The following is a 55927-nucleotide window of genomic DNA, read 5'->3' as shown; positions in this document are numbered from 1 at the left end:
TCTACTCGGCGATGCTGAAACCGCCGTCAGCGCTACTTCTGTGCGGCGAGCAGGGCCGCCCGTGCTTCGCGGCGCACGCGCTGCTCGGCGGGGTCGGGCACCGGCACGGCGGCGATGAGACGCTGCGTGTACGGGTCCTTCGGGTTGCGGAGGATCTGCTCCTTCGTGCCCTGCTCGACGATCTTGCCGTGCTGCATGACGGCGATCCGGTCGGCCAGCAGATCGACGACCGCGAGGTCGTGGGTCACGAACAGCGTCGCGAACTGCTTCTCCTTCTGGATGTTCTGCAGCAGCTCGAGCACGCGCGCCTGCACCGACACGTCCAGGGCGCTCGTCGGCTCGTCGGCCACGAGCACCGTCGGGTCCAGGGCCAGCGCGCGGGCGATGCCGATGCGCTGACGCTGACCGCCGGACAGCTCGTGCGGGTAGCGGTTGCGGAAGTCGCGCGGAAGCTCGACGAGGTCGAGGAGCTCCTCGACGCGGCGGCTGATCTCCTTGTGGTCGTGACCGGCGAGCTCGAGCGGCTCCCCGATCGAGATGCCGACGGGCCAGCGGGGGTTCAGCGACGAGCCCGGGTCCTGGAAGACGATGCCGAGCTTGCGCCGCACGGCGCGCAGCTGCTTGGCATCCACCCCCACCATCTCCTGGCCGGCGACGCGGAGCGTGCCCTCCGCGATCGGGACGAGACCCACGATCGCGCGGGCGATCGTGGTCTTGCCCGAGCCGGATTCGCCGACGAGGCCGAGCACCTCGCCGGGCTGGATCTTCAGCGACGCGCCCTCGACGGCGCGGAAGGCGGCGACGCGGCCGCGCTTGGGGTACTCGATCGAGACGTTGTCCAAGAACAGCGCCGCCGTCGCGTCGTCGCTGATGCGGTCTTCGCCGGGGGTCGCCTCGCCGAGGCCGAGGTGCGGCACCGAGGCCATGAGCGCACGGGTGTACGGGTGCTCGGCGGATCCGAAGATGCGCTCCACGGGGCCGTGCTCGACGACGTCGCCGTCCTTCATGACCATGACGTCGTCGGCCATGTCGGCGACGACGCCCATGTCGTGCGTGATGAGGATGATGGCGGAGTCGAGCTTCTGGTGGAGGTTGCGCAGCAGGTCGAGGATCTCCGCCTGGACCGTGACGTCGAGCGCCGTCGTCGGCTCGTCGGCGATGAGGACGCGCGGGTCGAGCGCGATCGACTGGGCGATCATGGCGCGCTGGCGCTGGCCGCCGGACAGCTGGTGCGGGTAGGAGTTGTAGGCCTTCGCCGGGTCGGGCATCTCGACGAGGCGCAGCATCTCGATCGAGCGCTCCTTCGCCTCCTTGCGGGTCATGCCCGGGCGGTGCGTGAGCAGGGTCTCGGAGATCTGGAAGCCGATCGTGTAGACCGGGTTCAGCGCCGTCATCGGCTCCTGGAAGATGGCCGCGATGCCCTCGCCGCGCACCTTGCGCAGCGACTCGGGCGAGGCGTTGACGAGCTCGCGGCCGCCGAAGGTCGCGCTGCCGCTGACGCGGGCGTTCTTCGGGAGGAGGCCCATGATCGCCATGGAGCTCGTCGACTTGCCCGAGCCCGACTCGCCCACGATGGCGAGCACTTCGCCCGGCATCAGGTCGTAGGTCACGTGCTTGGCGGCGGCGGCCCACTGGTCGCCGACCCAGAACTCGACGCCGAGGTCCTTGACCGACAGCACCGGTCCGCCGGTGGCTGCCGGGGTGCCGTGTGCGCGGCCCTTGTGTGCGCGCTCGCTGGTGCTCATGAGGAGATCTCCCGTGTCAGGATGGGCGCATGCCCCACCCGGTTCGTTTCCGTCCGCGCGGCGGTGTCATCCTCGCCGCGATCGCGATCGTCATCTGCGCCGTGGCGCTCGTCTCCCTCGCCGTCACCGACGGCATCGAGGGTGTGCTGCAGTGGGGCTGGCCCATCGTCGCCTTCGCGTGGCTCGCGTGGCTGCTGTACATCCGGCCGAGCGTCGAGGTGACGGAGGCCTTCGTCGAGATCCGGAATCTCTTCCGGACCCATCGGGTGCCGTGGGGCGACGTCGCCGCCGTCGAATCGCGCTACGCGCTGACCGTGGAGACGGCGGGCGGCTCCCGCATCCGGGCGTGGGCTGCTCCCGCACCCGGTGCGCGACGTGCTCTGAGCACTCGCCGCGAAGAGGTCTCCCGCACGCCGGGCGACAGCGACACGCGCGGTCCGTCGGATGCCGAGGGCACCGACTCCGGCGATGCGGCCGCACTCGTGCGTCGCGCCCTCGAGGAGCATCGTCGCAGCGGCGGCGTCGATCTGCCCGGCGGGACGGCCACCACGTGGGACGTCGTGACGCTCGGCGTCACGCTGGCCCTGCTCGCGGCGGCCGGCTACAGCCTCGTCCAGGCCTCGCTTCACGGCTGACCGCCCTTCCCGGCGCCGACCGAGTCGTCGCCGTCGACGACGACGCCCTCGGTGTCATCGGAGCTCGTGGGACCGTCGACGACGTGCACGGCCTGCACCGACGGGATCGCGGCCAGCGCCTTCGCGGCGCGGCGGCTGCTGATCTTCGACTGCTGACGCGGGTCGAATGCGTCCCGCAGACCGTCGCCGATGAAGTTGATGCAGAGGGCCAGCGCGATGATGAACATGCCCGGCCACCAGAACAGCCACGGCCGCGTCCGGAACGCCTCGCGGTACTCCGAGATGATCTGGCCGAGCGAGACGTCCGGGTAGCTGATGCCGAAGCCGATGAAGCTCAGCGCCGCCTCCGTCAGCACCGCGGCGCTCATCAGCAGCGTCGTGTTGACGATGATGATGCCGACGGCGTTGGGCAGGATGTGGCGGAAGATGATCCGCCCGTCGCCGGCGCCGGCGACCCGGGCGGCATCCACGAACTCCCGCTCCCGGAGGGAGAGGAACTCACCGCGAACGAGGCGGGCGAGACCCGTCCAGCTCAGGATGCCGAGGAACAGTCCGAAGACCACGGCGCTGTTGCCGCCGAGGAGGCGGCCGATGATCGAGCCGAGGACGATGATCGGGATGATGATGACGACGTCGGTGAAGCGCATGATCAGCGCGTCGATCCAGCCGCGGAAGAAGCCGGACAGCGCGCCGAGCAGGACGCCGAGCACGAGCGAGACGATGCCGACGAGGAACATGACGGTGATCGACTGCTGCGTGCCGCGCATGACCTGCGCGAACACGTCCTTGCCGAGGGTGTCCTGGCCGAACGGGTGCTCGCCGATGTTGAACGGGAACAGCGTCAGTGTCGGCTGACCGCCGTTGACCACCGGGTAGGCGGTGAACCAGTCCAGCGGCCACCAGCCGGGGATCCGCCAGCCGTTGACGCTCAGGGTGCCGTCGGCGCTGGCCTGGAGCGCGCCGGTCCCGCCGACGACGACGCCGACCGAGGTGAACGCGAGCAGGATGACGGCGACGAGGACGACGAGGGCGACCATCGCGCCCTTGTGCCGGAAGAACCGGCGGCGGACGAGCTGCCCCTGGCTGAGGCCGGCGATCGCCTTCTGCTCGAGCGACTGCTCGGAGCCGCGGTCCTGCGGGGCGTCGGAGGGAAGTGGTGTCGTGGACATGTCAGCTCACCCGGATCCGTGGGTCGAGCGCGGAGTACAAGAGATCCGCGATGAGGTTGAAGATGACGGCCAGGACGCCGGTGACGACGAAGAAGCCCATGACGAGGTTCACGTCGCCGCGCTCCAGGCCGGTCACGAACAGCGCGCCCATGCCCTTCCAGGCGAAGATCGTCTCGGTGATGACGGCGCCGCCGATGAGCGCGCCGATGTCGAACGCGACGATCGTGGCGATCGGGATGAGGGCGTTGCGCATCGCGTGCCGGACGATGACGGTGCGCTCGGTGAGCCCCTTGGCGCGGGCCGTCCGGACGTAGTCCTGGTTCATCACCTCGAGGAGGCTCGACCGCGCGTAGCGGGTGTAGGCCGCGATCGAGACGAGGGAGAGCGCGATCGTCGGGAGGACGAGGTGCGCGAAGCCGTCGAGGAGCTGGAACCACATGTCGCCGTTGAGGTTCGGCGTCTGCGATCCGATGGTCGCGATGACGCCGGACTGCGGGATGCGGTCGAGGTAGTCGCTGTAGACGAGCAGGACGCGGTCGATGACGATGACGAAGAAGGTGATGAAGCTCACGATGGCCGCGGTGCGCGCGACCTCCTTCTTCCCGTCGCCGCCCATGAGAAGGCCCACCACGACGCCCACGATGATCGCGACGACGTACATGATGAGGAGCATCCAGCCCTGCGGGACGTAGAAGAACAGGTACTGCAGCGGCTGGTAGAGCGCCGCCCAGATCGCGACGACGATGAGCGAGGCGTACAGCGCGCGGCGGTTCGCGAGGCCCGTCGAGATGGCGGTGACGCCGACGGCTGCGGCGACGCCCGTGAGGATCACGCCGATGATGCCGACGGTGGGCTTGGCGAACCAGTCGGTCAGGCCGAGGAACGCCATCAGGCCGGCGACGGCGACGAACGCCGAGGCGAAGGTGATGAGGCGCGTCCGCCAGCTGCCCCCGAGGACGCTCATGAAGATGATGCCCGCCACGAGACCCGCGAGCAGCATCGCCCAGACGGATATCTGTGGATCGGACAGGAACGCGTTGAAGCGGATGGCGCCGAACTCCTTGAGGAGCACTGCGATCCAGAAGATGGGGAGCGAGTACACGATGAAGGTCATGAAGGTGACCGTGTAGTCGAAGCCGCTGTACTGACGCAGTGCCGTCAGGATGCCGATCGTCAGACCGGCGATGATCGCGATGATGGTCGCCGCGGTCACGAGCTGGATGGTCGAGCTCGCCGCCGTGGAGACGGCGTTGATGACCGGCTGGTCGCTGCGGGAGAACGCGATGCCGAGGTCGCACTGGAGGATGAGGCAGCGCGAGGCGCCGCCCAGCCAGGTGAAGTAGCGCAGGACCGGCGGAACGTCGAGGCTGAGCTTCTCGATGCGGTTGTCGATCAGCTCCTGGCGGTTGGACGCATTGCTCTGCTTGAGGTCGGCGAGCGGGTCGGTGCCGATGGAGGTGAGGGTGTAGACGATGAAGGACGCGACGAGGAGCACCAGGATCGTGGCGCCGAGTCGTCGCAGGATGTAGGTCAGCATGAGCGACCTCTCAGTGAGGTTGCTGAGGGCATGGTGTGTTCCGTTCGCGAACCGAATGGCGGGTCAGCCAAAGCTACTACGTCGGCGCCCGCGTATCGGTGGGCCGACATGACTGTGGGTGCCGCGGGGGTCGCCCCGGCACCCACAATCCTGATCTGCTGTGTGGTCCGGGCGGGCGGTGTGAACCGCCCGCCCGGACTGCGGATTACTCCGCGCCAGCCGGTGCCCACTCCCAGAAGTTCCAGAAGTAGTCCGGGCTCAGCGGCATGATCTTCACGCCGGTCACACGGTCGCTCGAGACGAGCAGGCCGGGGAACTGGAAGATCGGAATCGAGGCGGCGTCCGCCCAGATGCCGGTCTCGGCGGTCTTCAGCAGCTCGGTCTGCTCGGCGGTGTCCGACGTGACGTTGAGCGTACGCAGCGCCTCCGTGGTCTCGTCGTTGCAGAAGCCGTTGTAGTTGCCGCCCTTGGCCATCGGGTCCTCGTAGCAGGCGTAGATCTGGTCCGATCCACCCACGGCGAGCGACGTCTGCGACCAGGCGAAGATCGTCGCGTCGTGCGGGTTGATGGGCTCCTGCGACGGGTCGGTGAAGACCCAGTTGGGCTCGCTCTCGTCGACGAGCTTGAAGCCGACCTTCGCAGCCGAAGCCGCGATGAGCTCGAACTCCTGGCCACGACGGACGTTGCCCTCGGGGTACCAGAAGCCGACCTCGACGGTGCCGGACACGCCGGCCTCGGCGAGGAGCGCCTTGGCGCCCTCGATGTCGACCTCGGCGTAGTCAGCGGAGCCGTTGGCCTCGCTGAGGACGTCGTAGCGCTCACCGTCGGCCTGCGACACGAGGTGCGTGTTGCGGACCGTGGCGTCGGGGTTCAGCGGCTTGATGATCTTGTCGACGATCTCCTGGCGGGGGATCACCTTCAGGAACGCCTGGCGGACCTTGAGCGCCTTGGCCTCGTCGCCACCGTAGGTGGCCGGGTCGAACGGGCCGCCGTTGTTGAACGTGAGGTCGACGTGCTCGTGCGACGCCTGGATGCCCGTCTGGACCTCCGCGGTGTCGATGTCGTTCGCGAGCTGCAGGATGTCCGAGGTCGGCTGACCCGTCCAGATGTCCAGCTCACCGGACTGCAGTGCCTGGAGAGCCGTCGTCGAGTCGGCGATCGCGCGGATCGTGATCTTCTCGTACTTCGGCGACTCGCCCCACGTGAACAGCGGGTTGGCCTGAAGGGTCGTGTACTCGTCCTCCTTGGTGTCGACCAGGTTGTACTGGCCGGCGGTGAGGAAGGCGGCCGGGCTCTCCGGCATCTCGGTGTACACGTACGCGTCGTTCCAGGCGGTGCCGAGGGCCGTGAGGACCTCTTCGTCGCCGTCGGTGATCGCGTCGATGACCTTCTGCTTGGCGTCCTCAGCGAACGTCTTCGCGGCCTCGTAGTACTTCTTCAGGTCGTCCTCGGAGTCCGAGCTCTGCGCGGTGTCCCACGCAGCCTGGACGTCGGCGTACTCGTCCGGGTAGGCGAGCGCGTAGGTGCCGTGCGCCGAGACGCCGAGCGGCTGGAGAAGCTCCCAGTCCACGTACGGCTCGTCGTAGACGAGGGTGATCTTCTTCTCGTCGACCTCGGGGGTCTCCGTGATGAGGCTCCAGCCCGAGGTGGACGCGGGCGCCCAGCCACCGGCCACGTTGCCACCCATGGCGGCCCAGTGCATGAGCATGTCGGCCTCGTCGATCGGCACACCGTCGGACCAGACGGCGTCAGCCGTGATCTCGTAGTCGACGGTGAGCGGCTCGTCGCTCGTCTTCTCGTACGTGCCGAAGTTCTCGTTCTTCACGAGCTCCGGGGTGTTGTTGTAGTACGACCACGACGACGCGGAGTCAGTGATGTACTTCACGTTCGAGTTGGCGGTGTTGTTTCCAGCACTGCTGCTGGAGTTGAAGGCCATGAAGCCCTCGTTGTAGGCGACGAAGATCTCCGTGCCTTCTTGAACCTCTGACTGGTACGGGTTTCCGCAGCCCGAGAGCACGAGTGCTCCGGCAGCTACGACCCCGACGCCCGCCACAAGACGTGCGATCTTCACATTTCCTCCTGTGCAAGGGTGATGCGCCCAGCATGAATAAGCCCGGGCGCGGATACCGAAACCATATGCACGTGTACGGGCCAGTCAAAACCGACTCGGCAAACCGTTACAGATCCTTTACTGAAATCAACATGCCCGTGACATTCTGACAACGTGATCGACACACGAGCCGCGAAAACGCCAAGTCGGCCCCCCGGGCGCGTCCGCCTGTGGTGGGAGATCGGGATCGTCCTCGCCCTCTCGATCGGGCGCTCGGCGGTCTACTCGGTGCTCGCCCTCGTCCAGGCCCTCACGCGCGACGTCGCCCTGGGCGACCAGCAGACCTCGCTCAATCCCGGGGCCGGCGCGGCGGAGTTCTGGGACGTGCTCTCCCAGTTCCTCTCGCAGTTCTTCGCCTTCGCCCCGATCGCGCTCGCGATCTACCTGCTGTGGGAGCCCGGCGTCTCGGCGTTCCGGCGGATCGGCCTGGATTTCCGCATGTTCGGCCGCGACCTCGGCGCCGGCGTCCTGTTCGTCCTCGTCATCGGGGTGCCCGGACTGGCCCTGTACGCGGGGGGTCGCGCCCTGGGGATCACGGTGCAGGTCGACGCGTCGCCGCTCGACCCCTCCTGGTGGACGATCCCGCTCCTCCTGCTCGCGGCGCTGCGGGCGGGGCTCACGGAGGAGGTCATCCTCCTCGGCTACCTGTTCGACCGGCTGCGGCGCCTGGGCTGGGGGACGTGGACGATCATCCTCTCCACGGCGGCGCTCCGCGGCGCGTATCACGCCTATCAGGGCTTCGGCTCGATCATCGGCAACGCCGCGATGGGCGTCGTGTTCGGCTGGGCCTACCAGCGCTGGGGGCGGGTCATGCCGCTCGTGATCGCGCACGTGATCATCGACGTCATCGCCTTCGTGGGCTATCCGCTCGCCGCCGCGCTCCTGCCCGGCGTGTTCGCACCCCCGACCGGCCCCACGCCGACGCCGACGCCGTCATCCTCCTGACGCGGCGCCCGGCACCGGGAGGCTGTGCCACGTCTCGAAGACGAGGGCGGACGCGGCCTCGGCGTCGCGGCGCGCGCAGACCGCGATGAGCTGCTCGTGCCGCTCGAGCGAGGTGAAGCGGTCCAGGGACAGGAAGCGCAGCGCCTCCGCGCGCCGGAGCACGGGGCTGTACCGGTCGAGGACGGCGATGAGGGCGTCGTTGCGGGAGGCCGCGACGAGCACGTCGTGGAACTCGTCGTCGGCGGCGACGGCCGCCGGCGCGTCCTGGGCGGCCAGCGCGGCGCCGAACCGCGCGTTCGCGTCCCGCATCCGGTCGATGTCCCCCTCCGTAAGGGTGGCCACGGCGGTCCGGGCGGCGAGCCCGTGCATCGCCGCGACGACGTCGCGGGCGTCGCGCACGGCCTCCTCCTCGAGCTCCGCGACAGCCGTCGAGCGTCCGGGACGCGCCACGATGAGCCCGCTCTCCGCCAGACGCAGCAGCGCCTCGCGGACGGGCGTGCGGCTGACGCCGAGCCACTCGGCGAGGTCGCCGTCCTTGAGGTTCTCCCCCGGGGCGAAAGTGCCGTCGACGATGGCGTCGCGCAGGCGCGTGTAGACGTCGTCACGGAGGAGGGAGCGGCCGAGGGAGCCGGACTTCGCGGGGATGGGCATGCGATGTATTGCACACAAGATCCCGCGCGACGTCAAACCCGCGCATCCGCCCTGCTACGCGAACGCCTCCGGCGGGGGGCACGCGCACACGAGGTTGCGGTCGCCGTACGCATTGTCGATTCGCCGCACCGGTGGCCAGTACTTCGTCCGCACCTGGGCGCGGACGGGGTACACGGCGCGCTCCCGGCTGTACGCGTGGTCCCACTCCCCCACGACGACGGACTCGGCCGTGTGCGGTGCGTTGACGAGCGGGTTGTCGCCTGCCGGCCACTCGCCCGCCGCGACGGCATCCGCTTCGGCGCGGATCGCGATCATCGCCTCGATGAAACGCTCGATCTCGCCGAGGTCCTCGGACTCGGTGGGCTCGACCATGAGCGTCCCGGCGACCGGGAAGGACATCGTCGGCGCGTGGAAGCCGTAGTCGATGAGTCGCTTGGCGACGTCGTCGACCGTGATGCCGGTCTGCTCCTTGAGCGGCCGCAGGTCGAGGATGCACTCGTGCGCGACGAGCCCGCCCTCTCCCGCGTACAGCACGGGGTAGTGCGCCTGCAGGCGATGCGCGATGTGGTTGGCGGCGAGCACGGCGGCGCCGGTCGCCTCCCGGAGACCGTCGGCCCCCATCATGCGCACGTACGCCCACGAGATCGGGAGGATGGACGCCGACCCGTACGGCGCCGCCGAGATCGGGCCGCCGTCGAAGACGAAACCGCCGGCGTGCTCGGCGCGCTGCGCGAGCGGGTGGCTCGGCAGGTACGGCGCGAGGTGCGCCTTTGCTGCGACGGGGCCGACGCCGGGGCCGCCCCCGCCGTGCGGGATGGCGAACGTCTTGTGCAGGTTCAGGTGCGACACGTCGCCGCCGAGGTCGCCGAACCGGGCGAAGCCGAGGAGGGCGTTCAGGTTGGCGCCGTCGACGTACACCTGTCCGCCGGCGTCGTGCACGGCGCCGGTGATCTCCAGGACGTCGTGCTCGTAGACGCCGTGCGTCGAGGGGTAGGTGATCATGAGCGCGGCGAGGCGGTCGGCGTGCGCCGCGATCTTCGCGCGGAGGTCGCCGAGGTCGACGTTGCCGGCCTCGTCGCACGCGACGACGACGACCGTCATCCCGGCGAGCACGGCGGATGCCGCGTTCGTGCCGTGCGCGGACGACGGGATGAGGCAGACGTCGCGGTGCAGGTCGCCGCCCGCGTGATGGAAGCCGCGGATCGCGAGAAGGCCGGCGAGCTCGCCCTGCGAGCCGGCGTTGGGCTGCAGCGAGACCGCGTCGTACCCGGTGACCTCGGCGAGCCACGATTCGAGCTGCTCGATCATCACGAGGTACCCGGCGACGTCGTCGGCGGGGGCGAACGGGTGCACGCGGGCGAACTCGGGCCAGGACACCGCGGCCATCTCGGTGGCGGCGTTGAGCTTCATGGTGCACGAGCCCAGCGGGATCATGCCGCGATCCAGCGCGTAGTCGCGGTCGGCGAGCTGCTTGAGGTAGCGCATCATCGCCGTCTCGGAGCGGTGCGTGTTGAAGACGGCGTGCGTCAGGTACTCGTCCTCGCGGCGGAGGTTCTCCGGCACGGCGGCGCCGGCGACGACGGCGAAGGCGCGCGTCTCGGGGCCGTCGAACGCCTGCGCGAGGGCGTGCAGCTCGTCGATCGTCGTCGTCTCGTCGACGGAGATGCCGACGGTGTCGCTGTCGCGGAACCAGAGCTGGAAGCCGCGGGCGCGGGCGCGGTCGACGAACTCGCCGGCGCGACCCGGCGCCTGGACGACGATGGTGTCGAAGAAGGTGTCGTGCAGCACGTCGTGGCCGGCGTCGACGATCCAGTCGCGCAGCAGCCGGGCCTTGCCGGCGACGTCCTGCGCGATCGCGCGGAGCCCGTCCGGCCCGTGGTAGACGGCGTACATCGACGCCATGACGGCCAGGAGCACCTGGGCCGTGCAGATGTTGCTCGTGGCCTTCTCGCGGCGGATGTGCTGCTCGCGCGTCTGCAGCGAGAGGCGGTACGCGGGATGGCCCGCGGCATCCTGCGAAACCCCGACGAGGCGCCCGGGGAGCTGCCGCTCGAGACCTGCGCGGACGGCGAGGTACCCGGCGTGCGGGCCGCCGAAGCCCATCGGCACGCCGAAGCGCTGCGTCGTCCCGACGGCGATGTCGGCGCCGAGGGATCCGGGCGAGCGCACCAGCGTCAGGGCGAGGAGGTCCGCAGCGACGACGATGAGACCGCCCTGCGCCTGCACGGCGGCGATGACCTCGGAGGGGTCCCACACGCGGCCGGTGGCGCCGGGGTACTGCACGAACGCGCCGAAGACGTCGATGTCCTCCGGCGGCGGGGACACGTCGTACGCGGTCTCGTGGAGCTGGATGCCGAGGGCTGCCGCGCGGTGCGCGAGGAGCGCCTTCGTCTGCGGGAGGGCATCGGCGTCGACGAGGAACACGTCGGAGCGGGACTTCGAGGCGCGGCGGGCGAGCAGCATCCCCTCGACGACGGCCGTGGACTCGTCGAGCATCGACGCGCCCGCCGTCGCGAGGCCCGTCAGGTCGGTCACCATCGTCTGGAAGTTGATGAGCGCCTCCAGGCGCCCCTGCGAGATCTCCGGCTGGTAGGGCGTGTACGCCGTGTACCAGGACGGGTTCTCCAGCACGTTCCGCGCGATGACGGACGGCGTGATCGTGTCGTAGTAGCCGAGCCCGATGAGGCTGCGGGCGGACCGGTTGAGGTCCGCCATGCCGCGGAGCTCGGCGAGGGCCTCCGCTTCGCTCGCGGCGGGCGGGATGACACTGTCCGCGCGCGGGTCGACGTGGATGGATGCCGGCACGGCGCGCTGCACGAGCGCGTCGAGGCTGTCGTAGCCGAGACCCGTCAGCATCTGCCGCTGCGCGGCGGCGTCGGTGCCGATGTGCCGCGCGGTGAAGGGGACGGTCACTGATCGCCGCCCGTGAGCGCGACGTAGGCGGCGCGGTCGAGCAGCGCCTCGACGGCGGCGGCGTCCACCCTGACCTTGATGAGCCAGCCCGCCTCGTAGGGCTCGGCGTTCACGAGCGAGGGGTCATCCACCGCGGCGTCGTTGATCTCGACGACCTCGCCGGACAGCGGCGCGTAGAGCTCGCCGACCGACTTCGTCGACTCGATCTCCCCGCAGACGGCGTCGGCGGTGACGGTCGTGCCGACGGCGGGCAGGTCGACGTAGACGACGTCGCCGAGCTTGTCGGCGGCGTAGTCGGTGATGCCGACGGTCGCGACGTCGCCGTCGAGGGCGACCCACTCGTGCTCGGCGGTGTACTTGAGGGCGGTGAGATCGGTCATGTGGTCCTCCGGTAGAAGGGAAGGGCGGTCACGGTCGCGGGGATGGCGGTCCCCCGCACGTCGATGGTCAGTTCGGTTCCCGGCGCGCTGAGGCCCGGCGCGACGTAGGCCATCGCGATCGGGTAGCCGAGGGTCGGGCTGAGGGCGCCGCTCGTGACCTCGCCGATCACGTCCTCGCCGTCGCGGACGGGGTACCCGGCGCGGCCGGCGCGGCGGCCGTCCGAGACGAGGCCGACGAGCACGGGCGCGTCTGCGCGCGCACCCGACTCGAGAGCAGACCGACCCACGAAGTCGGCGGCCTTCGTCGACAGCGGCACAACGCGGCCGAGCCCCGCCTGGGACGGGATCACGTGGCGCGACAGCTCGTGCCCGTAGAGCGGCATGCCCGCCTCGAGGCGCAGCGTGTCCCGCGACGCGAGGCCCGCCGGGACGAGGCCGAACGGTTCTCCTGCGGAGAGCAGCGCGTCCCACAGCTCTCCGACGCGGTCGGCGTCGACGCTGATCTCGAACCCGTCCTCGCCGGTGTAGCCGGTGCGGCTGACGAGAACGGTGCTGTCGCGGAATCGCATGCCCATGGCGGCGTAGTACGGGAGGGTGTCGAGCGCGTGACCCATCGCGAGCGACTCGTCGTGCACCAAGCCGGACGTCTGCTGCAGGATCTCGCGGGCGCGCGGACCCTGCACGGCGACGAGCGCGTCGTCGAGCTCGACGAGCTCCGCGTCGAACCCGGCCAGGCGCTCACGGAGCGCATCACGGACCGCGTCCCTGTTCCCCGCGTTGGCGACGATCAGGAACTGGTCTTCGGCGTTGCGCGTGACGATCAGATCGTCGATGATCCCGCCGTCGGGGGCAAGGATCATCGTGTACTTCGCCCGCGACAGTTTCAGGGGGGCCGGATCGACGGCGAGGGCGTAGCCGAGGAAGGCATCGCGCTCGGGGCCGCGGACGCTGAACAGAGCCATGTGCGAGATGTCGAACAGGCCCGCGGCGGTGCGGACGGCGTGGTGCTCGGCGAGGTCGGAGGTGTACCGGACGGGCATCTCCCAGCCGCCGAAGTCGGTGAACGACGCGCCGAGCGCCTCGTGGCGCTCGCGGAGCGGTGTACTGCGGGGCGATGTCATGAGTTCTCCCGGACGCGGGCGGGCGGATGCCGGGATCGGCATCCGTGAACTCCCCCTCTGTCATGGGCCTGAGAGCTTCACCGGGCGCACAGGCCCGGCTTTCACCGTCGGCGGATTCGAAGAATCGCTTTTCAGAGCGGCCGGACGTGGGCGGTACGCGGACCTGAGAGATTGGCGGGGAGGCTTGCTCCTTCGGTGCCCGACCCGCGTGCGCGGCGGTGCGGGGCTCTCCCGCACACGTCATGCGGCCTGTCTTCAGTTACCTGCTCAGCATAGCGGCAGGATCACCCGAGGCAGCGCCCCGTGGAGACGGTGTCATCGGCGCGCGACACCCGATCCAGGACAGGGAGCAGCTCCGCGTTGGTCATGGCGAATCCGCGCCCGCTGCCGTCGTCGCCGCGGGCGAAGACGACACCGGCGACCTCGCCGTCTCCCGTGAGGAGCGGTCCGCCCGAGTTGCCGGGCTGCACGTTCGCCTCCAGGGCGAAGATCTCCCGTGGCGCCGCGGACTCCTCGTAGATGTCGAAGACGGGCACGACGCCGGCGGAGAGGACGTGGGCGGGGGTGCTGGTGAACGGGCCGCCGAGCGGATAGCCCTGCACGACGGCCGCGGCGCCGGCTTCGAGAGTCGGCACCGTCGCCAGCGGCGGCGCGTCGAGGCCGTCCACGGCGAGGGCGGCGATGTCGTCCACCGAGTCGAAGTACACGACGCGCGCGTCACGGGCTGCGCCGCCCGGCAGCTGCACGAGCGGGGCGGACACCCCGGCGACGACGTGGGCGTTCGTGATGACGAGGCCCTCCTCCGCGACGAAGCCCGAGCCGGTGACGCTCACCCCGCACGCGTAGGCGGTGCCGCTGATCCGCGCGACGGATGCCGCCGCCGCTTCGAGCTCGGGGTCATCCAGCGCGATGGCCGGCGACGTGGGGGCCACGGTCGGGCCGATCAGCTCGCTGAGCTGCTCGCCGATCCGCGGAATCCCCTCGTCGATCACGAGCGACCGCAGCTGTGCGACGGCCTGATCGACGCTCGGCGGGGTCACGCGGTCGAGGAGGTCGAGCACGCGGGAGGAGGCCACGGCGGAGGAGAGTCCGGGGATCCCGGCCGCCGTCACCGACGTCGACACCAGCAGCAGCACGAAGGTCGTCGCGACGACGCCGACCACGGCGCCGAGCGCGCGGTCGAGGATCCGGAGCTTGGAGCGCTCGACGCCGCGGCGCAGCGCCGCCCCGACGGCGGACCCGGCGACGCCGCCGAGGACGACGATGCCCACGGCCGCGGCGGCCAGCGCCGCCCCGCGCCACTCCGCGACCGGGATCACCCTGCCCAGCAGCGGCACGAGCAGCAGGGCGGCCACGGCACCCGCGACGATCCCCACGATCGTGCCGGCGGCGGCGACGAAGCCGCGCAGGATGCCGGCGAGCAGCGCCACGATCAGCACGAGCACGATGAAGATGTCGACCACGCGGCCAGCGTAGGCGGTGCACCTGATCGTCGACCGTTCTTGCGCTTCGTGTCAGGGTGACTATAAGATGGCCTGGATCAGTTAGGGTCACCATGACACAAACCAGCATCCGCTTGGCCGTCTCGACGGTGATCTTCAGCCTGCGCCGGCACGGCGGCGACACGCGCCCGACCGTCGTCCTGCCGCTCGTGCGCCGCACGCGCGAACCGCACGAGGGGCGCTGGGCACTCCCGGGCGGCTGGCTCGGCGCGGAGGAGAACCTCGAGGTCGCCGCCTCCCGCACGCTCCGCGAGACGACGGACCTCTCGCCCAGCTACCTCGAGCAGCTGTACGCGTTCGGCGACGCGGACCGCTCCCCCTCCCGCGTCGTCTCGATCGTCTACTGGGCGCTCGTCCGGGAGGACATGTCCCGCAGCGCCTCGCCCCACAACGTCGCGTGGTTCGACGCGACCGCGCTCCCCGAGCTCGCGTTCGACCACAACCAGATCGTCGACTACGCGCTCTGGCGCCTGCGCAACAAGGTCGGCTACAGCCGGATCGCCCATGGCCTGCTCGACGACGAGTTCAGCCTCGCCGAGCTGCGCGAGGTGTACGAGGCCATCCTCGACCGGCGCCTGGACCCCGCGAACTTCCGCCGGCAGGTCGAGAACTCCGGCACCCTCCTGCCGACCGACGCCTTCCGCACCGGCAGCCATCGGCCCGCCCGTCTCTACCGCCACAACCACGAGATCGAGCTGGCCGACCGCGGCCCACTCCCCCGCCGCATCCTCCTCAAGGAGCCGTCATGACCACGACACCCCTCACCCTCGACAGCCGCCCGGGCGGTGCCCCCGACCCGAGCGTCGACCATGAGATCCAGGCGATCGTCGCCGGCAGCACGCTCGGCGCGACCTGCAACACCGACCTCGCCGCGGCGCCGTGGACCTTCGACACCCGACCGGGCTACGGTCCGGGTTCGTCGATGGGGGACGTCATCCCGACCGGCGCACCCCGGCAGGGCGAGCTGCCCGCCGCGTACCGCGAGGCCTCCGAGGCGGAGCTCAGCGCGCGCATCCGCGCCGCGAAGGCGGTCCTCGGCGACCGCGTCGTCGTGCTCGGCCACTTTTACCAGCGCGAGGAGGTCATCGTCCACGCCGACTACGTGGGCGACTCCTTCCAGCTCGCCAACGCCGCGAAGGCGCACCCCGAGGCGGAGGCCATCGTCTTCTGCGGCGTGCACTTCATGGCGGAGACCGCCGATCTCCTCTCCGGCCCCGAGCAGGCCGTCATCCTGCCGAATCTCGCCGCGGGCTGCTCGATGGCGGACATGGCCGACATCGACCAGGTCGAGGAGTGCTGGGAGCAGCTGGCCGATGCCCTCGGCGACCTCGACACTCCGGATGCCGACGGGCTCGTGCCCGTGATCCCGGTGACGTATATGAACTCCTCTGCCGCCATCAAGGGCTTCGTCGGGCGGCATGGCGGCATCGTCTGCACGTCCTCGAACGCCCGGACGGTGCTGGAGTGGGCGTTCGAGCGCGGCCGCCGCGTGCTGTTCTTCCCCGACCAGCACCTCGGCCGCAACACCGCGAAGGCCATGGGCGTGCCGCTCGAGCAGATGCCGATGTGGAATCCGCGCAAGCCCTTCGGCGGGAGCACGCCCGACGAGCTCGCCGACAGCCGCGTGATCCTCTGGCACGGGTTCTGCTCGGTGCACCGCCGGTTCACGGTCGATCAGATCGACCAGGCCCGCGCCGAGCACCCCGGGGTCCGCGTCATCGTGCACCCCGAATGCCCCATGGCCGTCGTCGACGCAGCGGACGAGTCGGGCTCGACCGACTACATCCGGAAGGCCATCGAGGCCGCGACCGAGCCGACGACCTTCGCGATCGGCACCGAGGTGAACCTCGTGCAACGCCTGGCCGCCGCGCACCCGCAGCACACGGTCTTCTGCCTCGACCCCGTCGTCTGCCCGTGCTCGACGATGTACCGGATCCACCCGGGCTACCTCGCGTGGGTGCTGGAGGGTCTCGTGGACGGCGAGGTGCGGAACCGCATCACGGTCCCCGCGGACGTCGCGGACCCCGCCCGCCTCGCCCTCGAGCGGATGCTCGCCGCGAAGCCCCCCGCCGCGCCCGCGGCCGCGTGGGAGCAGGCATCATGAGCGCGCACGTCGTGGTGGTGGGGTCGGGGATCGCCGGGCTCACGGCGGCGCTGCACGCCGCCGACGCCGGCTGCCGCGTGACCCTGGTCACGAAGGACGTGCTCGAGCACGCCAACACGCGCTTCGCGCAGGGCGGCATCGCCGGGGTCATGTTCGCCGACGACCGGGCCGAGGACCACATGCGCGACACGCTCGCGGCGGGCGCGGGGCTGAGCGACCCCGCCGCCGTGCGTGTGCTCGTCGAGGAGGGGCCCGCGCGCATCCGCGAGCTCGTGGCGCTCGGCGTGGCATTCGACCGCGGCGCGGACGGCGAGTGGGTCAAGGGCCTGGAGGCGGCGCACTCCTACCCGCGCATCCTGCACGCGGGCGGTGATGCGACGGGCACCGCGATCGAGAAGGCCCTCGTCGCGCGACTGCGCGCCAGTGTCCGGAACAGTGACCGGAGCGGTGACCTCCCCACCGACCTCCGGGTCATCGAGCACGCGTTCCTCGTCGACCTCGTCATGGCGGGCGGCCGCGTCGCGGGCGTCGACCTCCTCGTCGGCGAGGCACCGGGCCGCGCGGGCGAGCGCGAGCGCATCGAGGCCGACGCCGTCGTCCTCGCCACCGGCGGCGCCGGCCAGCTGTACGCGCACACGACGAACCCGCCCGTCGCGACCGGCGACGGGATCGCGGCGGCGCTGCGGGCCGGAGCAGCGGTCTCCGACCTCGAGTTCATGCAGTTCCACCCCACGGTCCTGCCCGGCGACGAGGCGTTCCTCGTCTCCGAAGCCGTGCGGGGCGAGGGCGCGACCCTCATCGACGACACGGGACGGCGGTTCGCGCTCGATGCGCATCCCGACGGCGAGCTCGCCCCCCGCGACGTCGTGGCCCGCGCCATCGCCGAGCAGATGGAGCGGCAGGGCGGACGGCCCGTGCGGCTGGACGCGACCCACCTGCGTGCGAACGCGGAGGAGACGGCCGCCTTCCTCGCGCGGCGCTTCCCGACGATCGATGCCGCCGTCCGCGCCCGCGGACTCGACTGGGCGCGCGAGCCGATCCCCGTGGTCCCCGCCGCGCACTACCTGATGGGTGGCATCGTCACCGACCTCGCCGGGCGCGCGAGCCTGCCGGGTCTGTACGCCGTCGGCGAGGTCGCGTGCACGGGCGTGCACGGCGCCAACCGCCTCGCGTCGAACTCGCTGCTGGAGGGAGCCGTCTTCGGTGCGCGGACCGGGGACGTCGTCGCGGCGGATGCCGCCAGCGGCATATGGCCGGCCCCACCGGCCGCACCGGTCGTCGAGGACCGGCCCGCGACCCTCCCCGACCCGGGCGGCCCGGCGTTCTCCCGGGGAGCGCTGCAGCACCTGCTGTGGGAGGATGCCGGGCTCGCGCGGGATGCCGACGGCCTCGCGCACGCGGCATCCGTCCTGGCCGGCTGGCGCGCCCAGCCCAGGGACCCGCGGACCGAGGCCGAGCTGGAGGACGAGAACCTCCTGCTCGTGGCCGAACGCCTCGTCGCGGCGGCCCTCGCACGGCGTGGCAGCGTCGGCGCCCACTACCGTCGCGATGCCGTCGCCGTCCTGGAGGGAGCCGCGTGATGCTGGCCCGTGCACAGATCGACCGCGTCGTCGCGGCGGCCCTCGAGGAGGACGCCCCGTGGGGCGACGTCACGAGCGCGTACCTGATCCCCGAGGATGCCGTCGCGACCGCCGAGCTCGTCGCGCGCGAGGCGGGCGTCTTCAGCGGCGCGGACGTGTTCACGGCCGCCTTCACCCTCACCGACCCGTCGACGCACGTCGAACTCGCGGTGCGGGACGGCGATGCGTTCGGCGCCGGCGACCGGCTCGCCTCGGTCCGCGGGCCGGCGCGCGCCGTCCTCACGGCCGAGCGCGTCGCGCTGAACTTCGTGCAACGCATGTCCGGCATCGCGACCCTCACGACGCGCTACGTCGCGGAGGTCGCGCACACCGGTGCGCGGATCGCCGACACCCGGAAGACGACGCCCGGGCTGCGCGCCTTCGAGCGGCACGCCGTGCGCTGCGGCGGAGGCCACAACCACCGCTACTCGCTGTCGGACGCCGTCATGGCCAAGGACAACCACCTCGCGGTGCTCACCGCGCGCGGCGCCTCCGTGACGCAGGCCCTGCAGGCCGCGATCGCGCGCCTGCCGCACACGACGCACGTCGAGGTGGAGGTCGACCGGCTCGATCAGATCGACGCCGTCCTGGCCGCGGGCGTCGGGACGATCATGCTCGACAACTTCCCGCTCGCGGACCTGCGGACGGGTGTCGAGAAGATCGCGGGGCGCGTGACCGTGGAGGCGTCCGGCGGCGTGTCCCTGGCCACCGTGCGTGCGATCGCGGAGACCGGCGTCGACGTCATCTCGGTCGGCGCCCTGACGCACTCCGCGCCGGCTCTCGATCTCGGCCTGGACATGCGCATCGAGGCCTGATGCTCTACCTCGACCACGCCGCGACGACGCCGGTGCGCCCCGAGGTGCGCGACGCCATGCTCCCCTACCTCGCGGAGCGGTTCGGCAATCCGTCGAGCCACCACACGGTCGGGGAGGCCGCCGCGACCGCGCTGGCGGACGCCCGCGCGCGCGTCGCGGCGGTGCTCGGGATGCGGACCGGCGACGTCGTGTTCACCTCCGGCGGCACCGAGGCCAACAACCTCGCGGTCAAGGGGATCGCGATCGCGGCGGCGCTGCGGACCGGGTCCCCCGTGCACGTCGTCACGACACCCATCGAGCACGAGTCGGTGCTCGCCTCGTGCGCCTACCTCGAGCGGGTGCACGGCTTCGCGGTGACGCACGTGGCCGTCGACGGCCATGGCCGGGTCGACCCCGATGAGGTCGCGGCCGCGCTCCGCGAGGAGACGGCCCTGATCACCGTCGGATACGCGAACAACGAGATCGGCACGGTGCAGGATGCCGCGGGGCTCGCCGGCGTCGCCGCGGACGGTCGCGTGCCGCTGCACCTGGACGCCGTGCAGGCCGCGGGCTGGCTGGCGCTGTCCGGCACGGGCGCCGACGCCCTCTCGATCGCCGGACACAAGATCGGCGCCCCACCGGGCATCGGGGTCCTGGCGGTGCGCGGACGGATCCCGCTCGAGCCTCTCCTGCACGGCGGAGGGCAGGAGCGCGACCGCCGCAGCGGAACGGAGAACGTCGCGGGCGCCGTCGGCTTCGCCGTCGCGCTGGAGGCGGCCGAGCGCGAGCGGACCGGGGATGCCGCCCGCGTCGGCGCGCTGAGCGCGGCGTTCATCGCGCGCGTGCTCGCCCTCGTCCCGCAGGCGCGGCTCACCGGCGACCCGGTGCGGCGCCTGCCCGGCACCGCGAGCTTCACGTTCGCGGGCACGAGCGGCGAGGCGGTGCTCCTCGAACTCGAGCGGCGCGGCGTCGTGTCCTCCAGCGGCTCGGCGTGCGCCGCGGGCAGCGACGAGCCCTCCCACGTGCTGCTGGCGCTCGGCATCCCACCCGAGGTCGCCCAGACCTCCGTGCGCTTCACATTCGGGCACGCCGTCGCCGCCGGCGATCTGGCCGGACCCTTGGCCGACGCGGTCGCGGCCTCCGTCGCGACGGTACGATCGGGCAGGTGAGCTCGCCCGCCGTCCCCGCCACGGTCACCGTCATCGTCCCCGGCCGCGACGTCGCCGACTACGCGGCCGATGCGCTGGAGTCGCTCCGCGCCCAGACCTTCCCGGCCTGGCGCGCGATCCTCGTGGACGACGGGTCGACGGATGCCACGACCGCCGTCTTCGCGGAGGCCGCGGACACGGATCCGCGGTTCCACTTCGTCCGGCACGACCGCGCGCGCGGGCTCGGCGCGGCGCGCAACGCCGCGCTCGAGCTCGTCGAGACGCCGCTCGTCGCGTTCCTCGACGCCGACGACGTCCTGACCCCGACGGCTCTCGAGGTGCTCGTCGGCTCCCTGACCGCGAGCGGCAGCGACTTCGCCGTCGGCGCCTACGTGCGCCTTCGGCCGGACGCGGAGGGCGGGTACACCCCGGGCATCGTCCAGCCGTGGGTCGCGGCATCCACCTCCCCGGCGCGGCAAGGGACGACGCTCGCGGAGCATCCGGATGCGTCCGGCAACATCGTCGCGTGGTCGAAGGTCAGCCGCATCGAGTTCTGGCGTCGGCACGACCTGCGCTTCCCGGAGGGACGCGCCTACGAGGACCAGGTCGTCGCGCAGCGCATGTACACCGCGGCGCGCGCGTTCGACGTCGTGCCCGATGTCGTCGTGCTGTGGCGCGAGCGCGCCGACGGCTCGTCCATCACGCAGCACAAGGACGATCTCCGCGTGCTGGCGGACTACCTCGAGGCGATGCGCGCCGGGATCGCCGTGCTCGACGCAGCGGGGCAGCGTGCCGCGGCACGCGCGCGGGTGCGCCTCATCCTCGACATGGACGTGCCGCCACTCGTCGAGATCGCTCGGACGCACCCCGACGCGGCCTATCGCCGCGTGCTCGGCGCGTTCGTCCGCGACCTGGACGCACGCGCCGCGGAGGAGTCCGTCGCGCTCGCGGCGGCGTCCGCCGATGTGCGGGCCGCCGCACGGCTGTGGTGAAGAGGCTGTGGTGAAAAGGCTCAGCTGAGGTCGGGCCAGACCCGCTCGGGGAGCGGCGCCGTGACGAGGCGGACGGCCGCTGCCCCCGCGCCGTCGTCGGGCGCCTTGTCGGCGCGGCGCTCGGGGTGCGGCGGCGGGATCACCGTCTCCTCGTAGCCCTCGATGCGCGACGCCGCCATCTGCTGCGCGGCGAGTTCGGCGTACAGGCCGCCGCGCTCGAGGAGCTCCGTGTGGGTGCCGGACTCGACGATCTCACCGGCCTCGATGACGTGGATGACGTCGGCGCCGATGACGGTCGACAGCCGGTGCGCGATCGAGAGGGTCGTCCGCCCGCGCGAGGCCTCCTCGAGCGCATCCTGCACGACGCGCTCCGAGACGGTGTCCAGGGCGGAGGTCGCCTCGTCCAGGAGCAGGACGGGCGGATCCTTCAGCAGCACGCGCGCGATCGCGATGCGCTGCTTCTCCCCGCCGGAGAGGCGGTAGCCGCGCTCCCCCACGACGGTGTCGTAGCCGTGCTCGAACCCCACGATGATGTGGTGGATGTTCGCCGCCGTGCAGGCCGCCTCCAGCTCCGCATCGGTCGCGTCGGGCTTGGCGTAGCGGAGGTTCTCGCGGATCGTCGCGTGGAAGAGGTAGGTCTCCTGCGACACGATGCCGATGTGGTCGATGATCGACTCCTGCGTCAGCGCGCGCACATCGGCGCCGGCGAAGAGCACGGCGCCGTCCGAGGCCTCGTAGAGGCGTGGGGCGAGGTAGAGGATCGTGGTCTTCCCCGCTCCCGACGGCCCCACGAATGCGACGTGCTGGCCGGGCTCGGCCGTGAAGGAGACGCCGCCGAGCGTCGGGCGGGCCTCCGGCGCGGCATCCGGATACCGGAACACCACGTCGCGGAACTCGAGCCGGCCGACGGGACCCGGGGCCGCGGCGACCGTCATGGCTCCCGGGCGGTCCTGGATCGCGGGCGTGAGGTCGAGGTACTCGAAGATGCGGGCGAAGAGCGCGGCGGAGGTCTGCAGGTCCAGCGCGACGCGCATGAGCCCCATGAGGGGCATGAGGAGGCGCGCCTGCACGGTCGTGAACGCGACGACCGTGCCGGCCGTGATCGCGCCCTCGCCGCCGACGATGAGGTAGCCCGCGACGAGGTAGATGATCGCCGGGACAGACGCCATGAGCACCTGCACGACGGCGAAGAAGCCCTGGCCGCTCATCGCGCGCCGCACCTGGAGGACGACCTGGTTGCCGTTCTCCTCCTGATAGCGCGCCGACTCCGCCCGTTGCCGGTTGAAGGCCTTCGACAGCAGGATGCCGGAGACACTCAGCGTCTCCTGCGTGATGGAGGTGAGCTCGGACAGCGACTCCTGCGTCTGCCCGGCGATGCGGGCGCGCACCTGTCCGACGCGCCGCTGCACGACGATGAGGAACGGCATGAGGATGACGGCGATGATCGTGAGCCGCCAGTCGATGATGATCATCGCCACGAGGGCCGCCGCGACCGTGACGACGTTGCCGAGGATGCTCGTGACGGTGTTCGTGAGCACGCCCGACACACCGCCCACGTCGTTCTGCAGGCGGGACTGGATGACGCCCGTCTTCGTGCGCGTGAAGAAGCCGAGCTCCATCGACTGGAGGTGCTCGAAGAGGCGCACGCGCAGATCGCCCGTGACGCGGTTGCCGACCGTCGAGGTGAACCACGTCTGCGCGACGCCGAGTGCGGCGGAGAGCAGGAACAGCCCGATCATGCCGAGGACCAGGCGGATGAGGAGCCCGAGATCGGGCCCGGATCCGTCGACGGGGAAGAGCGCGTCGTCGAAGACGCGCTGCACGATGAGCGGCGGAATGACCGCGAGCGCCGCGCCGACGATGACGAGGACGCCGGTGACGGCGATGCGCCCGAGGTAGGGGCGGAAGAGCGCGACGACCCGTTTGCCGAGGTCGGGCACCTGCGGCGCGTCGGCGTTGAGCTTCTTCTGCGCGGCCTCGTCCACCCCGCGGAACCCGCCGCGACCGCCTGCCATGCTCATCCGGTCAGCCTAGGCGACGGGGTCAGCGCAGGCTCGTGACGAGGTTGATCACGGTCGCGAGGATGACGGCGCCGAAGAGGTAGGCCAGCAGCGTCTGGGCGACGACGATGCGGCGGATGCCGTTGGTGCGGACGCTCGTGTCGGCGACCTGATAGGTCATCCCGAGACCGACGGAGAAGTACGCGAAGTCGGAGTAGACGGGATCCTCCGCCTGATTGAAGTCGATGCCCCCCAGGGGTGGCGTGTAGTAGACGTGCGCATAGCGCAGCAGGTAGTCCACCTGGATGAGCGCCCACGACGCCGCGACCGCGACCACCGCCACACCGGAGAGCACGAACGCCCGCACGGGATGCGCGGAGCCGGTCTGCAGCAGCACGATCACCACGGCGCCGAGGCTCGCGAACCCGCCGACCAGCACGACGAGCCGCGCGACGGGGCGCCCGGGGTCCTCCGAGGTCGCATGCGCGCGCGTGCGCGCGGCATCCATGGGCCAGATGAGGACCAGCACCCAGACCACGTCGACGAGCGCCAGGACCGACCAGCCCGCGAGCAGCGCGCCCGCCCAGCCGAGGAACGGGATGAGCGCTGCGGCTGCCGCGACGCCGGCGGCGAGCGCGATGAGGCCGCGGACGAGCGCCGGGGAACGACGTGCCGAAGTGGCCATGACGGAATCGTGGCACCCGATCCGGGAATGCGACGTCCGACCCGGCGGTTATGTTGAGAACCCGTGCCGGCTCTCGGACGCGACCCGCTCACTTTCCACCGCCCCAGCTGGGAGACCCTATGGCGATCGAAACCCCGGTGACGACGGACACCGTCCGCGCATCCCACGGCGTGCTGAGCCCCGAAGAGGGACGCGTCGTCTGGCTGCTCCTCGCGGCCGCGTTCGTCGCGATCCTCAACGAGACGACGATGGGGGTCGCGATCCCGCACCTCATCGGCGACCTCGGCATCACCGCCGTCGCGGCGCAGTGGCTGACGACGGCCTTCATGCTGACGATGGCCGTCGTCATCCCGATCACCGGCTTCCTGCTGCGCCGCTTCACGACGCGGCAGGTCTTCATCACCGCGATGAGCCTGTTCTCGCTGGGCACGCTCACGGCGCTCCTCGCGCCCGGGTTCGAGGTGCTCCTGGTCGCCCGCGTCGTGCAGGCCTCCGGCACCGCGATCATGATGCCGCTCCTCATGACCACGCTCATGACGATCGTGCCGCCGCACTCCCGCGGACGGATGATGGGGCGCGTCTCCATCGTCATGTCGCTCGCACCCGCGATCGGGCCGACGATGTCCGGCGCCCTGCTCGACACGCTCAACTGGCGCTGGATCTTCGGGATCGTGCTGCCGATCGCGCTCGTCGCGCTCGCGATGGGGGCGCGCTGGATCCACAACCTCGGCGAGACGACGCGGGCGCCCATCGATGTGCTGTCGATCATCCTGTCCGCCTTCGGCTTCGGCGGGCTCGTCTACGGGCTGAGCCAGATCGGCGGCGCGCCGGCGCACGGCGGCACGGTCGCGGAAGAGGCGGCGGCGCAGAGCCTGTCCACGGTCTCGCTCATCGTGTCGCTGAGCATCGGGGTGATCGCCCTGGGCCTGTTCGTGTGGCGCCAGCTTCTGCTGCAGCGCGTGGACGACGCGCTGCTCGACCTCCGCGTCTTCCGCAGCGGCAACTTCTCCCTGTCGATCGCCCAGATGGCGCTGCTGTCGATGGCCTTCTTCGGCACCATCACGGTGCTGCCGCTGTACATGCAGAGCGTCCTCGGCATCTCTCCGCTCGAGACGGGACTCGCCGTCCTCCCGGGCTTCCTGCTCATGGGCATCGCGGGTCCGTTCATCGGGCGCGTCTACGACGCCAAGGGCACGCGCGTCCTGCTCGTGCCGGGATCGATCATCGCGATCTCGATGCTGTGGGTGTTCACGACGTTCGACGAGACGACGACGCTGTGGTCGATCATCCCGGCCCAGACCGCCCTCTCGCTCGGACTCGCGCTGTCGTTCACGCCGCTGTTCACGGCGTCGCTGGGCTCGCTCACGCCCAAGTTCTACGGGTACGGCTCGGCGATCCTCGGGACCGCACAGCAGGTGGCGGGCGCTGCGGGCATCGCCGTCATGGTGACCGTCATGGCGGGCGTCACGGCCGCGCAGCGCGACGCGGGTGTCTCCGAGCAGGTCGCCGGCGCCGCCGGTGCGCACGCCGCCTTCCTGCTCTCCGCGTGCATCGCCCTGCCGCTGCTCGTGGGGGCGTTCCTCATCCGCAAGCCCGCCGACGACCTCGAGGGCGCTGCACCCGCGATCCACTGACGATGCCTCGACGCGGCCCGGTCGCGGTGGCATCCTGAATGCCACGGGTCGGGAGGGGCACCCCATGATCATCACGACACCGGCGCCGGAGAGCGCCGAAGGTCACGTCGCCGCGATGTACGCCGGCGACATCGAGACCGACGGCTTCGTGTATGCGCACCGCCGGGCGATGGCCGTGAACCCGGAGGCCCATGCGGCGTTCGAGGACCTCATCCACGCGATCGTGCCCTCGATCGGCGCGCGCACGTACGAGCTCGTGACGCTCGCGGCGGCGGGTGCCATCGGGTCGGCACACTGCCTCCTCGCGCATGGGCGGCACGCGCTGCGGACCGGGGTCATCGACGAGGAGGAGCTCGTCCGGCTGGCGCGCGACCCCGACGACGCGGGGCTCTCGCCCGCGGATCTGGCCGTCATGCACTACGCCGCGCGGCTGTCGACGGACGCCGGTGAGATGACGGATGCCGACAGTCAGGCGCTCCGGGACGTCGGGTTCACCGATCGGCAGATCGTCGACATCACCCTCGCGGCCGCGGCCCGCAACTACTTCAGCCGGGCGCTGCTCGCGCTGTCGGTCGACGTCGACGACGTACCCGGGCTCACCGGGCGGGTGACGGACGCGCTGCTGTCGCCGCTGACCCGCTGACGCGGGCCGTCACGCGGTCGGCGTCAGCTGCAGCAGCCGCCGCCGCAGCAGGAGGCGCCCTCTTCGGCGACCGTCAGGAGGTTCTTCTCGTCCGGCACGGGCTGCAGTGTCGGCGTCGGGAGGTTCGAAGTGGCCATACCTCGATGCTACCCGCCGATCCGGTCACCCGGCCGCTTCGCACGTCGGGCAGTACTGCCAGGACGCCGCGGCGTCGTGGTCGAGGATCGTGTCGCCGCAGACGGGACAGGCCTCGCCGGCGCGGCCGTGCACGCGCATCGCGGCGACCTTCGCCTCCTTCAGCCGGTGCGGGGGGATGCCGCGCCGCGCGGCGACGGCATCCCGGAGCGTCGTCGTGACGGCGAGGACAGGCGCTCCCGCTCGTCGGCGTCGAGGGCCGAGCCGTGCCCGAGGGGTGAGAGCTTCGCGGCGTGCAGGATCTCGTCGGAGTACGCGTTGCCGATCCCGGCGAGCGTCTCCTGCTCCTGCAGCAGGGCTTTCAGCTGCTTGCGGCGCCCCGTGACGGCGCGGTCGAGGGCGGCGCGGTCGAATGCCTCGTCGAGCGGGTCGGGGCCGAGCTTCGCGAGCGCCGCCACCTCGAGCGGGTCGTCGACGACGGACAGCCCGAGCGAGAGCCAGTCGCCCGCGTCGGTGAGCTCCAGCAGGGCACCGTGCGGGGCACCGTGCAGCGGGATCCGCGCGATGACGGGCGCGCCGTCCGGCGCGGCCTCGCCGTCCCACCGCGCCCACCCGGCCCGGCCGAAGCTGATCACGAGGTGCGCCGCGTCGGTCTGGAGGTCGAGGTGCTTCCCGAACCGTCGGATGCCGGTGATCGTCGCGCCGTCGAGTTCGGCGAGCGGCCGGTCGCGGGTCTTCAGCGCGCGGAACTCGTCGAGGTCGACCGTCTCGATGCGCCGCGACACGGCGTGCTCGGCGAGGAACTCGGCGAGCGCCTGGACCTCCGGCGACTCCGGCATGCCGTCATCCTGCCACGCGGGTCCGACGTTCGGTCTCGTCCGGGAGATCCGTCACCGGGATGACGACGATGTCCTGCATCTTCCAGTCCATCTCGCTGATCGCGTGGCGGGCGGCCTCCAGCTGAGCGACGGTCACCTTCCTGCGGTGCGGGACGACGAAGGCCTCGACGTGGAAGACCTGGCCCATGTCGCGCATCCGCACTCCGGCCTCCTCGATCCAGGGCTGGGCTTCCAGCGCGTCGACGATGCGGCCGATGAGGGGCTGCGTGTCCGCGTCGTCGTGCGTGCGCGCGCGCTGGTCGATGAGGTCGAGGATCGCGGACCGCGCGTTCTTGTACCCGTCCCACACGATCCCGGCGGAGATGAACAGCGCCGCCCCGCCGTCGAGCCACCACCAGCCCATCCCGATGCCGAGGACGCCGACGATCGAGGCGACCGTGGTCGTCCAGTCCGCCTTCGCCATGCCGGCATCCGCGAACAGGACCTTGTTGTGCAGGGTCGGCGCGAGCTTGGCCTTCGCGTTCCCGTAGAAGAACGGACCGACGACGATGAGGCTCATCACGGCGATCATGAACCATCCCAGCCAGATCGTCTGACCGAAGACCCGCACCGTGCCGATGGCGGGATGCTCGCCGCGGAGCAGCCCGAGGAGCGATTCGACGGCGAGGCTGCCGCCGATCGCGAGCAGGGCGACGCCCGCGACGAGATGACCGACGCCCATCGCGCGGTGCAGGCCGTACGGGAACGCGCGGGTGGGCTTCCGGCGGATCAGGAGGAGCGCGACGAGGAAAGAGATCTGCGGGATCAGGGAGAGCATGTCCTCGATCCAGGCGGTCTTCATCGCCTGCGAGCCGCCGACGACGAAGGCGATCATCACGATCGTGACGACCGTGTAGCCGATCGTGAACCACTCCCAGCGGACCGCCGAGCGGAGGGCCGCCTGCTGCTCGGCGGGGAGGTCCGTCCGCCCCATGCTCTTCATCGCGCGAGCTCCTCGTCGAGGTAGCGCTCGAGCGCGGACTGGGTCGCGTTCTCCCCCATCGGGAGGAGGAAGACCACCGGGGTGTCCTCGGCACCAGGGATGCCGGTGAACCCCCGCGTGACGGACACGCGGTCGCTCCACGGCGTCCGATCGGTCATGCCGCCGACGGCGAGGTCGAGTGCGCCGGATTCGAGGCCGTCGACGAGGGACTCCTCGCTCTCCACCTCCCACGTCACCTCGGCGCCGCGCGTGCGCGCGAACCCCTCGACGAGGTCGACGAGGGGCCCAGCGACGTCCTCGCCCGTGACCCGGAGGAGCTCGCCGCTGGGCGAGGCGCCCGCACGGAGCGTCCGATCCGCGTCGATGCGCTCGAGCGTCCCGTCGGGGTCGACGGGGATCCCGCATCCGGTCAGGGCGAGCGCCGCGGAGACGATCGCGAGAACGCGCAGCGCACGGGGCACGGCGGTTACAGCCCCTTCCCGCCGGTGACGGGCAGGACGGCGCCGGAGACGTACGACGCGTCCTCGGACGCCAGGTACACGTATGCGCCGGCGAGTTCTGCCGGCTGGCCGGGTCGCCCGAGGGGCGTGTCCTTCCCGAAGGTCGCGATGCGCTCGGCGTCCCATCCGGTGGCCGGGATGAGCGGGGTCCAGATCGGGCCCGGCGCCACGGCATTGACGCGGATGCCCTTGTCCCCGAGCTGCTGGGCGAGCGCCTTCACGAAGGCGACCTGGGCGGCCTTCGTCATGGCGTAGTCGATGAGGCCGGGCGACGGGTCGAAGGCCTGGATCGAGGACGTGACGATGATCGAGGCACCCGGCTCGAGGTGCGGGACGGCGGCGCGCGCCGTGAAGATCATGCCGTACAGGTTGGTGCGGAAGACACGGTCGAACTCCGCCGTCTCGAGCGTCTCGAGGCTCTCCCGGTCCTTCTGGTACGCGGCGTTGAGGACGACGACGTCGAGGCCGCCGAACGCGTCCACGGTGTCGGTCACGATCCGCGTCGCGAACGACTCGTCCTGGATGTCGCCGGCGAGCGCCAGTGCGCGCCGGCCCTCCGCCTGCACGAGGGCGATCGTGGCCGCGGCATCCTCCTCCTCTTCGGGCAGGTGGACGATCGCGACATCGGCGCCCTCGCGGGCGAAGGCGATGGCGACGGCGCGGCCGATGCCCGAGTCGCCGCCCGTGACGAGCGCGCGACGACCCACCAGACGACCCGCTCCCCGATAGCTCGTCTCGCCGTGGTCGGGTTCGGGCATGGTCTCGTCGGTGAGGCCGGGCTGCTCCTGCTCCTGCGCGGGGAAGCCGCCCTCGGGGTGCTTCGTGCGGGGGTCCTGCGGGGTGTCACCCGTGGCGGTGGTCATGGCGCTCCTGTCGTTCTCGATGGCGTGCGTGGCCACGCTAGGAGGCGGAGCCTCGTCCGCGAAGGGGGTTGACGGGACGCTGTCAAGCCCTCGCTCTGCACGGTGGGTGCGCTTACGCTCGGGGCACCGAGAAGGGATGGCATGATGCATCACGACAACGAGCAGGACCACGCGCACGACCTCGAGAACGCGTCGGACGAGGAGAACACGACGGCCGAGCCGAAGGCCGACGGCCTGGGCGAGGACGGGACGATCCCCGCCGACCCGGACGGCGTCGCCGCGGGCCACACGGGCGTCACGTCCACGTTCGAGCCGGAGGAGGACGAGGACGCGCCCGCCTGACGCACACCTGGGGAACGAACCCGCGCTCGTCGACGATCTCCGCGCGCTCCGCGCGGTCTAGGTCGCCTGCGCCTGGACCATCCGGTCGCGCACCTCGCGGCGCAGCACCTTGCCGATGAGCGAGCGCGGCAGATCGTCCATCGCCACGATGCGGCGCGGGACCTTGTAGGCGGCCAGGCGCGTACGGCAGTAGTCGCGCAGCCCCTCGACGTCGAGGACGGCACCCTCGCGGAGGACGACCGCGGCGGCGACCTCCTCGCCTCCGCTCGTCCGCGGGAGCGCGACGACGGCGGCGGCCGTGATATCCGGATGGGACTCGAGGGTCGCCTCGACCTCGCTCGGCGACACGTTGAACCCGCCCGTGATGATGAGTTCCTTCAGCCGGTCGACGATGGTCACGAATCCGTCCGGCGACACCGAGGCGATGTCGCCCGTGCGCAGCCAGCCCCCGTCGAGCAGCGCTGCGGTGGTCTCCTCCTCGCGCTGCCAATACCCCTGGAACACCTGCGGACCGCGGATCAGCAGCTCGCCGGCCTCTCCCATCGGCCGGTCGACCGCGGGGTTCTCCGGGTCGACGACGCGGATCTCCGTGCTCGGGAACGGCACCCCGACGGTACCGGGCCGGCGCGACGGCCCCATGGGGTTGCCGACGGCCACCGGCGAGGTCTCCGTCATGCCGTACCCCTCGACGAGGAGTCCCCCCGTCGCCTCCTCCCACCGCGTGACGGTCGAGACCGGCAGGCTCATCGCACCCGAGATCGCGAAGCGGACACCGGACAAGTCGATCCGGCCGCGGGAGGCGGCGCGCGCGAGCTGGTCGTAGATCGGCGGCACGGCCGGCAGGAACGTGGGCGGGCTCGTCCGCGCAGCGTCGATCATGAGGTCGAGGTCGAACTTCGGGAAGAGGACCAGCTTGGCGCCGATGCTCATCGCGAAGGTGAGGCACAGCGTCATCCCGTACGCGTGGAACAGCGGCAGCACGGCGTAGAACGTCTCCGCGCCGTCGATCAGACCCGGCACCCACGCGCGCCCCTGCATCGCGTTCGCCCGCAGGTTCGCGTGCGTGAGGATCGCGCCCTTCGGCATGCCCGTCGTCCCGCTCGTGTACTGCAGCACCGCGATGTCCGACAGCACAGGACCGCGCACGCGGCGGGACAGTCGGCGATGGTCGACGAGCGCGCTCCACACGTGCAGGTGCTTCGCGCGCGGGCGCGCCGTCAGCTGCGCGCGCGCGGTCCGCGCCTTCGGCACCGGCAGCCGCAGCGCGAGGCGCTTGCCGAGCGGCAGAGCCGTCGTGATGTCGACGCTGACGATGTGCGCCGGTCGCACGTCGTCCGGGAACGCCGCGACGACATCCGCCGTCTTGTCCCACACGATGGCGTGGCGCGCACCGTGGTCCTCGAACTGGTGGCGGAGCTCGCGCGCCGTGTAGAGCGGATTGTGCTCCACGACGATCGCGCCCAGGCGCAGGACGGCATAGAACGCGACGACATGCTGCGGGCAGTTCGGCAGCACGATCGCCACGCGATCGCCCTTCACCACCCCGAGACGGCGGAGCCCCTCCGCGGCGCGCTCGATCTGCTCGCCGAGACGCGCGTAGGTCGTCGTGGCGCCGAAGTACTCCAATGCCGTCCGCTTCCCGTAGGCGCTCGCGCTCAGCGCGATCATCTCGGAAAGGGTCTCGGACGGCTCGTCGATGTCGGCGGGCACACCGTCGGCGTACGCGGTGAGCCACGGGCGATCGGCGTAGGGATTGCGGGGCATGCCCCTATCATCCTCCTGAACGGCGTGGCGCTCAGGCGCTGCGACGCTCGATGAGGAGGGTGTCGCGCCACGTCCCGGCATGCGGGCCGCGCGCGGAGCGGGCGATCCGCTCGCGCCTGCCCACGACGCGGAACCCGGCTGCTTCGTGCAGCCGCAGACTCGCCGCGTTCTCCGGGAAGACGCTCGACTGGATCGTCCACGCGCCCGCCGCCTCGGCCGCCTCCACGAACGCCGCCAGCAGCAGTCGCCCGATCCCCCGGCCGCGGGCGGCGCGGTCGACGTACACGGAGTGCTCGATCACGCCGCGATAGACCTCACGCGAAGAGACCCGCGACGCGGCCGCCCAGCCGAGCACCGCACCGTCATCGTCCACGGCGACGAGGCGCGGCACCTGGAGCCGGCCCGCATCGAACTCGGCCCGGGTCGGCGGGTCCGTCTCGAACGTCGCCTCGCCGTCCTCGATCCCTTGGCGGTAGATCTCCTCGACGCGATCCCAGTCCTCGGGCGTCATCGCCCGCACGCGCGTCACGAGCAGCAGCCACCCGCCTGATCGGTGGAGCACACGCCGGTCGCGGGCAGGGTCAGCTGCACCGTGGATGCCGCGGCGCTGTCGCCGGCGAGCCACGCGACGACGGAGCGCACCTGCTCGTATCCGGTGGCCAGCAGGAACGTCGGCGCGCGGCCGTAGGACTTCATCCCGACGATGAAGAACCCGCGCTCCGGATGTGTCAGCTCACGGAATCCGTGCGGCTCGACCGTGCCGCACGAGTGCACGTTCGGATCGATGAGCGGCGCGAGACGCCGCGGCGCCTCGACGATGTCATCGAGCTCGAGCCGGATCTCGCGGAGCATGTCGAGGTCGGGACGGAACCCCGTCGCGTTCACGACCACGTCGGTCTCGTGCTGGGTGAGCTCGCCGCCCCGGCTTCCGATCAGCTCGACGGCGTCGCCGGCCCGCGCGGCGCGGAGGATCTCGAATCCGTCGAGCACGGTGATCTCGCCCCGGGCGATGGCCTGATCGACGCGGCTGCCGAGGTGGGCGCGGCCGACGAGCTCGTCATCCGGCGACGACGACACCCGCACCGCCTGCGCGTTGCGGATGAGCCACGTCACGGTGGTCCTCGGCTCGTCCCGCGCCAGCTTCACGAGCGCCAGCAGCGTGTTGGCGGCGGAGTGACCGGCGCCGACGACCGTGACGCGGCGGCCCGCGAACAGCGCCCGATCGCGACCGAGCACGTCGGGCAGCGCCGGCGTGACGCGGTCGGCGATGGCGCCCATGCCCAGGAGGTCGAGTCCGTTCGAGGAGAGCGGGTTGGGCGACGTGTACGTGCCGGACGCGTCGATGACGGTGCGCGCCGTCGCCTCGGTGATCTCCCCCGACTTCTCGCGCAGACGGAGGACGAACGGCGTCGCCGCGCGGGCGCGCGTGCGGGTGCGGTCCATGCCCTCGCGAGCGACGGCGACGACCTCGACGCCGGTCCGGACGCGTTGCTGGATCTCGTCCACCTGCGCGAGCGGCGTGAGGTAGAGCTCGACGAGCTCCGACCCGGTCGGTGCCCGCTCCGGCGATGGCAGCTGCCAGCCCCGCGCCTCGAGGAGACGACGGGATGCCGGATCCACGAGGTGCTTCCACGGCGAGAACAGCCGCGTGTGCCCCCAGGAGCGCATGCTCGTCGCGATGCCGTCGCCGGCCTCGTAGACGACGAAGTCGATCCCCCGTTCGAGGAGGTTCGCGGCGGCGGCGAGGCCGATTGGCCCGGCGCCGATGATGGCGACGGGCAGCGTCGCGAGCCGATCGCCGGTCGCGACGCGGGGCGTGAGGTCGAGCAGTGTCATGAGGGCTCCCGAGGGATATCGATGGTGTTCGATGTTCAGTTGTACCCGGGGTATCGACGGTTGTCAATATCGACTATGATCGATGTATGGCAACCCTCGAACTGACGGACATCACCGCCGCGACGTGCTGCGCTCCGCTGCTGCGGGAGCCCCTGTCGGCAGACGAGGCCGAGACGCTCGCGAAGACCATGAAGGCCCTCGCCGACCCCGCGCGCCTGCGCCTCCTGTCGATCGTCGCCGCGTCGAAGGACGCCGAGGCGTGCGTGTGCGACCTCATCGAGCCGCTGGGCCTCAGCCAGCCGACCGTCTCGCATCACCTCAAGATCCTGACGACCGCGGGGTTCCTCACACGTAGCAAGCGCGGCACCTGGGCATACTTCGCGCTCGTCCCGGGCGCCATCGACCGCGTCGCGCACGTGCTCTCGACGCCCGCCTGATCCGACCGGTAGCGTCTGGTCCCGGAGGCCGCATGCACACCGAGGTGCTCGTCGTCGGGGCCGGGGCCGCGGGACTCGCGGTCGCCGCGTGTCTGAAGCGCAACGGGGTCCCGTCGCTGATCGTCGATCGCGGCGCGGCCGTCGGCGACACGTGGGCATCGAGGTACGAACGACTCCACCTGCACACCCCGCGCGTGCAGTCGGCTCTGCCGGGGCTGCGGATGCCGCGCCGTTTCGGCAGGTGGGTCGGCAAGGCCGACATGGCACGGTACCTCCGCGGATACGCGCGACGGCACGGGCTCGAGCCGACGTTCCACACCGACGTGCTCCGCCTCGACCGCGACGGCGCCCACTGGGTGGTGACCACGGATGCCGGCACCCTGACAGCGCGTCAGGTCATCGTCGCGACGGGCTACAGCAACACGCCCGTCGTGCCGGACTGGCCCGGCAGGGCGAGCTTTCCGGGACCCATCATCCACGCGTCGGCCTACCGCACGGCAGCGCCCTACGCCGGCCGCGCCGTGATCGTCGTGGGAGCGGGGAACACGGGCGCCGAGATCGCCGCCGACCTCGCCGAGAACGGCGCGGCGGAGGTGCGCTTGGCGGTGCGTACCCCACCCAACATCATCCCCCGCCGGGTGGGACCCATCCCCACGACGCTGCTCGCCATCCCGATGGACGTTCTGCCCGCCTGGCTCGTCGACCCGATGAACCGGCTGCTGCAACGGGCCCTGCTCGGAGACCTCACCCGCTACGGGATGCCGCGCGCCCGCGCCGGCGTCGTCGCGCAGGCTCGCGCGACCGGCCTGACGCCCACCATCGATGTCGGCCTGGTCGCTGCCCTGCGCAGTCGCCGCGTGGTCCCGGTGGCATCCCTGGAGCGGTTCGAGGGCACGGATGCCGTGCTGGGCGACGGGAGCCGATTCGCGGCGGATGCGGTGATCGCCGCCACCGGCTACACGACCGGTCTGACGAGCGTCGCCGGGCATCTCGGGGTTCTCGATCGGCGCGGGAGGCCTCTCGTGCGGGGCCGGAAGGTGCTGCCCGAGGCACCCGGTCTGAGATTCATCGGGCTCACCAACCCGCTGAAAGGGCAGCTCTTCCAGATCCGCCTCGACGCCCGCGCGGTCGCGCGATCGGTGGCCCGCGAGCAGCGCCTATCCTGATCCTGGCGGCATCGCCGAACGGATCCGTGCGACGAAAGGCTCCCCGTGAACATCACCGCGCTCACCAGGTTCGTCGCGGCCGCCGAGGAGCTCCACTTCCCGCGCGCGGCGCAGGCCCTCGACATCCCCCTGCCCGCGCTCTACTCGTCGATCGAGAAGCTCGAGGCCGAGGTCGGCCACGCGCTCTTCACGCGCGACGGCGCCACGCCGCGGCTGACTCCGGCCGGGACGCTCCTCCTCGTCGAGGCGAAGGAGCGGATCGCCGCGGAGCCGGCCCCCGATCGCACACCGACCGCGCCCGCCGGCGGCAAGGCCAAGGCGTCGAAGGGCAAGGGGCGCGCACCGGTCGTCAAAGGCCAGCCGAAGCCGTACAAGAAGCGCCAGGGGCGCTGACCGCCTAGAGCTCGGCGACCCGCCCCGCGTCGACCCGCCAGTGGCGGTCGGTGCGCACGGTCTCCAGCATCCGCCGATCGTGGGTCACGAGCAGCAGCGTCCCCTCGTAGGTCTCGAGCGCCTCCTCGAGCTGCTCGATCGCGGGGAGGTCGAGGTGGTTCGTCGGCTCGTCGAGCACGAGGAGGTTGACCCCGCGCGCCTGCAGCAGGGCGAGGCCCGCCCGCGTCCGCTCCCCCGGTGACAGCTCGTCGAGCGGCCTCGTCACGTGGTCGGCCTTGAGACCGAACTTGGCGAGGAGCGTGCGCACCTCGCCGGACGGCATCTCGGGCACGGCCGCCTCGAACGCGTCGGCGAGCGGGCGGGTGCCGGCCAGCAGGGTGCGGGCCTGGTCGATCTCCCCGATCTGCACGCTCGCCCCGAGACTCGCGGTCCCCTCGTCGGGAGCCTGCCGGCCGAGGAGGGCGCGCAGCAGCGTCGACTTCCCGGCACCGTTGGGTCCCGTGATGCCGATGCGCTCCCCCGCGTTCACCTGCAGCGAGACGGGCCCGAGCGTGAACGCGCCCTGCCGGAGCACGGCACCGCTCAGCGTCGAGACCACGGAGCTCGAGCGGGGTGCGGAGCCGATCGTGAACTGGAGCTGCCACTCCTTGCGCGGCTCCTCCACCTCGTCCAGGCGGGCGATGCGGCTCTCCATCTGGCGCACCTTCTGCGCCTGCTTCTCGCTGGACTCCGTCGCCGCCTTGCGCCGGATCTTGTCGTTGTCCGGCGACTTCTTCATGGCGTTGCGCACGCCCTGACTCGACCACTCGCGCTGCACCCGGGCCCGGGCGACGAGGTCGGCCTTCTTGTCGGCGAACTCGTCGTACTTCTCCCGGGCGTGCCGGCGGAGCGTCGCGCGCTCCTCCAGGTAGGCGTCGTAGCCGCCGCCGAATACGCGGTTCGACCCCTGCGCGAGGTCGAGTTCGAGGACGCGGGTGACGCTGCGCGCGAGGAACTCGCGGTCGTGGCTGACGAGCACGACCCCGCCGCGGAGTCCGCGGACGAAGGATTCGAGGCGCTCGAGCCCGTCGAGGTCGAGGTCGTTGGTGGGCTCATCGAGGAGCACGATGTCGAACCGGGAGAGGAGCAGCGCGGCAAGACCCACGCGCGCCGCCTGGCCGCCGGAGAGGGAGGTCATCAGCGCATCGGCCGGGTCGTCGCCGAGATCCAGCCCGAGATCGGCGAGCACGACAGGCACGCGCTCGTCGAGGTCGGCGGCCCCGCTCGCGAGCCAGCGGTCGAGCGCCGCCGAGTAGACGTCGGCAGGGTCGACGCCGCCCGCCGCCGGCGACGGATCGCCGAGGGCCGCGGCCGCGGCATCCATGTCGGTCGTCGCGTCGGCGCAGCCCGTGCGGCGGGCGATGTAGGCGGCGACCGTCTCGCCGACGACGCGCTCGTGCTCCTGCGGCAGCCAGCCGACGAAGGCGTCCGCCGGCGCGAGGGTCACGCTGCCGGCCTGCGGCTCGTCGATGCCGCCGAGGAGGCGCAGCAGTGTGGACTTGCCGGCGCCGTTCGCGCCCACGACCCCGACGACGTCTCCGGGGGCGACCGTGAGGTCGAGGCCGTCGAAGAGGGTGCGGTGACCGTACCCGCCGGCCAGGCTCTGGGCCACGAGTGTTGCGGTCATCCCTCCATCCTTCCACCGGGCGGGTCGCGCTACGGTCAAGGGTGCCCTCCACCGAATCCCGACGCATCGAGCTGACCCTGCGTCGTCCGTGGTTCGCGCTGTATGCCCGCATCCGGCCGACCCTCGTCGTCGGCGGGCGCGGTCAGCCGACGCAGTGGGGGCACGGGACCTGGCAGGTCCCGGCCGACGAGCCCGTCGCGTTCGCGGTCTACCTCTTCAACCGCGTCTGGCGCTTCGGCCAGGCGGAGGTCACGCTCGCGCCGGGTGACGCACCGAACCTCGTCTACCGGGCGCCGGCGCTCCCGTTCGGCCCGGGGCGCATCAGAGTCGATGTCGACGCGCGGACGCGGGGCGGTGGGATCGGACCGCGATAGTCGGGCGACGCATGCGTGACGACGCCTGTCAAGGCCACACCGCCCGGGCCGCGGTCGACCTACGCTCGCCGGATGGATGATCCTCGGAACGCGCCCGCCCGCCGTGCGAACGTCGTCGTGATCGGGGGCGGGAACGGCGGCCTGTCGGTGGCGGGGCGGCTGCGCCGCGCCGGCGTCACCGACATCGTCGTCGTCGAGCCGCAGACCGACCACTACTACAAGCCCCTGTTCTCGCACGTCGCCGGCGGCACGGCCCGGGCGAGCCAGACGGTGCGTCCGCAAGCGGACGTCACGCCGCGGGGCGTGGAATGGGTGCAGGATGCCGTCGCCTCCGTCCAGCCGGACGCCGACCAGGTGACCCTCGGCCGTGGCAAACGCCTGCAGTACGAGCACCTCATCGTGGCCGCCGGCATCCGTCAGGACTGGGATGCCGTCCCCGGACTACCCGCGGCGATGCTCTCCCCTGCGGGGGCGTCGAACTACCTCTTCGACCTCGCGGCGAAGGCGTCGCCGCTCCTGCGGGATCTCCGCCGCGGGACGGTCGTCTTCGTGCAGCCGCCCGGGCCGGCCTCGTGCGCGGGGGCCGCGCAGAAGCCCATGTACCAGGCGTGCGCGTACTGGCAGCGCGCGGGGGTGCTCGCCGACATCCGCGTGGTCCTGCTCGTGCCGGACCCGACGATCTTCGGCATCCCCGCGATCGATGCGGAGCTGGACCGCATGATCGCGGAGTACGGCATCGAGGTGCACACGGACGCGCGTGTGACGGAGATCGACGCCGAGCGTCGCTCGCTCATCTTCACCACGGGGACGACGGGTCACGCGCAGAGCCTCGACTACGACGCGCTGCTCGTCGAGCCGCCGCAGTCCGCTCCGCCCTTCATCGCGGCGAGTGGTCTGGCGGGCCCGGATTCCGCCGGTTTCGTCGACGTCGATGTCCGGACCCTGCGGCATGCCCGATTCCGGAACGTGTGGGCACTCGGAGACGCGGCGGCGACGACCAACTCGAAGTCCGGGGGCGCTCTGCGCACGCAGACGAAGGTGCTCGCGCAGAATCTCGTCGCGGTGCTGCGCGGCCGCGAGCCTCGGGCGCGGTACGACGGCTACGGGGTCTGCCCGTTCACCGTCTCGCGCTCCACGGCGGTGTTCGCCGAGTTCGACGACGAGCGACGTCTGACACCGACCCTGTGGCGCACGTCGTACCGCGAGAGCCGGCTGAACTGGATCATCGACCGCTACGTCTTCCCGCAGGTCTACTGGCACCTGATCCTGCAGGGCCGGGCCTAGCCCGGGGCGCGGCCCGCGCTGTCGAACGCGGCGCGCAGGTACTTCGGCGCCTGCGACCACCACGCCTCCGTGACGAGTTCGTCGAGGTGCTCCGCGTCGATGTCCGCCATGCGGAACGCGATCTTCGGCTCGCCCCACCCCGTCGTCCGGGGCAGGAACACGTCCGGCGCCATTTCGCGCAGTGCGAGCGCGTCGAGCGCGTCGGCGACCTTCACCCCGACCACGAGCTCGGCGGCGATGATCGCCCGGACCTCGTCCGGGATGCTCGGCCACGGGTGGCACTCCCACGCGTAGAGCTTGCCGCGCACGAACCATGCGGCCCCGCCGGTCGTCGTGCGCTCCTCGCTGCCCGGGAGCGCGGCCGCGATGCGTCGCACATCGTCGAGGGTCGGCATCCCGCCAGCGTAGGACCGGGCGCCGACAGTCAGCGGCGGCTCAGACGTTGAAGCGGAACAAAGATCTCAGAAACATCGACCCTCAATCCACAACAATTAGCCTGATCAGATGGCTATTACGACGACATCTGCATGCACCCAAATACGGATGAATGCAGATTTCTTGCGGACTTCCTGCGGACTAGACTAGCGGAAATCGGACATCGCGGGCATGGGTGTCACCAGAATACGCCGTTCGAGATGTCGTCAGATTCCGATCGAGGGCCCGGACGAGTGTGGCCCTGCGCCGAGGCCAGCCTCCCGTTCGCGGAGTTGCTGCTCGCGGAGGTCCGTCACGACGTCGCGACTCGTCGCCTCATCCACGAGGCCGGCCACGCGCGCGCGGTTCATCATGCGTGTGGCAGTGCTGACGCTGACGCCGAGCTCCTCGGAAACGAGCTTGAGTGGGCCGTGGTTGATGACCGAACCGATCCGGTACAGCCGGACCGCCTCGTGCAGGTTCTCCTCCTCACTGCGGTCCGTCTCGCTGCGGAGACGCGCGATGTATGCCCCGTAGCCTTCGGAATCGCCATGGTCCGTCTGGACACGAAGGACTCGCGCCGTCGACCACTGCACGACGGCCTGTACCCGCACGTCACGCAGAAGGGTGGTGGTCACCTCTTCTCCGGGACCGGTGCGGTCGATGCGGACCCATTCCGCAACCGCCCGCCGCAGGGTGGGGTCGTAGACGACGCGGGCGCTCACGCCTCCGGGGACGCCGGGAATCCCGGTCGCGACCGCGACCCACGCCTTCGGCACTCGCACGCCGTCACCGGCATCCACGATTTCGGCGTCGACGTCTTGCAGAGACAGTGCGGGCATCCTGCGAGTGTCGCAGGCTGCGTTCCCGTGAGCAAGTGATGACACGCGACATGCACGGGTGTAGTGTGCGTGAGCAAGTGACGACATATGTCATGCACGGAAGGAGGAGGAGATGAATACCTCACCGAAGTCGCTTGCCCTGACGATGAAGGATGCGGCCGCGCTGGTCGGCGTGGACTACCGCACGATCAAGCAGGGTATCGACACCGGCACCATCCCGACGGTGCAACTCGGGGCCAGACGGCTCATCCCCCGGGCCGAGCTGTTGCGCGTCTTCGGCATCCGCATCTGATTGGACGAGCGATCGGCCTACGGGAGCAGGTCGAGCAGGTGCGACCTCGCTCGCATCGCCTCGATGACCAGCTCGTTCCCGCTGTCGAACACAAGGACAACGGTCTCGAGAAGCCGCCCTCGCGTGTCGAAGCCGAGACGTAGCTGACGAGCGGCGAGTCCTCGTCCAGGTCCTCGATCCACAGCGACCGGGATGCGGCGTACTTCACATCTACTGCGGCGATGCCGGGCTTGAGTGCCGAGGCATGGACTTTCACGCAGCGTAGGCGGCGAGAGCGGCGCGGATGATTTCGGAGCGCGGCTTGTGCGCACGCGAGGCCAGCGCGTCCAGCTCGGTCAACTCCTCGATCGTGAGGCGCAGCGCGACCACCTGCGAAGGCTCCGCCGCCCCGCCCTGGGCGCCCTCGCCCGCGCTTCGTGAGCGCATCGACGTCATACCCGGCCTCAGCCTCATCTGCCCACACCTGAATCTGCTCTTCGGTGACTGGCACCCCGTTGATGGTCTCGCGTTACGCCGGCGAGACCCCAGTCGAAGTGGTGCTCCGGCCACGACCGACGACTGCGGCGCCGCCCGTCGGCGCGGTTGACGTACCGCTTGCGGCGAACCGTGCGGCGCGGCGTAGCTCGGACTCGGCCGCCCGCACTGCGTCCTGCATCGTGATCTCGGTGCCGCCACGGAGCATCGCGTCCGCAATGTACTCCAGCGCGCGCTGGTCGGTGCGAGCGACGGTGATCACCGTGTTGTGGTGCCGGCCTCGAGTGAGGCCGACGTAGAGACCTGCCGCGCCGATGTCCGGGCCAACGATGGACGCGTCAGTGGTGTCGCCCTGGATGCCATGCACGGTCGACGCGTACGCCAGCTGCACGTGTTCCGCAGCATACTTCGTGCTCACCTGCCGCAGCTCACCGCTGCTGCCGACGGCGGCGAGGATGAGCGCGTCACCGGTGATGGACACGACGTTCCACGTAGCTCGGTTCTCGACTCCCGTGGCGCGGTCGTTGCGACGGGTCTGAACGGTATCGCCGACGAGTATCCACTGCTCCCCCATGCCCCACGCGGCCGTGCTCGGGTCGAGCTGCCCCGCTTCGATACGACGCAGCTGGATCAAATGGTTGATCACATCCGCCTCCGCATTCGTCCCGGTTACGACGGCGACCCGACTCCCGTGGGCGCGCCACGCGAAGTACCCGTCGATCATCGCCTCACGCGCGGCGTCGTGATGGTCTACTCGGTGCACGTGGCCGAACGCGACGAGGTCCGCCGCAGCCCGGAGCGCGCCTTCCCTGTCGCGAACATCCCGGATGCGGAGCGTGAGGGCGGCGTAGTCGGGGTCACGGAACCGGTGCACCGTGTCGAGTTCGATCGCTGCGGTCGCGTACCGGATCGCCGAGGCCATCGCTCCCGCATGCCCGACCGGCGACGCCTGGCAGGGATCACCCACCATCGCCACACCAACCCGCTGCTCGAGCGCGAGGTCCGCGAGGGCGTTCGCGGTCTGCAGATCGACCATCCCCGCCTCGTCGACCACGACCCGGTCCCCCGGCCGAAGCGGGAACTGGCTCGGTCCGGAGTGGACGCGGCCAGTCGCCCGGTCGATCTCGCCGACGGCCAGGCGTGACCAGATCTGCGCTCCGACGGCATCGGTGCGCCACCGGTAGCCATGGTCGGCGAGGAGCGCATGCACGCTCGTCGCGCGGGACCCGATCTCCCGGGCCGCAACGGATGCCGCCTTGCGAGTCGGCGCGACCACCAGCATCTGCCGCCCCCGCGCGGCGAGCGCCCGCTGCGCCAGCCGCAGCATCGTCGTCTTGCCGGTGCCGGCCGGCCCCGTCACCGTGACGAGCCCGTGCGATCCGGCGATCGCCGCCGACGCGGCGATCTGCGACCGGTCGAGCGCGGCGACCTCCCGCCGGTCCCGCATGAGGTCCATCAGCTCTGCCGGTAGCAGCGATCGCCCAGGGTGCGCCAGAGCCTCGAGCATCCCACCCAAGCGAATCTTCTCCCGCATGGTCGCCGACGCCATCCGCCCTTTGACATGGCCCGCGACATCCCCTTGCACCAAAGCGACCGTCAGCGCCCGCGCGCGATCAGTGATCATGTCTATCGGAGAGTCAAAGCCGTGACGTTCGCCGACGATCCCGGACCGCGCGAGTGCACGCACGGCACCGGCGCGCAGATCGAACAGGCTGAAGCGCCCGCCGGAGGAGACCGATCGGCGATCCGCATCCACAACCGCCATCTGCGCCAGAAGCTCCATGTCGAGGTCGGCAAGAACGGTTGGTGTGAGGCTGACCGGGGGGCGCCGCTCGAGGAGTGTCGGGTCGATGGCGCTGAGTTCGGTCCGCACCGCGTGTTCCCAGGCGTCCTCGTCGAGCTCAGCGGGTTTGTTCGGTCGGGATACTGCCCACGCCCGGCGATCGATCTGCGCGAGGCCCTCTGCGCTCGGCGCACCACCATGCTCTGCCGCCCATTTCGCGATCAGCCGCGCACGGTTCGCGTCGATCTGCGCTGACCGCCGCGATAGCGGACGCACCGCCGCCGCCAACTGTCGTATCTCCCCCGCTTCGTCGATCGTGAATCCGTGGCGGGCGAGCGCGGCCACCCATGCGCGGTCGGTGCGGGCAGCGAGTTCCCCTTCCGCGTTGATCACGGTGTTTAATTTCATGGCGACCCGTGAGTCGATGTTCGACCACTTCCCGTCCCTTCCCCGCACCTTCACGTTCAGCCAGAGGTGCCGGTGAATATGCGGATCCAGCGCGCGCGACCGGCGGTGCTGCAACTCGACCACTTCGATCCGGGTGAGGTCCTCTCGGATCAGTCCGCCGTGACCGCGGCGTGCGTTGAGCTCTGCCTGCCAGGTCAGCAGGATCTGGTCCCGCAGGCGGTCCTGCAAGGCCTCGAATTCCTGCGCCAGATCCGAATGCAGCAGCGCGGCGATGCTGTACGACTTCGGGTGGTTGATGGTCCCGTCGAGGAGAAGATCGGCATCGGGACTCAGCCGCTGTCGTCCACGCTCCTCTCCCGTGATCGGGTCGTGGCCGGTGATCCACACTCGCAGCGCGGGGGCGGTGAGTTGATCAGAGGTGATGACCCCGTCGGTGACAATGAAGCGAGAGACTGTCGAGCCGGGCGCCTCGCTATACCTTTCCAGGGCATTAATGCCCGTCGTAAGCGGCAGGCGCGAATCGCAGGTGCCCTCGAGCGCATAGGCGATCGCGTTGCGGACACCGCGAGATTCGACGCCTCGCTTCCACCGCTCAAGCCCTCCGCGCATGACCTCAAGCTAGGGACAGATTTGGCGCTTATCCAGGTATTTTTCCTAGATGCACGCAACTGTAGCTCGATGCTGTCGGTTGATGGTCGGGCGGGCGCCGCCACCTCGGGTGCCTGCGTGCATCGCTGTTTTCGTTGCGCGGTGGTGGCTCGCAATTTCATCGGCGCTGTCGCCCCTTCCGTCGCTCGGATGTGGGGCGACCCGCGTGCATGTCATTGAGCGGGCTATTCGCGCGCTTTGGTTCGAGCCCGTTGCGACGTGCGCCCACCGAGCGCCGAGCGCACGAGCAAGGACCCTCAACTTGTGTCGTTCACGGCGGCGCAGCGCGCGCCACCCACCGAGGGCGAACCGGCGCCCGCCGTCGACCGCGGTCTCGAAGGCCGAGTTGCCGCCGCGGAGCGGTGCGCCGATGCGCTCCGACACCGCGCACTGACACCGCCGACGCAGAATGCTGACGTCGTGGCCGTGACACCCGCTCACACGCGTGGGCCGGCGCATTGACGGGTTGCCTCGCGGGAGCCCTCTTCGACGGCGTCGCGCCCGACCCAGCACTTGTGTTCGCGCCCGTCTGCTTCAAAGCGGATCGCGACCGCGTTGATGGTCGACATGCACGCGTCAGCGTCCCACGCGCATCGGTGTCCGCCCCAACCGCACCTACGCCCACACGCGCTCGGGCACGGTGCGTGGTCACGGCGAGCGAGCGGCGTGCCAATCGTGCTTGCTTGACTGGATGCCTCGAATGCGCCACGCAGTCCCGCGCGCCTTCTCTGATGGTGGGCTTGTTGGTGCTATCGGAGAGGCACCGAATCTCCCGCGCTGTTCACGACATCCCGATCGCCTACCGGGTCCTTAAGCTCGATGACAACGGAGTCCTCGACCGCGATCCATGCGCCGTCTTCAGGGCCCTCAAGGCGCACCGCGACGACGATCGTCGTCGCGTCTTCCTTTGCTTCGGTTTGGGCGATGGAATCTTGCTCGTCACGTTCGATCCACACTCGGATCGAAGTCTCTCCTGTTCGCTCGTAGCCCGTGATCTGAGCCTCACGCGTAGTGGCCGAACAGCCGACGAGCAGCGTTGCGCACAGCGTCGCCGCCAGCACGCTCATGTAACGAATGTATTTGCCTGTCATGAAATGAGACCTCAGCCGAGCGCGAGGTTCCCTCCGTAGGCGTAAACGACGTGCCAGATGTCTGTGAACCACGCGTTGCAGTTCGTCGAACTGCTATTGCTCCCCGAGACCACGCCCTTGGCGGCGAGGCGACCGTCAGACCGTACCGTGAAGGCGGGTCCGCCGGAGTCTCCTCCGATGATGCAGCTGCCCGCGCGGGTTGCCCGGAACCCCGACCTGAGAATTTCTCCGTTGCTGTACTCATGTACAACATTGGTCTCCTGTACAACCCAGCCGCAGAGCTCGCCCGATCGGGTTCCGCCCGTACAGAACTGGTCGCCCGCGCGAGGAGACCTTGACCATATCTCTGCGACAGCCGAGCTCGTCGCGGACGTCGTTGAGCCGCGGTAGACGCGTGGCGAGTTCGTCTTGGGCGAGCTGAGACTAATCAGGGCGATGTCGCCACGGTATTGATTGTCGCCTGTCAACCAGGCAGTACCGAAGCCAGGCGCCCAGTTCTCACGGGTACCGCTTGCAGTCGTCCCCATCGCGGAGCCGCCACCGTTCTTTGTGGTTCCACCATTCGGAACGCAGTGTCCTGCAGTGACCATCGTGTAGGTGGATCCGTTACGCCAAGAGAACGCGTCGGAGCAACCATTACCACTGGGGGTTATCGTCCGCGCTCCGCCATAGAACGGCGATGTATCCGCCATCCGATCTGCGGGGTCGCCCGAATCGATCGATGGATCGACGACCAGTCGGACTGCCGAATCGAGCTCGCCGGAGGCCCGCGCTCGTGCGGCGGACGGGTTGTCGGCCGCCACGGCAACGACACCGTTTGACCGATCATCGACGTACGTCTCCACGACGCCGGGCAGACCGATCGCGTCATTTGCAAGCCGATCCAGCGAATCGCGATTGTGGACGACGACGCGGTATTCGACGGTTGAACCGGCGTCGGGGAGCCCCGCATCGGCGAGTGCGAGGTCCGCAACTCCGCGCGCTTCCATATTCAAGATATCCACGACAACCACTGAGCGATCGTGATCGAACCAAACACCCCCAAAGACGTCACGATGATCTTCCGCGGACGGTCGAGGGTGCCGATGAGCGGGTCGTAGCGCGCTGGAATCTCCCGCGGGCTGGTCGCGGCAGTCTCGTCGAGCGGTGCCCCCTCGCTGGTGGCTGGCGCCGCGTGGGCGGCAGAAGTCATCAACGTGAGTAGCCCGCTTGCAACGATCGTCGCTAATACCCGCCTCTTTGCGGCCATCCGACCTCACCTCCCTCGCCGTCGACGCGATCATCCTGACACCGCGACACAGGCTCTGGCAACAAGTGGATCCGACGCAACTTTGAGGTCGGAAGGAAAGGTGCGCCGCACGTGGTGATGGGCGCAAGACGGGTTCGTGTCCACGCGACCCATACCCCGCCCTTCGGCTGACACGAGTTCGACTTGTGTCCCGCCGAGGACGGCTGGCACCTCCTTCACGCGTACGCTTGGCCCGCGGTCCGTCACTCCAGCGCCGAAAGCAAGCTGCCTGCAACCGTCGCGAAGTGCGTCGCGACGAGAACAATGGCAGCAATGGGGATGGTCGCTGCGATACCGCGGACGCGGTGCCAGGCCCAGTTCGCCTTCGACGGGTACCCCCTGTCGGCGAGCACCCGGTCGGGGCGGGTGCGGGATCGGCCCTTCCCGGTGCGGGGGATGCGGATGTGCGCCCAAGAGTTGGCGCCCGCTATTTCGCGATGACGTAGACGTTCTTTGACAGCCGGAGATGGACAACTTCTGGCGCTTCACCGCTGTTGGGCACGAGCAGATAGTGCACGGCGCTATCCTCCGACAATCTGATCTCGCGACCAAAGAAGTCGCAGGCCGCTTGGGAATCACCATCACCCGGGGCAATCACCAGACAAACGTGGTCTTCGGACGCGCCGAGTGTAATCCATACCTTGGTGCCTTCATACTCGCCGACGAGTCGTGCCGATTCAGGGTTGACAGTGGCATCATGCGCCATCGAATCAGGGAGCTGATCAGACGGTTGCGTATCACGCTCCAAGTCGTCGTATGGCGTTGTCGGCGTCGTGCAACCAGCGAGCGCGACGGAACTCGCTGCGATGACAATTGCGACACCCAACGATCGAGTAGCACGGACGACCGCTTCCGCGCCGACTGAATGCCCGAACCGGTGGGGAGGCAACACCGAACCCCCGGTGTGCTGGCAACCTGTCACGCTACTGTTCCCCTTCAAGGATTGAGCTCGCATTCATGCGTTGAATCGCGATGCTCTCGACCATCGCAGCAGACTCTTCGCTGTGAGAGCGGATGAACTCACGTTTAGAGCTAGCCGGTCGCTTCGAAGAACGAGAGGGCGTGGTAGCGATTGCTCGCTTCCGAGCATTCCGGGAGACTCGGGGTCTCCCAAGATCCATCAGCGGAGGCTGGAAGCTCTACGCTCAACGTCTCCCCGAAGGCGTGAAGGGTGCCGCCCTCGGTCGATAGTCCCTCCCTCGAGACGGAAGTGCCGTCCGCGAGAGCAAGGATTCCCGGAACGGGTTCGTTCGGGAGTTGCACGTAAACGCAGTCTCCTTCTCCGACGTACACAACAGCCTCGAACAGCGATGCCGGCGAAACCATCTCGCCGTGGACGCGCAGGTAGGTGAGGCCCTCTGCATGCTCGACGGCGGGATTGCTCTGACAGCCCGCCAATGTGACGAGAGCTGTCACCGCTGTCGCCACCTTCATCGCGCGTCGGCGTCTGACTCTGCGTGACATCGGATCAGCCCGTCACTACTGTCACGCCGAGACCTGACAGCCGGCTGATCTGGGTGAAGAAGGACGTCTGTCCCGGGGAGTGGCCGGATGTTATGCCCAGAGCGCGCCCGCCATTGAATGCCGGTCCTCCGGAGTCCCCGGGGTCGACGATGTCGCTCATGGTCCGGAAGATCCCACAGAACTGCGGCCACTCGGCGTACTTTACGCAAAGACCGGTTGCCTCTACGACCGAGCAGGTGTTGTTGGTTGTCGTGCCGAACTTGCAGACGTAGCCGCCGAAGGCCGGATCGCCATACGAAGTCGCACTCGTCCACAAGCCGAGGTCGCGGCGAAAACCCGGTCCATGCGCCGTGCCAACCAGCGACGTTTTCCGAAGGTCCGAGCTCGAGGTCACGACCGTAGTCCCCGTCGTCGCGGCGTCATAAGTCGCGGGCTTGGTATCACAGTGGCGAGCTGTCACAATGACCCGCTCTGTGCCCTGCTTGGCAATGAATCCCCCAGTGCAGTTGGAGTATTTCATCCCCCCACGGGCCGCAGGTGCCGGCGCGGAGTCGCCTGACTCGCGAATCGTTAGGGAGACGTGGAGGCGCGATGCCAGTGCGCTCTGCTTCATCAGGGTTTCGCTATCGACAATTGGGGAGCCGAACGTTTCGACGAGAACTGTCGTCGTGTTCCAATCGTATGAAGCAACGAAGGCTTTCTGACCGAACTTCGTCAGCTCGGCGGATAAGTCCTCGACCAAGGCGGACTGGGTCGCCTCCCCAATGGCAGCAGCGCCTCGGACCTCCACCTCGCTGTGTGCCACGATCTCCACGACGGCTGGCAACAGCTGATCTTGTACGTAGATCACGCCGCTGCCTTCGCGCCACTCAGCACGTACAACTACGTCGGGGTCGATCGTACGGACCTCGTCCAATACATCGTAAAAAGCATGCTGATCGCCGAAGCGTTGAACAGCTTCATCGAAGGAGATGTCCAGCTCCTTCGCAAGCGTCCTGAGATCGCGTTGTGTGTCTTCGTCCGAACGAACGGCAGTGCCACCTCGCTGAGTCAAGTCCTGTATTTGAGAGGTTCGCTACTGCGGCGGATCCGCCACTCACGCTTGACCCAACCACTAGGCTCACTAGTACGCCGACCAGGGCAATTCTTCGACCAGACATGACCCTCCGTCAGATCTACCGCTCCTGTGGTCGCGAAGCTAACAGGTCCTGTTCCTACCAGTCAATGAAATTGCTATGAGCGAAGCGGTGAGGAGTGGGCGTCTCGCTGAGAGCAGTCTGAGGAGGATGGCCGAAGACGGTCGTGTCAGGGCGAAACGATCGCTACTGAGGGATCAAACCCAGGAAAGCCGGCACAGGACGTGCCGAGCCGGACCGCAGTGATGTTGTCGATCGCAAATGCGCCGGCCGACGACGACTTCCAGGTCTCGAACGCCTCCACCCAGTAGTCCGCGTCGTCGGCCTCCTCGTCGGCGTGGGCCTGCTCGATTGCCTCGTTGTCGGCGCACTCCCACCAGAAGCTGGCCTTCTTGAGCGCAGACCCCGACTCGTAGTAGTCCCACTCGTTCAGGTCCTTGATTGGATACTGCTGCGGGAAGGGCCGAGCACTCGGGACGGGGAGTGGCCATGCCGCGACCGCGCGCGTCCACTCGGCCTGAATGCCCTCGTAATCAACGGCACCATCACCGACGACGTCCGCCACAATCGTCTCGTCGGACTTGGAGAGAACGACGGTCGGGCTCTCGCTCACGACGGCGACGCCAGCCGACGCAGCACACGCAGTGAGCAAAAGTGCGAGAACCGACACTGTGGCCCCCGCAGCAATGCGCATACAGTCGGTCATGCGACGAGCATAGAGCTACCGCCAATTGTGGCGCAGCAGCTCGGCCGGCGATGATCGCCATCGACCAGGTATGTCCCCCGATGCTGGTCGTTGACCCTCGCCGGGGACGAGCGCTAGCGGTACCGCCGGACTGGGCACAGACTGGTCCCAAAGCAGCGACGCACGGGAGGCGGAATGGCGAGCGTGAAGCAACGCGCGGACGGCTCCTGGCGTGCCCGCTACCGTGACGCGGCGGACACGGAGCACGCACGCCACTTCGCGACCCGGCGTGCCGCCCAGGCGTGGCTCGACGAGGTTACGTCGTCGATGGTGACGGGCCGGTGGGTGGATCCGATCGCCAGTTCGATCACCCTCCAGCAGTACTACGACGATTGGTCAACGCGGCAGATCTGGGCCAGCGGCACCGTCACAGCCATGAACCTCGCCATGCGCACCTGCACCTTTGGCGAACTTGAGCTGAATCGGTTGAGCCGGAGTCACATCGAGGGGTGGATCAAGGCGATGTCGGTCCAGGGTCTCGCGCCCGGGACGATAAAGACCCGGGTGAACAATGTTCGCGGCGTGATTCGGGCCGCCGTCCGCGATCGTCGCCTGCCCGAAGATCCGTCGGCGGGAGTCAAGCTGCCGCGCGTTCGCAAGATCGACTCGGCGATGCGCATACCGACGCCGGCTGAGGTCGCCGCACTGCTCGACGCAGCGCCATCCTGGTTCGCGCCCTACATCGCACTGTGCGCCTTCGCGGGCCTTCGCCTCGGCGAGGCATCGGCCTTGCAGTCGGGTGACATTGACTTCCTGCGGCGCAAGATTCACGTGCGCCGCCAGGTGCAGCGCGTGGCAGCGCGTGAGGTCTCGATCACCGCACCCAAGTACGGCTCAGAGCGAGCGATCGATGCCCCCGACGAGTTGCTGGCGATGCTCACTGAGCATCTGCGCACGACAACCCCGCTCGGTGCGGCGCGGTGGCTCTTCGATGGACAGTATGGTGAGCCGCCGCATCAGAACACCGTCGGCTACTGGTGGCGACTCGCCAAGCGCGATGCCAATGTAGAAGGCATCCGACTGCACGACCTCCGCCACTTCTACGCGTCAGGCCTCATCGCGTCTGGACTCGATGTCGTCACCGTTCAGCGCTCGCTCGGCCATGCCCGCGCGACGACGACGCTGAACACGTACAGCCATCTCTGGCCGACCGCGGAAGAGCGCACACGCTCGGCTGCGAGCGAGCTGATGCGAAGCGTCCTCGCCTCATCGCCGGCGACCGCAACCGGCCTCTGAACTGGAAGTCGACGCCACTCCAACTACGCCAGCGGACGAGCCGAGGCGAGTCGCGAGCTCGATCTGGGTCCGAATGCGTCGGATACGCGTAGAAATTCTTGCGGACTTTTCGCGGACTTTTCGCCCGACTTCTGACTAGAAATAGAAGCTGATCAGGTCTTTATCTTCTCATTCACACGTTGAAGCGGAACTCCACCACGTCGCCGTCCTGCATGACGTAGTCCTTGCCCTCGAGGCGGGCCTTGCCCTTCGCGCGCGCTTCGACGACCGAGCCGGTCGCGACGAGGTCCTCGAACGAGATGACCTCGGCCTTGATGAAGCCCTTCTCGAAGTCGGTGTGGATCACACCGGCAGCCTGCGGCGCCTTCCAGCCCTTGCCGATCGTCCACGCGCGCGACTCCTTCGGGCCGGCGGTGAGGTAGGTCTGCAGCCCCAGCGTGTCGAAGCCGATGCGGGCGAGCTGGTCGAGTCCCGACTCCTCCTGACCCGTGGATGCCAGGAGTTCGGCGGCGTCCTCCGGGTCGAGGTCGATGAGCTCGGACTCGATCTTCGCGTCCAGGAACACGGCCTTCGCGGGGGCGACGAGCGCCTCCAGCGCGCCCTTGCGGGCGGGGTCGGTGAGGACGGACTCGTCGACGTTGAAGACGAAGATGAACGGCTTCGCCGTCAGCAGGCCGAGCTCCCGGATGGGCGCGAGGTCCAGCTTCGACGCCGACAGCAGCTCGCCGCGCTGCAGCGCGTCGCGCGCGGCGACGGCGGCCTCGAGCACGGAGGGGTCGAGCTTCTTGCCCTTGACCTCCTTCTCGTACCGCGTGATCGCCTTCTCGAGCGTCTCGAGGTCGGCGAGCTGCAGCTCGGCGTTGATGGTCTCCATGTCGTTCTGCGGGTTCACGGCTCCCTCGACGTGCACGACGTCGTCGTCGGCGAAACCGCGGATGACCTGTGCGATCGCATCCGCTTCCCGGATGTTCGCGAGGAACTTGTTGCCGAGGCCCTCGCCCTCGCTCGCACCGCGCACGATGCCGGCGATGTCGACGAACGAGACGGCGGCCGGCAGGATCCGCTCGCTGCCGAAGATCTCGGCGAGCGTCTCCAGCCGCGGGTCGGGCAGGTTCACGACCCCGATGTTGGGCTCGATCGTCGCGAACGGGTAGTTCGCCGCGAGCACCTGATTCTTGGTCAGGGCGTTGAAGAGCGTCGACTTGCCGACGTTGGGGAGACCGACGATTCCGATGGTAAGAGCCACGGGCATCCAGTCTACGTGGCGGGATCGACCCGCCATCTCATGAGGACGTTCCCCGAGCTCTCCCACACCCGCGTGTCGAGGAGGCGCAGCGCCACGGGCGGCCGCTCGTCGAACAGCGGCACGCCCCCGCCAGCGATGAGCGGGAACGTCACGAGGTGCAGTTCGTCGACGAGTCCCGCCCGCATGAGGTCGTTCCACAGCACGCGACCGAGCAGGATCAGGATGCCGCGCCCCGCGCCGTCCTTCATCCACGCCACCTCGGCCCGGCTGTCCGCGATCCGCACGATGCGGACGTTGCGGTACGGCGCGATGTCGTCGTCCGTGATCGTGTCGGAGACCACGACCTTCTCGACGTTGAGGATCAGGTCCGCGAACTCACGGCGGATCGCCGTCGCCTCCGGGTCCGTCGCGACGCCGGTCCAGTACTCGAGGTTCCCGAGGAAGGAGCGGCGCCCCGCCAGGAGGAGGGTGTCCGACGCGCGCAGGAGCTCGGTCGTGTAGAAGTCGAAACTGTCGGCCCCGTGATAGTCGGGATGCCAGTGCTCGAAGAACGAGATGATGTCGTGCTCGTCGTCCTCGTAGCGGCCGTCGACCGTGGTGAAGTTGCAGACCGTGAGTGTGCGCATCCGCTCAGGCTACGGTCGGACCGCCCGATACGCACGGGTCACGTAGGGCAGGTCGACCACGGCATCCCCGATCGCGCCGATCTCGTCGAACAGCGCGGCGATCTCCTGCTCGATGCGCGCCCGTTCGTCGTCGGCGGCCGTGATGATGTAGCTCCGCGAGCGCACCATGGCCGTCAGCGTCGCGCGGGTCATGGGACGCGACCAGTGCCATTCCTCGGACTCGAGCGCCGCGAAGGGCGCCGCGATGGGCGGGTTGCCCGCCGCGAGCATCTTCTCGGCGTTGCTCCCCCGCATGACGGCGGTGAGCCGCGACACCCACGGCACGCTCTCGTCGCGGATGTTCCAGATGAGCCCCAGCACGCCGCCGGGGCGCAGGACGCGGGCGACCTCGACCGAGGCGGCGATCGGCTCCACCCAGTGCCACGCCTGACCGAGGACGACGGCGTCGGCGGACGCGTCCGGCAGCGGCAGGCGCTCGGCGGTCCCCGTGAAGGTCGGCACGGCGCGCACCGCGTCCCGCAGCGCCGCGAGCATCTCCGGGTCGGGATCGACGGCGACCACCTCGGCCCCGAGTTCGACGAGCGTCCGGGTGAGCTTGCCGGTCCCCGCGCCGACGTCGGCGACCCGTGTCGCACGTCCGTCGCGGCCGGCGGGCGCCAGCAGCCACGCGACGGCGGTGCTGGGATACTCCGGGCGGCCCGCCTCGTATGCTCCCACGGCGCGGCCGAACGAGGTCGACATCTCGCGATCGCTGGTCACGAATCGACCCTACGTCGCGCGCCCTCGGCGCGCCTCCCTGCCACGGCGCCCGGCCGGCATGAGGGTGGGGGCGTGGCATTGGACTTCACCGCGATCGACTTCGAGACGGCGAACTCCTCCAGCGCCTCGGCCTGTGCCGTCGGGCTGGCCCGCGTCCGGGACGGCCGGATCGTCGCGACGGCCGGCTGGCTCATCCAGCCCCCGCCCGGCCACGACCGCTTCTTCGAGCTGAACACCGGCATCCACGGCATCCGCGCGGAGGACGTCGTCGGCGCGAAGACCTGGAGCCAGCAGCTCCCCGACCTCGCCGCGTTCATCGGCGACGACGTGCTGGTGGCCCACAACGCCGGCTTCGACATGGCCGTCCTCCGCCGCGCGTGCGACGCCACCGGCGACACCGTGGCCCCGTACCGCTACGTCTGCAGCCTGCAGGTCAGCCGCAAGAGCTACGACCTGCCGTCCTACCGCCTCCCCCTCGTCGCCTCCGCCGCGGGCTACCTCGACTTCGCGCACCACGACGCGACGGCGGATGCAGCCGCGTGCGCGCACATCATGATCGACGCCGCAGGGCGCGCGGGCGCGCTGGACATCGTCGAGCTCGCGATGCTCCTGGGCCTGCGCGTTCCGCAGATCCCGGTGCCCGCCGAGGCGCCTGCCGCCACCATGGTCGTCGCCGCCGTCTGAGTGTCGCGCGTCCGGTGTCGCACCCCCGCGGCATCCTGACGGTATGGATGCCGTCATGTTCACCGTCGTCGCGATCGCATGCCTGTTCGCCGGGCTGCTCGCGGGCTGGTTCGCCGGCGGCGCGCGCGCCGCGGAGCGGACCGCCGCCGCCCGCGAAGCGCTGACCGCGCGCCTGGCGGCCGCGGAGGCCGCGCGCGAGGCGCTCGCGGCGCAGCTCGACCAGCAGCGCGCCCTGCACCGCGAACTCGGCGCCCAGTCCCGCGCCGATCAGGTGGCGGCGCAGGAGCGGGAGCGCCGCGAACAGCTGGTCCTGCGGGCGCTGGCACCCGTGCAGGAGACCCTGCAGTCCATGCAGCAGAAGGTCGACGAGCTCGAGCGCGAGCGGCAGTCGCAGTACGGCTCGATCGCCGAGCAGCTGCGCCGCGCGCAGCAGTCCGATGAAGCGCTGCGTGCCACGACCGAATCGCTCGCCGGAGCACTGCGCTCGAACTCCGCCCGCGGCGTCTGGGGCGAGACGCAGCTGCGGCGCATCGTCGAGTCGGCGGGCCTCACGCGCTTCGTCGATTTCGAGACCCAGTCGGCGATCAGCTCGGATGCGGGCGCCGGGCGCCCCGACCTCATCGTCCGGCTCCCCGGCGACAAGGCGCTCGCGGTCGACGCGAAGGTGCCGCTGGACGCCTACCTCGAGGCGAGCGCCATCCCGGTGACGGCGCAGGGCGAGGAGGGCGCGCGACGCAAGGCGTTGCTGGAGAAGCACGTGAAGGCCGTCCGTGCGCACGTGGATGCGCTCGCGAAGAAGTCGTACTGGGCGGGGCTGCGCTCGAGCCCCGAGTTCGTCGTCTGCTTCATCCCGAGCGAATCGCTCCTCGCCGCGGCGCTCGAGGAGGATCCGTCGCTGCTGGACTATGCGTTCGGCCGTCGCGTCGCGCTCGCGTCGCCGGTGAACCTCTGGGCGGTGCTGAAGACCGTCGCGTACACCTGGACGCAGCAGGATGTCAGCGACGAGGCCCGCACCCTGTTCGAGCTCGGCAACGAGCTGTACCACCGCCTGGGCGGCTTGGCCGGGCACGCCGAGGATCTCCGCCGTGCGCTGGAGCGCACGGTCGACAGCTACAACCGGCTCGTCGGCTCGCTGGAGACCCGCGTCCTCGTCAGCGCGCGCCGGTTCCCGGGCATCGACGAAACGAAGCTGGATGCTGTGGCGGCGCCGGCGTTCGTGGAGAAGTCGCCGAAGCGCGTGACCGCGCCCGAGCTGACGGCGCCGCTCGTCGCCGACGTCGGCGACCTGCGTGCGCGGATCGAGGGCGAGGAGGGGCTCAGCCGCCCGGGAAGAAGTTCATGAGGCCGACGACGGCGCCCGAGACGAAGACGAACGCACCGACCATCCACCATCCGCTGACCTGGTGACCCTCGGGGGCACGGCGGCGCAACAGGACGTCGGGACGACGCGCCGGGTCGATGGGGACGGTCAACTGCCCGGTCCTCGGACTGCTCGAAGCTGCGGTCATGAAGTCTCCTGATGTGCATGGACGGCGAACATGTCGCCGCTGACACCGTTGCCATTGTGCCAGAGGCACGCCCACTTTCCCTGTGTCGGCACACAGCCAGTCGTCTCGATCCGGTCACGGACCGTTCGAGATCACGAGCCGGGAGCTACAGCCACTTGGACGTCAGGTGCTCCGAGGTGATCCGTCGCATGGTGCCCGAGGCGCCGCGCAGCACGACGCTCTCGGTGAAGAGGTAGTCCGCGCCGGCGCGCCGCACCCCGGCGACGAGTTCGCCGTTCGTGACGCCCGTCGCGACGAAGATCGTGTTGCTGCCCTTGACGAGGTCGTCGGCCTCGTAGACGTGGTCGTCGAGCTTCAGACCGGCATCGATGCCGC

The 55927-nt window shown here is 70.0% G+C and carries 54 protein-coding genes, 1 pseudogene and 1 riboswitch (1 of these 56 running past the window's edge); of the genes and pseudogenes, 20 read left to right on the top strand and 35 right to left on the bottom strand.

Going from position 1 to position 55927, the window contains the following annotated elements; genetic code table 11:
* Positions 1–32: 32 nt before the first annotated feature.
* Positions 33–1745: an ABC transporter ATP-binding protein gene (locus QZL85_RS01890; protein WP_295572921.1), complete on the bottom strand. Its 1713-nt coding sequence runs from the start codon at positions 1743–1745 to the stop codon at positions 33–35.
* Positions 1746–1774: 29 nt separating this feature from the next.
* On the opposite strand from QZL85_RS01890, the gene QZL85_RS01885 reads away from it, so the two are divergent.
* Complete coding sequence (locus QZL85_RS01885; RefSeq protein ID WP_295572918.1) at positions 1775–2380, top strand: PH domain-containing protein; 606 nt, start codon at positions 1775–1777, stop codon at positions 2378–2380.
* On the opposite strand, the gene QZL85_RS01880 is transcribed toward QZL85_RS01885, so the two are convergent.
* From QZL85_RS01880 to QZL85_RS01870, 3 genes are all read right to left on the bottom strand, one after another.
* Positions 2371–3549: an ABC transporter permease gene (locus QZL85_RS01880; protein ID WP_295572916.1), complete on the bottom strand. Its 1179-nt coding sequence runs from the start codon at positions 3547–3549 to the stop codon at positions 2371–2373. The genes QZL85_RS01885 and QZL85_RS01880 overlap by 10 nt on opposite strands.
* 1 nt (position 3550) lies before the next feature.
* Positions 3551–5086: an ABC transporter permease gene (locus QZL85_RS01875; protein WP_295572914.1), complete on the bottom strand. Its 1536-nt coding sequence runs from the start codon at positions 5084–5086 to the stop codon at positions 3551–3553.
* A 205-nt stretch (positions 5087–5291) separates the two neighbouring features.
* Positions 5292–7157, bottom strand: a complete 1866-nt coding sequence (locus tag QZL85_RS01870; RefSeq protein ID WP_295572911.1) for an ABC transporter family substrate-binding protein — start codon at positions 7155–7157, stop codon at positions 5292–5294.
* Between the two features lie 153 nt (positions 7158–7310).
* Between QZL85_RS01870 and QZL85_RS01865 the strand changes: the two genes are divergently transcribed.
* Positions 7311–8141 (top strand): CPBP family intramembrane glutamic endopeptidase, encoded by an 831-nt coding sequence (locus QZL85_RS01865; protein ID WP_295572909.1) that lies wholly within the window; start codon positions 7311–7313, stop codon positions 8139–8141.
* Here QZL85_RS01865 and QZL85_RS01860 read toward each other — a convergent pair.
* The 5 genes from QZL85_RS01860 to QZL85_RS01840 all read right to left on the bottom strand — a co-directional run bounded on the left by QZL85_RS01860 (position 8130) and on the right by QZL85_RS01840 (position 14669).
* Positions 8130–8792 carry a GntR family transcriptional regulator gene (locus tag QZL85_RS01860; protein WP_295572907.1) on the bottom strand — a complete coding sequence of 221 codons (663 nt, stop codon included), beginning with the start codon at positions 8790–8792 and terminating at the stop codon, positions 8130–8132. The genes QZL85_RS01865 and QZL85_RS01860 overlap by 12 nt on opposite strands.
* A 54-nt stretch (positions 8793–8846) precedes the next feature.
* Positions 8847–11705 carry an aminomethyl-transferring glycine dehydrogenase gene (gene gcvP, locus QZL85_RS01855; protein ID WP_295572904.1) on the bottom strand — a complete coding sequence of 953 codons (2859 nt, stop codon included), beginning with the start codon at positions 11703–11705 and terminating at the stop codon, positions 8847–8849.
* Entirely contained in the window at positions 11702–12085 is a 384-nt protein-coding gene (gcvH, locus tag QZL85_RS01850; protein ID WP_295572901.1) for a glycine cleavage system protein GcvH, read from the bottom strand. The genes gcvP and gcvH overlap by 4 nt, the downstream gene beginning before the upstream one ends.
* On the bottom strand, positions 12082–13206 hold the full coding sequence (gene gcvT, locus QZL85_RS01845) for a glycine cleavage system aminomethyltransferase GcvT (protein WP_295572899.1): 1125 nt from the start codon (positions 13204–13206) through the stop codon (positions 12082–12084). The genes gcvH and gcvT overlap by 4 nt, the downstream gene beginning before the upstream one ends.
* Before the next feature lie 141 nt (positions 13207–13347).
* A riboswitch (glycine riboswitch) is annotated at positions 13348–13450 on the bottom strand.
* A gap of 40 nt (positions 13451–13490) precedes the next feature.
* Positions 13491–14669, bottom strand: coding sequence for a MarP family serine protease (locus QZL85_RS01840; RefSeq protein ID WP_295572896.1), 1179 nt, complete (start codon positions 14667–14669; stop codon positions 13491–13493).
* A 92-nt stretch (positions 14670–14761) separates the two neighbouring features.
* On the opposite strand from QZL85_RS01840, the gene QZL85_RS01835 reads away from it, so the two are divergent.
* The 6 genes from QZL85_RS01835 to QZL85_RS01810 are packed head-to-tail and all read left to right on the top strand — an operon-like array spanning position 14762 to position 21365.
* Entirely contained in the window at positions 14762–15457 is a 696-nt protein-coding gene (locus tag QZL85_RS01835; protein WP_295572893.1) for an NrtR DNA-binding winged helix domain-containing protein, read from the top strand.
* Positions 15454–16812: a quinolinate synthase NadA gene (gene nadA / locus QZL85_RS01830; protein WP_295572890.1), complete on the top strand. Its 1359-nt coding sequence runs from the start codon at positions 15454–15456 to the stop codon at positions 16810–16812. The genes QZL85_RS01835 and nadA overlap by 4 nt, the downstream gene beginning before the upstream one ends.
* Positions 16809–18392 (top strand): L-aspartate oxidase, encoded by a 1584-nt coding sequence (gene nadB / locus QZL85_RS01825; protein ID WP_295572887.1) that lies wholly within the window; start codon positions 16809–16811, stop codon positions 18390–18392. The genes nadA and nadB overlap by 4 nt, the downstream gene beginning before the upstream one ends.
* Entirely contained in the window at positions 18392–19246 is an 855-nt protein-coding gene (nadC, locus tag QZL85_RS01820; protein WP_295572884.1) for a carboxylating nicotinate-nucleotide diphosphorylase, read from the top strand. Before nadB ends, nadC begins: the two co-directional genes overlap by 1 nt.
* Positions 19246–20394, top strand: a complete 1149-nt coding sequence (locus QZL85_RS01815) for a cysteine desulfurase family protein (RefSeq protein WP_295572882.1) — start codon at positions 19246–19248, stop codon at positions 20392–20394. Before nadC ends, QZL85_RS01815 begins: the two co-directional genes overlap by 1 nt.
* Positions 20391–21365 carry a glycosyltransferase family 2 protein gene (locus tag QZL85_RS01810; protein ID WP_295572878.1) on the top strand — a complete coding sequence of 325 codons (975 nt, stop codon included), beginning with the start codon at positions 20391–20393 and terminating at the stop codon, positions 21363–21365. Before QZL85_RS01815 ends, QZL85_RS01810 begins: the two co-directional genes overlap by 4 nt.
* 20 nt (positions 21366–21385) lie before the next feature.
* On the opposite strand, the gene QZL85_RS01805 is transcribed toward QZL85_RS01810, so the two are convergent.
* The gene (locus QZL85_RS01805; protein WP_295573916.1) at positions 21386–23380 is read right to left on the bottom strand and encodes an ABC transporter ATP-binding protein; all 1995 of its coding nucleotides are present in this window, start codon (positions 23378–23380) and stop codon (positions 21386–21388) included.
* A 28-nt stretch (positions 23381–23408) separates the two neighbouring features.
* Positions 23409–24050, bottom strand: coding sequence for a DUF1345 domain-containing protein (locus QZL85_RS01800; protein WP_295572874.1), 642 nt, complete (start codon positions 24048–24050; stop codon positions 23409–23411).
* Positions 24051–24169: 119 nt separating this feature from the next.
* Here QZL85_RS01800 and QZL85_RS01795 point away from each other — a divergent pair, with 119 nt between their 5' ends.
* Both QZL85_RS01795 and QZL85_RS01790 read left to right on the top strand, forming a co-directional pair.
* Complete coding sequence (locus QZL85_RS01795; protein ID WP_295572872.1) at positions 24170–25684, top strand: DHA2 family efflux MFS transporter permease subunit; 1515 nt, start codon at positions 24170–24172, stop codon at positions 25682–25684.
* 64 nt (positions 25685–25748) lie between these two features.
* A complete protein-coding gene (locus QZL85_RS01790; RefSeq protein ID WP_295572870.1) occupies positions 25749–26327 on the top strand; it encodes a carboxymuconolactone decarboxylase family protein in 579 nt (192 codons plus the stop codon).
* Between the two features lie 296 nt (positions 26328–26623).
* On the opposite strand, the gene QZL85_RS01785 is transcribed toward QZL85_RS01790, so the two are convergent.
* From QZL85_RS01785 to QZL85_RS01770, 4 genes are read right to left on the bottom strand one after another with little or no spacing between them, the layout of a single operon-like run.
* Positions 26624–27301 (bottom strand): DNA-formamidopyrimidine glycosylase family protein, encoded by a 678-nt coding sequence (locus tag QZL85_RS01785; RefSeq protein ID WP_295572867.1) that lies wholly within the window; start codon positions 27299–27301, stop codon positions 26624–26626.
* Positions 27302–27305: 4 nt separating this feature from the next.
* Entirely contained in the window at positions 27306–28283 is a 978-nt protein-coding gene (locus QZL85_RS01780; RefSeq protein ID WP_295572865.1) for a cation diffusion facilitator family transporter, read from the bottom strand.
* Entirely contained in the window at positions 28280–28744 is a 465-nt protein-coding gene (locus QZL85_RS01775; RefSeq protein WP_295572863.1) for a hypothetical protein, read from the bottom strand. The genes QZL85_RS01780 and QZL85_RS01775 overlap by 4 nt, the downstream gene beginning before the upstream one ends.
* 5 nt (positions 28745–28749) lie before the next feature.
* The gene (locus tag QZL85_RS01770) at positions 28750–29646 is read right to left on the bottom strand and encodes an SDR family oxidoreductase (RefSeq protein ID WP_295572861.1); all 897 of its coding nucleotides are present in this window, start codon (positions 29644–29646) and stop codon (positions 28750–28752) included.
* Between the two features lie 141 nt (positions 29647–29787).
* Between QZL85_RS01770 and QZL85_RS01765 the strand changes: the two genes are divergently transcribed.
* Complete coding sequence (locus QZL85_RS01765) at positions 29788–29988, top strand: hypothetical protein (RefSeq protein WP_295572859.1); 201 nt, start codon at positions 29788–29790, stop codon at positions 29986–29988.
* Between the two features lie 57 nt (positions 29989–30045).
* Here QZL85_RS01765 and QZL85_RS01760 read toward each other — a convergent pair whose 3' ends face one another.
* Genes QZL85_RS01760 through QZL85_RS01750 form a run of 3 tightly spaced genes read right to left on the bottom strand, consistent with a single transcriptional unit; the run spans position 30046 to position 33588 of the window.
* Positions 30046–31752, bottom strand: a complete 1707-nt coding sequence (locus QZL85_RS01760) for a long-chain-fatty-acid--CoA ligase (protein WP_295572857.1) — start codon at positions 31750–31752, stop codon at positions 30046–30048.
* A gap of 31 nt (positions 31753–31783) precedes the next feature.
* Complete coding sequence (locus tag QZL85_RS01755) at positions 31784–32263, bottom strand: GNAT family N-acetyltransferase (RefSeq protein WP_295573914.1); 480 nt, start codon at positions 32261–32263, stop codon at positions 31784–31786.
* A gap of 14 nt (positions 32264–32277) precedes the next feature.
* Positions 32278–33588, bottom strand: a complete 1311-nt coding sequence (locus tag QZL85_RS01750; protein WP_295572855.1) for an FAD-dependent oxidoreductase — start codon at positions 33586–33588, stop codon at positions 32278–32280.
* 86 nt (positions 33589–33674) lie between these two features.
* Here QZL85_RS01750 and QZL85_RS01745 point away from each other — a divergent pair, with 86 nt between their 5' ends.
* From QZL85_RS01745 to QZL85_RS01735, 3 genes are read left to right on the top strand one after another with little or no spacing between them, the layout of a single operon-like run.
* Positions 33675–34025: a metalloregulator ArsR/SmtB family transcription factor gene (locus tag QZL85_RS01745; RefSeq protein ID WP_295572851.1), complete on the top strand. Its 351-nt coding sequence runs from the start codon at positions 33675–33677 to the stop codon at positions 34023–34025.
* 32 nt (positions 34026–34057) lie between these two features.
* Positions 34058–35191: an NAD(P)/FAD-dependent oxidoreductase gene (locus QZL85_RS01740; protein ID WP_295572848.1), complete on the top strand. Its 1134-nt coding sequence runs from the start codon at positions 34058–34060 to the stop codon at positions 35189–35191.
* 45 nt (positions 35192–35236) lie between these two features.
* A complete protein-coding gene (locus QZL85_RS01735) occupies positions 35237–35584 on the top strand; it encodes a LysR family transcriptional regulator (RefSeq protein WP_295572845.1) in 348 nt (115 codons plus the stop codon).
* A 4-nt stretch (positions 35585–35588) separates the two neighbouring features.
* On the opposite strand, the gene QZL85_RS01730 is transcribed toward QZL85_RS01735, so the two are convergent.
* Positions 35589–37250, bottom strand: a complete 1662-nt coding sequence (locus QZL85_RS01730; protein WP_295572842.1) for an ABC-F family ATP-binding cassette domain-containing protein — start codon at positions 37248–37250, stop codon at positions 35589–35591.
* 41 nt (positions 37251–37291) lie between these two features.
* Here QZL85_RS01730 and QZL85_RS01725 point away from each other — a divergent pair, with 41 nt between their 5' ends.
* A complete protein-coding gene (locus QZL85_RS01725) occupies positions 37292–37624 on the top strand; it encodes a hypothetical protein (protein WP_295572840.1) in 333 nt (110 codons plus the stop codon).
* Between the two features lie 72 nt (positions 37625–37696).
* Positions 37697–38908: an NAD(P)/FAD-dependent oxidoreductase gene (locus QZL85_RS01720; RefSeq protein ID WP_295572836.1), complete on the top strand. Its 1212-nt coding sequence runs from the start codon at positions 37697–37699 to the stop codon at positions 38906–38908.
* On the opposite strand, the gene QZL85_RS01715 is transcribed toward QZL85_RS01720, so the two are convergent.
* On the bottom strand, positions 38905–39303 hold the full coding sequence (locus QZL85_RS01715) for an MmcQ/YjbR family DNA-binding protein (RefSeq protein ID WP_295572834.1): 399 nt from the start codon (positions 39301–39303) through the stop codon (positions 38905–38907). The two genes, QZL85_RS01720 and QZL85_RS01715, sit on opposite strands and share 4 nt — an antisense overlap.
* 246 nt (positions 39304–39549) lie before the next feature.
* A complete protein-coding gene (locus tag QZL85_RS01710) occupies positions 39550–40125 on the bottom strand; it encodes a hypothetical protein (RefSeq protein WP_295572831.1) in 576 nt (191 codons plus the stop codon).
* A 151-nt stretch (positions 40126–40276) separates the two neighbouring features.
* Here QZL85_RS01710 and QZL85_RS01705 point away from each other — a divergent pair, with 151 nt between their 5' ends.
* A complete protein-coding gene (locus QZL85_RS01705; RefSeq protein WP_295572828.1) occupies positions 40277–40456 on the top strand; it encodes a helix-turn-helix domain-containing protein in 180 nt (59 codons plus the stop codon).
* Positions 40457–40708: 252 nt separating this feature from the next.
* Here QZL85_RS01705 and QZL85_RS01695 read toward each other — a convergent pair.
* The 9 genes and pseudogenes from QZL85_RS01695 to QZL85_RS01655 all read right to left on the bottom strand — a co-directional run bounded on the left by QZL85_RS01695 (position 40709) and on the right by QZL85_RS01655 (position 49454).
* Positions 40709–40955 (bottom strand): annotated as a pseudogene (locus tag QZL85_RS01695) (ribbon-helix-helix protein, CopG family).
* Positions 40956–40964: 9 nt separating this feature from the next.
* A complete protein-coding gene (locus tag QZL85_RS01690) occupies positions 40965–43730 on the bottom strand; it encodes an AAA family ATPase (protein WP_295572825.1) in 2766 nt (921 codons plus the stop codon).
* Positions 43731–44518: 788 nt separating this feature from the next.
* On the bottom strand, positions 44519–44836 hold the full coding sequence (locus tag QZL85_RS01685; protein ID WP_295572823.1) for a hypothetical protein: 318 nt from the start codon (positions 44834–44836) through the stop codon (positions 44519–44521).
* A gap of 35 nt (positions 44837–44871) precedes the next feature.
* Entirely contained in the window at positions 44872–45873 is a 1002-nt protein-coding gene (locus QZL85_RS01680) for a trypsin-like serine protease (RefSeq protein ID WP_295572820.1), read from the bottom strand.
* Positions 45852–46109, bottom strand: a complete 258-nt coding sequence (locus QZL85_RS01675) for a hypothetical protein (RefSeq protein WP_295572818.1) — start codon at positions 46107–46109, stop codon at positions 45852–45854. Before QZL85_RS01675 ends, QZL85_RS01680 begins: the two co-directional genes overlap by 22 nt.
* A 466-nt stretch (positions 46110–46575) precedes the next feature.
* The gene (locus QZL85_RS01670; protein WP_295572816.1) at positions 46576–46854 is read right to left on the bottom strand and encodes a hypothetical protein; all 279 of its coding nucleotides are present in this window, start codon (positions 46852–46854) and stop codon (positions 46576–46578) included.
* A gap of 326 nt (positions 46855–47180) precedes the next feature.
* Positions 47181–47564 (bottom strand): hypothetical protein, encoded by a 384-nt coding sequence (locus QZL85_RS01665; RefSeq protein WP_295572813.1) that lies wholly within the window; start codon positions 47562–47564, stop codon positions 47181–47183.
* Positions 47565–47616: 52 nt separating this feature from the next.
* Positions 47617–48666, bottom strand: a complete 1050-nt coding sequence (locus QZL85_RS01660) for a S1 family peptidase (RefSeq protein WP_295572811.1) — start codon at positions 48664–48666, stop codon at positions 47617–47619.
* A 251-nt stretch (positions 48667–48917) separates the two neighbouring features.
* A complete protein-coding gene (locus tag QZL85_RS01655) occupies positions 48918–49454 on the bottom strand; it encodes a hypothetical protein (RefSeq protein ID WP_295572809.1) in 537 nt (178 codons plus the stop codon).
* A gap of 174 nt (positions 49455–49628) precedes the next feature.
* Here QZL85_RS01655 and QZL85_RS01650 point away from each other — a divergent pair, with 174 nt between their 5' ends.
* Positions 49629–50729, top strand: a complete 1101-nt coding sequence (locus QZL85_RS01650) for a site-specific integrase (RefSeq protein WP_295572807.1) — start codon at positions 49629–49631, stop codon at positions 50727–50729.
* A 172-nt stretch (positions 50730–50901) separates the two neighbouring features.
* Here the strand turns inward: QZL85_RS01650 and ychF are convergent, their stop codons facing one another.
* From ychF to QZL85_RS01635, 3 genes are read right to left on the bottom strand one after another with little or no spacing between them, the layout of a single operon-like run.
* Positions 50902–51975, bottom strand: coding sequence for a redox-regulated ATPase YchF (gene ychF, locus QZL85_RS01645; RefSeq protein ID WP_295572805.1), 1074 nt, complete (start codon positions 51973–51975; stop codon positions 50902–50904).
* Positions 51976–51986: 11 nt separating this feature from the next.
* A complete protein-coding gene (locus QZL85_RS01640) occupies positions 51987–52601 on the bottom strand; it encodes a dihydrofolate reductase family protein (RefSeq protein ID WP_295572803.1) in 615 nt (204 codons plus the stop codon).
* A 9-nt stretch (positions 52602–52610) separates the two neighbouring features.
* Positions 52611–53360 (bottom strand): class I SAM-dependent methyltransferase, encoded by a 750-nt coding sequence (locus QZL85_RS01635; RefSeq protein WP_295572800.1) that lies wholly within the window; start codon positions 53358–53360, stop codon positions 52611–52613.
* 72 nt (positions 53361–53432) lie between these two features.
* Between QZL85_RS01635 and QZL85_RS01630 the strand changes: the two genes are divergently transcribed.
* On the top strand, positions 53433–54044 hold the full coding sequence (locus QZL85_RS01630; RefSeq protein WP_295572797.1) for an exonuclease domain-containing protein: 612 nt from the start codon (positions 53433–53435) through the stop codon (positions 54042–54044).
* A 43-nt stretch (positions 54045–54087) separates the two neighbouring features.
* Positions 54088–55386, top strand: coding sequence for a DNA recombination protein RmuC (locus tag QZL85_RS01625; RefSeq protein ID WP_295572795.1), 1299 nt, complete (start codon positions 54088–54090; stop codon positions 55384–55386).
* Here the strand turns inward: QZL85_RS01625 and QZL85_RS01620 are convergent.
* Positions 55361–55552 (bottom strand): UDP-N-acetylmuramyl pentapeptide phosphotransferase, encoded by a 192-nt coding sequence (locus tag QZL85_RS01620; protein ID WP_295572793.1) that lies wholly within the window; start codon positions 55550–55552, stop codon positions 55361–55363. The genes QZL85_RS01625 and QZL85_RS01620 overlap by 26 nt on opposite strands.
* A 145-nt stretch (positions 55553–55697) precedes the next feature.
* Positions 55698–55927, bottom strand: partial view of a class II fructose-bisphosphatase gene (gene glpX / locus QZL85_RS01615; protein WP_295572791.1) — the 3' end only. It continues 763 nt past the right edge of the window; 230 of the gene's 993 nt are visible here — the last part of the coding sequence; its start codon lies beyond the right edge, outside the window — the gene reads right to left on this strand; it ends in the stop codon at positions 55698–55700.

Origin of the sequence: uncultured Microbacterium sp., from assembly GCF_900078385.1 — a bacterium.
GTDB lineage: Bacteria > Actinomycetota > Actinomycetes > Actinomycetales > Microbacteriaceae > Microbacterium.
This window is presented reverse-complemented; position numbering and strand designations above follow the sequence as displayed.

What these genes read in the sequence shown, in the direction of transcription:
- QZL85_RS01770 (WP_295572861.1), bottom strand. Translation starts at nt 29,646, where the DNA reads ATGACCACCGCCACGGGTGACACCCCGCAGGACCCCCGCACGAAGCAC.
- QZL85_RS01720 (WP_295572836.1), top strand. Translation starts at nt 37,697, where the DNA reads ATGGATGATCCTCGGAACGCGCCCGCCCGCCGTGCGAACGTCGTCGTG.
- QZL85_RS01685 (WP_295572823.1), bottom strand. Translation starts at nt 44,836, where the DNA reads ATGAGCGTGCTGGCGGCGACGCTGTGCGCAACGCTGCTCGTCGGCTGT.
- QZL85_RS01790 (WP_295572870.1), top strand. Translation starts at nt 25,749, where the DNA reads ATGATCATCACGACACCGGCGCCGGAGAGCGCCGAAGGTCACGTCGCC.
- nadC (WP_295572884.1), top strand. Translation starts at nt 18,392, where the DNA reads ATGCTGGCCCGTGCACAGATCGACCGCGTCGTCGCGGCGGCCCTCGAG.
- QZL85_RS01655 (WP_295572809.1), bottom strand. Translation starts at nt 49,454, where the DNA reads ATGACCGACTGTATGCGCATTGCTGCGGGGGCCACAGTGTCGGTTCTC.
- QZL85_RS01675 (WP_295572818.1), bottom strand. Translation starts at nt 46,109, where the DNA reads ATGGCCGCAAAGAGGCGGGTATTAGCGACGATCGTTGCAAGCGGGCTA.
- QZL85_RS01805 (WP_295573916.1), bottom strand. Translation starts at nt 23,380, where the DNA reads ATGGCAGGCGGTCGCGGCGGGTTCCGCGGGGTGGACGAGGCCGCGCAG.
- QZL85_RS01885 (WP_295572918.1), top strand. Translation starts at nt 1,775, where the DNA reads ATGCCCCACCCGGTTCGTTTCCGTCCGCGCGGCGGTGTCATCCTCGCC.
- nadA (WP_295572890.1), top strand. Translation starts at nt 15,454, where the DNA reads ATGACCACGACACCCCTCACCCTCGACAGCCGCCCGGGCGGTGCCCCC.
- gcvT (WP_295572899.1), bottom strand. Translation starts at nt 13,206, where the DNA reads ATGACATCGCCCCGCAGTACACCGCTCCGCGAGCGCCACGAGGCGCTC.
- QZL85_RS01690 (WP_295572825.1), bottom strand. Translation starts at nt 43,730, where the DNA reads ATGCGCGGAGGGCTTGAGCGGTGGAAGCGAGGCGTCGAATCTCGCGGT.
- QZL85_RS01890 (WP_295572921.1), bottom strand. Translation starts at nt 1,745, where the DNA reads ATGAGCACCAGCGAGCGCGCACACAAGGGCCGCGCACACGGCACCCCG.
- QZL85_RS01715 (WP_295572834.1), bottom strand. Translation starts at nt 39,303, where the DNA reads ATGCCGACCCTCGACGATGTGCGACGCATCGCGGCCGCGCTCCCGGGC.
- QZL85_RS01755 (WP_295573914.1), bottom strand. Translation starts at nt 32,263, where the DNA reads ATGACGCCCGAGGACTGGGATCGCGTCGAGGAGATCTACCGCCAAGGG.
- QZL85_RS01780 (WP_295572865.1), bottom strand. Translation starts at nt 28,283, where the DNA reads ATGAAGAGCATGGGGCGGACGGACCTCCCCGCCGAGCAGCAGGCGGCC.
- QZL85_RS01835 (WP_295572893.1), top strand. Translation starts at nt 14,762, where the DNA reads ATGACACAAACCAGCATCCGCTTGGCCGTCTCGACGGTGATCTTCAGC.
- QZL85_RS01795 (WP_295572872.1), top strand. Translation starts at nt 24,170, where the DNA reads ATGGCGATCGAAACCCCGGTGACGACGGACACCGTCCGCGCATCCCAC.
- QZL85_RS01750 (WP_295572855.1), bottom strand. Translation starts at nt 33,588, where the DNA reads ATGACACTGCTCGACCTCACGCCCCGCGTCGCGACCGGCGATCGGCTC.
- QZL85_RS01760 (WP_295572857.1), bottom strand. Translation starts at nt 31,752, where the DNA reads ATGCCCCGCAATCCCTACGCCGATCGCCCGTGGCTCACCGCGTACGCC.
- QZL85_RS01625 (WP_295572795.1), top strand. Translation starts at nt 54,088, where the DNA reads ATGGATGCCGTCATGTTCACCGTCGTCGCGATCGCATGCCTGTTCGCC.
- QZL85_RS01765 (WP_295572859.1), top strand. Translation starts at nt 29,788, where the DNA reads ATGATGCATCACGACAACGAGCAGGACCACGCGCACGACCTCGAGAAC.
- QZL85_RS01705 (WP_295572828.1), top strand. Translation starts at nt 40,277, where the DNA reads ATGAATACCTCACCGAAGTCGCTTGCCCTGACGATGAAGGATGCGGCC.
- QZL85_RS01670 (WP_295572816.1), bottom strand. Translation starts at nt 46,854, where the DNA reads ATGGCGCATGATGCCACTGTCAACCCTGAATCGGCACGACTCGTCGGC.
- QZL85_RS01860 (WP_295572907.1), bottom strand. Translation starts at nt 8,792, where the DNA reads ATGCCCATCCCCGCGAAGTCCGGCTCCCTCGGCCGCTCCCTCCTCCGT.
- nadB (WP_295572887.1), top strand. Translation starts at nt 16,809, where the DNA reads ATGAGCGCGCACGTCGTGGTGGTGGGGTCGGGGATCGCCGGGCTCACG.
- QZL85_RS01785 (WP_295572867.1), bottom strand. Translation starts at nt 27,301, where the DNA reads ATGCCGGAGTCGCCGGAGGTCCAGGCGCTCGCCGAGTTCCTCGCCGAG.
- QZL85_RS01730 (WP_295572842.1), bottom strand. Translation starts at nt 37,250, where the DNA reads ATGACCGCAACACTCGTGGCCCAGAGCCTGGCCGGCGGGTACGGTCAC.
- QZL85_RS01875 (WP_295572914.1), bottom strand. Translation starts at nt 5,086, where the DNA reads ATGCTGACCTACATCCTGCGACGACTCGGCGCCACGATCCTGGTGCTC.
- gcvH (WP_295572901.1), bottom strand. Translation starts at nt 12,085, where the DNA reads ATGACCGATCTCACCGCCCTCAAGTACACCGCCGAGCACGAGTGGGTC.
- QZL85_RS01880 (WP_295572916.1), bottom strand. Translation starts at nt 3,549, where the DNA reads ATGTCCACGACACCACTTCCCTCCGACGCCCCGCAGGACCGCGGCTCC.
- QZL85_RS01740 (WP_295572848.1), top strand. Translation starts at nt 34,058, where the DNA reads ATGCACACCGAGGTGCTCGTCGTCGGGGCCGGGGCCGCGGGACTCGCG.
- QZL85_RS01640 (WP_295572803.1), bottom strand. Translation starts at nt 52,601, where the DNA reads ATGCGCACACTCACGGTCTGCAACTTCACCACGGTCGACGGCCGCTAC.
- QZL85_RS01650 (WP_295572807.1), top strand. Translation starts at nt 49,629, where the DNA reads ATGGCGAGCGTGAAGCAACGCGCGGACGGCTCCTGGCGTGCCCGCTAC.
- QZL85_RS01745 (WP_295572851.1), top strand. Translation starts at nt 33,675, where the DNA reads ATGGCAACCCTCGAACTGACGGACATCACCGCCGCGACGTGCTGCGCT.
- QZL85_RS01620 (WP_295572793.1), bottom strand. Translation starts at nt 55,552, where the DNA reads ATGACCGCAGCTTCGAGCAGTCCGAGGACCGGGCAGTTGACCGTCCCC.
- QZL85_RS01815 (WP_295572882.1), top strand. Translation starts at nt 19,246, where the DNA reads ATGCTCTACCTCGACCACGCCGCGACGACGCCGGTGCGCCCCGAGGTG.
- QZL85_RS01800 (WP_295572874.1), bottom strand. Translation starts at nt 24,050, where the DNA reads ATGGCCACTTCGGCACGTCGTTCCCCGGCGCTCGTCCGCGGCCTCATC.